This window comes from Prosthecobacter vanneervenii (genome assembly GCF_014203095.1).
Classification (GTDB): Bacteria; Verrucomicrobiota; Verrucomicrobiia; order Verrucomicrobiales; family Verrucomicrobiaceae; genus Prosthecobacter; species Prosthecobacter vanneervenii.
Window position 1 is genome coordinate 109722 of record NZ_JACHIG010000002.1, and the last position, 57671, is coordinate 167392.

At 61.5% G+C, this 57671-nt stretch carries 48 protein-coding genes and 1 tRNA gene (2 of these 49 cut by a window edge); 22 read left to right on the plus strand and 27 right to left on the minus strand.

Features of this window, described 5'->3' with window-relative positions:
- Nucleotides 1–424: the start of an alpha/beta hydrolase gene (locus HNQ65_RS05720; RefSeq protein ID WP_184338538.1), read on the minus strand. It extends 437 nt beyond the left edge of the window; only the first 424 of its 861 coding nucleotides appear in the window; it begins with the start codon at nt 422–424; the stop codon falls past the left edge of the window.
- Nucleotides 425–676: 252 nt separating this feature from the next.
- On the opposite strand from HNQ65_RS05720, the gene HNQ65_RS05725 reads away from it, so the two are divergent.
- On the plus strand, nt 677–2776 hold the full coding sequence (locus HNQ65_RS05725) for an ankyrin repeat domain-containing protein (RefSeq protein WP_184338539.1): 2100 nt from the start codon (nt 677–679) through the stop codon (nt 2774–2776).
- A 119-nt stretch (nt 2777–2895) separates the two neighbouring features.
- On the opposite strand, the gene secA is transcribed toward HNQ65_RS05725, so the two are convergent.
- A complete protein-coding gene (gene secA / locus HNQ65_RS05730; RefSeq protein WP_184338540.1) occupies nt 2896–6114 on the minus strand; it encodes a preprotein translocase subunit SecA in 3219 nt (1072 codons plus the stop codon).
- Between the two features lie 100 nt (nt 6115–6214).
- On the minus strand, nt 6215–6457 hold the full coding sequence (locus HNQ65_RS05735) for a hypothetical protein (protein WP_184338541.1): 243 nt from the start codon (nt 6455–6457) through the stop codon (nt 6215–6217).
- 145 nt (nt 6458–6602) lie between these two features.
- Here HNQ65_RS05735 and HNQ65_RS05740 point away from each other — a divergent pair, with 145 nt between their 5' ends.
- From HNQ65_RS05740 to HNQ65_RS05765, 6 genes are all read left to right on the plus strand, one after another.
- Complete coding sequence (locus HNQ65_RS05740; protein WP_184338542.1) at nt 6603–8918, plus strand: glutamine amidotransferase; 2316 nt, start codon at nt 6603–6605, stop codon at nt 8916–8918.
- Nucleotides 8915–9862 (plus strand): hypothetical protein, encoded by a 948-nt coding sequence (locus HNQ65_RS05745; RefSeq protein WP_184338543.1) that lies wholly within the window; start codon nt 8915–8917, stop codon nt 9860–9862. Before HNQ65_RS05740 ends, HNQ65_RS05745 begins: the two co-directional genes overlap by 4 nt.
- 105 nt (nt 9863–9967) lie before the next feature.
- Nucleotides 9968–10480, plus strand: a complete 513-nt coding sequence (locus tag HNQ65_RS05750; protein ID WP_221306048.1) for an RNA polymerase sigma factor — start codon at nt 9968–9970, stop codon at nt 10478–10480.
- Nucleotides 10480–11400 (plus strand): hypothetical protein, encoded by a 921-nt coding sequence (locus tag HNQ65_RS05755; protein ID WP_184338545.1) that lies wholly within the window; start codon nt 10480–10482, stop codon nt 11398–11400. Before HNQ65_RS05750 ends, HNQ65_RS05755 begins: the two co-directional genes overlap by 1 nt.
- Before the next feature lie 35 nt (nt 11401–11435).
- Nucleotides 11436–12233, plus strand: a complete 798-nt coding sequence (locus tag HNQ65_RS05760) for a GDSL-type esterase/lipase family protein (RefSeq protein WP_184338546.1) — start codon at nt 11436–11438, stop codon at nt 12231–12233.
- A 16-nt stretch (nt 12234–12249) separates the two neighbouring features.
- On the plus strand, nt 12250–13467 hold the full coding sequence (locus tag HNQ65_RS05765) for a hypothetical protein (protein ID WP_184338547.1): 1218 nt from the start codon (nt 12250–12252) through the stop codon (nt 13465–13467).
- A gap of 75 nt (nt 13468–13542) precedes the next feature.
- Here HNQ65_RS05765 and HNQ65_RS05770 read toward each other — a convergent pair whose 3' ends face one another.
- From HNQ65_RS05770 to HNQ65_RS05800, 7 genes are all read right to left on the minus strand, one after another.
- Nucleotides 13543–14265 (minus strand): heavy-metal-associated domain-containing protein, encoded by a 723-nt coding sequence (locus tag HNQ65_RS05770; RefSeq protein ID WP_221306049.1) that lies wholly within the window; start codon nt 14263–14265, stop codon nt 13543–13545.
- A gap of 129 nt (nt 14266–14394) precedes the next feature.
- The gene (locus HNQ65_RS05775) at nt 14395–14706 is read right to left on the minus strand and encodes a hypothetical protein (protein ID WP_184338548.1); all 312 of its coding nucleotides are present in this window, start codon (nt 14704–14706) and stop codon (nt 14395–14397) included.
- Between the two features lie 112 nt (nt 14707–14818).
- Nucleotides 14819–15070, minus strand: a complete 252-nt coding sequence (locus HNQ65_RS05780; protein WP_184338549.1) for a YHS domain-containing protein — start codon at nt 15068–15070, stop codon at nt 14819–14821.
- A 55-nt stretch (nt 15071–15125) separates the two neighbouring features.
- Nucleotides 15126–17318: a multicopper oxidase domain-containing protein gene (locus HNQ65_RS05785; RefSeq protein WP_184338550.1), complete on the minus strand. Its 2193-nt coding sequence runs from the start codon at nt 17316–17318 to the stop codon at nt 15126–15128.
- A gap of 106 nt (nt 17319–17424) precedes the next feature.
- Nucleotides 17425–17802: a hypothetical protein gene (locus HNQ65_RS05790; protein WP_184338551.1), complete on the minus strand. Its 378-nt coding sequence runs from the start codon at nt 17800–17802 to the stop codon at nt 17425–17427.
- 194 nt (nt 17803–17996) lie between these two features.
- Nucleotides 17997–18638: a 3-keto-disaccharide hydrolase gene (locus HNQ65_RS05795; protein ID WP_184338552.1), complete on the minus strand. Its 642-nt coding sequence runs from the start codon at nt 18636–18638 to the stop codon at nt 17997–17999.
- A 32-nt stretch (nt 18639–18670) separates the two neighbouring features.
- On the minus strand, nt 18671–19597 hold the full coding sequence (locus HNQ65_RS05800; protein ID WP_184338553.1) for a sugar phosphate isomerase/epimerase family protein: 927 nt from the start codon (nt 19595–19597) through the stop codon (nt 18671–18673).
- Between the two features lie 120 nt (nt 19598–19717).
- Here HNQ65_RS05800 and HNQ65_RS05805 point away from each other — a divergent pair, with 120 nt between their 5' ends.
- Nucleotides 19718–20455, plus strand: coding sequence for a helix-turn-helix domain-containing protein (locus tag HNQ65_RS05805; RefSeq protein WP_221306050.1), 738 nt, complete (start codon nt 19718–19720; stop codon nt 20453–20455).
- A 45-nt stretch (nt 20456–20500) separates the two neighbouring features.
- On the opposite strand, the gene HNQ65_RS05810 is transcribed toward HNQ65_RS05805, so the two are convergent.
- The 6 genes from HNQ65_RS05810 to HNQ65_RS05835 all read right to left on the minus strand — a co-directional run bounded on the left by HNQ65_RS05810 (nt 20501) and on the right by HNQ65_RS05835 (nt 26802).
- Nucleotides 20501–21799, minus strand: coding sequence for a hypothetical protein (locus HNQ65_RS05810; protein WP_184338554.1), 1299 nt, complete (start codon nt 21797–21799; stop codon nt 20501–20503).
- A 117-nt stretch (nt 21800–21916) separates the two neighbouring features.
- Nucleotides 21917–23260, minus strand: a complete 1344-nt coding sequence (locus HNQ65_RS05815) for an RNA polymerase sigma factor (protein ID WP_184338555.1) — start codon at nt 23258–23260, stop codon at nt 21917–21919.
- A 138-nt stretch (nt 23261–23398) separates the two neighbouring features.
- The gene (locus HNQ65_RS05820; protein WP_184338556.1) at nt 23399–24370 is read right to left on the minus strand and encodes a sugar phosphate isomerase/epimerase family protein; all 972 of its coding nucleotides are present in this window, start codon (nt 24368–24370) and stop codon (nt 23399–23401) included.
- A 28-nt stretch (nt 24371–24398) separates the two neighbouring features.
- A complete protein-coding gene (locus tag HNQ65_RS05825) occupies nt 24399–25370 on the minus strand; it encodes a hypothetical protein (protein WP_184338557.1) in 972 nt (323 codons plus the stop codon).
- Nucleotides 25367–25900 (minus strand): sigma-70 family RNA polymerase sigma factor, encoded by a 534-nt coding sequence (locus HNQ65_RS05830; RefSeq protein WP_184338558.1) that lies wholly within the window; start codon nt 25898–25900, stop codon nt 25367–25369. The genes HNQ65_RS05825 and HNQ65_RS05830 overlap by 4 nt, the downstream gene beginning before the upstream one ends.
- A 53-nt stretch (nt 25901–25953) precedes the next feature.
- Complete coding sequence (locus HNQ65_RS05835) at nt 25954–26802, minus strand: aminotransferase class IV (RefSeq protein WP_184338559.1); 849 nt, start codon at nt 26800–26802, stop codon at nt 25954–25956.
- A gap of 96 nt (nt 26803–26898) precedes the next feature.
- On the opposite strand from HNQ65_RS05835, the gene HNQ65_RS05840 reads away from it, so the two are divergent.
- The 12 genes from HNQ65_RS05840 to HNQ65_RS05895 all read left to right on the plus strand — a co-directional run bounded on the left by HNQ65_RS05840 (nt 26899) and on the right by HNQ65_RS05895 (nt 38909).
- Nucleotides 26899–26973, plus strand: a tRNA-Gly gene (locus tag HNQ65_RS05840).
- Between the two features lie 35 nt (nt 26974–27008).
- Entirely contained in the window at nt 27009–27875 is an 867-nt protein-coding gene (locus tag HNQ65_RS05845; RefSeq protein WP_184338981.1) for a 50S ribosomal protein L11 methyltransferase, read from the plus strand.
- 126 nt (nt 27876–28001) lie between these two features.
- On the plus strand, nt 28002–28976 hold the full coding sequence (locus tag HNQ65_RS05850) for an MBL fold metallo-hydrolase (protein WP_184338560.1): 975 nt from the start codon (nt 28002–28004) through the stop codon (nt 28974–28976).
- Complete coding sequence (locus HNQ65_RS05855; RefSeq protein WP_184338561.1) at nt 28977–29501, plus strand: dihydrofolate reductase; 525 nt, start codon at nt 28977–28979, stop codon at nt 29499–29501.
- A gap of 49 nt (nt 29502–29550) precedes the next feature.
- The gene (locus HNQ65_RS05860) at nt 29551–30444 is read left to right on the plus strand and encodes a DEAD/DEAH box helicase family protein (RefSeq protein ID WP_184338562.1); all 894 of its coding nucleotides are present in this window, start codon (nt 29551–29553) and stop codon (nt 30442–30444) included.
- A gap of 1643 nt (nt 30445–32087) precedes the next feature.
- Nucleotides 32088–34472, plus strand: a complete 2385-nt coding sequence (locus tag HNQ65_RS05865; RefSeq protein WP_184338563.1) for a hypothetical protein — start codon at nt 32088–32090, stop codon at nt 34470–34472.
- Nucleotides 34473–34559: 87 nt separating this feature from the next.
- On the plus strand, nt 34560–35213 hold the full coding sequence (locus HNQ65_RS05870) for a GTP-binding protein (protein ID WP_184338564.1): 654 nt from the start codon (nt 34560–34562) through the stop codon (nt 35211–35213).
- Nucleotides 35214–35286: 73 nt separating this feature from the next.
- The gene (locus HNQ65_RS05875) at nt 35287–35688 is read left to right on the plus strand and encodes a roadblock/LC7 domain-containing protein (RefSeq protein WP_184338565.1); all 402 of its coding nucleotides are present in this window, start codon (nt 35287–35289) and stop codon (nt 35686–35688) included.
- 187 nt (nt 35689–35875) lie between these two features.
- A complete protein-coding gene (locus HNQ65_RS05880) occupies nt 35876–36826 on the plus strand; it encodes an FAD:protein FMN transferase (RefSeq protein WP_184338566.1) in 951 nt (316 codons plus the stop codon).
- A 64-nt stretch (nt 36827–36890) separates the two neighbouring features.
- Nucleotides 36891–37532 carry a hypothetical protein gene (locus HNQ65_RS05885; RefSeq protein ID WP_221306051.1) on the plus strand — a complete coding sequence of 214 codons (642 nt, stop codon included), beginning with the start codon at nt 36891–36893 and terminating at the stop codon, nt 37530–37532.
- Nucleotides 37533–37671: 139 nt separating this feature from the next.
- Nucleotides 37672–38142 (plus strand): DUF2127 domain-containing protein, encoded by a 471-nt coding sequence (locus tag HNQ65_RS05890; protein ID WP_184338568.1) that lies wholly within the window; start codon nt 37672–37674, stop codon nt 38140–38142.
- A gap of 236 nt (nt 38143–38378) precedes the next feature.
- Nucleotides 38379–38909, plus strand: a complete 531-nt coding sequence (locus HNQ65_RS05895) for a hypothetical protein (RefSeq protein WP_184338569.1) — start codon at nt 38379–38381, stop codon at nt 38907–38909.
- Nucleotides 38910–38985: 76 nt separating this feature from the next.
- On the opposite strand, the gene HNQ65_RS05900 is transcribed toward HNQ65_RS05895, so the two are convergent.
- Nucleotides 38986–40158 (minus strand): AraC family transcriptional regulator, encoded by a 1173-nt coding sequence (locus HNQ65_RS05900; protein WP_184338570.1) that lies wholly within the window; start codon nt 40156–40158, stop codon nt 38986–38988.
- A gap of 113 nt (nt 40159–40271) precedes the next feature.
- Here HNQ65_RS05900 and HNQ65_RS05905 point away from each other — a divergent pair, with 113 nt between their 5' ends.
- Together HNQ65_RS05905 and HNQ65_RS05910 are read left to right on the plus strand one after the other, a co-directional pair.
- Entirely contained in the window at nt 40272–41210 is a 939-nt protein-coding gene (locus HNQ65_RS05905) for a YHYH protein (protein WP_184338571.1), read from the plus strand.
- A gap of 47 nt (nt 41211–41257) precedes the next feature.
- The gene (locus tag HNQ65_RS05910; RefSeq protein ID WP_184338572.1) at nt 41258–43798 is read left to right on the plus strand and encodes a DEAD/DEAH box helicase; all 2541 of its coding nucleotides are present in this window, start codon (nt 41258–41260) and stop codon (nt 43796–43798) included.
- A gap of 55 nt (nt 43799–43853) precedes the next feature.
- On the opposite strand, the gene HNQ65_RS05915 is transcribed toward HNQ65_RS05910, so the two are convergent.
- The 10 genes from HNQ65_RS05915 to ntrB form a co-directional block, all read right to left on the minus strand.
- Nucleotides 43854–46046 (minus strand): molybdopterin oxidoreductase family protein, encoded by a 2193-nt coding sequence (locus HNQ65_RS05915; RefSeq protein ID WP_184338573.1) that lies wholly within the window; start codon nt 46044–46046, stop codon nt 43854–43856.
- 2 nt (nt 46047–46048) lie between these two features.
- Nucleotides 46049–47629: a DmsC/YnfH family molybdoenzyme membrane anchor subunit gene (locus HNQ65_RS05920; protein ID WP_184338574.1), complete on the minus strand. Its 1581-nt coding sequence runs from the start codon at nt 47627–47629 to the stop codon at nt 46049–46051.
- A 15-nt stretch (nt 47630–47644) separates the two neighbouring features.
- Nucleotides 47645–49390, minus strand: a complete 1746-nt coding sequence (locus tag HNQ65_RS05925; protein ID WP_184338575.1) for a NirA family protein — start codon at nt 49388–49390, stop codon at nt 47645–47647.
- Complete coding sequence (locus HNQ65_RS05930) at nt 49380–51008, minus strand: diflavin oxidoreductase (RefSeq protein ID WP_184338576.1); 1629 nt, start codon at nt 51006–51008, stop codon at nt 49380–49382. The genes HNQ65_RS05925 and HNQ65_RS05930 overlap by 11 nt, the downstream gene beginning before the upstream one ends.
- A 38-nt stretch (nt 51009–51046) precedes the next feature.
- Nucleotides 51047–52678: a bifunctional protein-serine/threonine kinase/phosphatase gene (locus HNQ65_RS05935; RefSeq protein WP_184338577.1), complete on the minus strand. Its 1632-nt coding sequence runs from the start codon at nt 52676–52678 to the stop codon at nt 51047–51049.
- Between the two features lie 28 nt (nt 52679–52706).
- Nucleotides 52707–53912 carry an MFS transporter gene (locus HNQ65_RS05940; RefSeq protein ID WP_184338578.1) on the minus strand — a complete coding sequence of 402 codons (1206 nt, stop codon included), beginning with the start codon at nt 53910–53912 and terminating at the stop codon, nt 52707–52709.
- A gap of 175 nt (nt 53913–54087) precedes the next feature.
- Complete coding sequence (locus HNQ65_RS05945) at nt 54088–55488, minus strand: alginate export family protein (protein ID WP_184338579.1); 1401 nt, start codon at nt 55486–55488, stop codon at nt 54088–54090.
- 89 nt (nt 55489–55577) lie between these two features.
- Nucleotides 55578–56453: an ABC transporter ATP-binding protein gene (locus HNQ65_RS05950; RefSeq protein ID WP_184338580.1), complete on the minus strand. Its 876-nt coding sequence runs from the start codon at nt 56451–56453 to the stop codon at nt 55578–55580.
- On the minus strand, nt 56450–57370 hold the full coding sequence (locus tag HNQ65_RS05955; protein ID WP_184338581.1) for an ABC transporter ATP-binding protein: 921 nt from the start codon (nt 57368–57370) through the stop codon (nt 56450–56452). The genes HNQ65_RS05950 and HNQ65_RS05955 overlap by 4 nt, the downstream gene beginning before the upstream one ends.
- A gap of 20 nt (nt 57371–57390) precedes the next feature.
- Nucleotides 57391–57671, minus strand: partial view of a nitrate ABC transporter permease gene (gene ntrB, locus HNQ65_RS05960; RefSeq protein WP_184338582.1) — the end only. 604 nt of this gene lie beyond the right edge of the window; 281 of the gene's 885 nt are visible here — the last part of the coding sequence; its start codon lies beyond the right edge, outside the window — the gene reads right to left on this strand; it ends in the stop codon at nt 57391–57393.

Genomic DNA, 57671 nt, shown 5'->3' on the forward strand with positions numbered 1-57671 from the left:
TGTCTCCCAGCGTGTTGTACTCCTTGCCACGGTTGTTGTTCTTCCACGCGCTCTGCGGCTTCGTCTCGCCGATGTGCCCGGGATTGATGAAGATGGCGATGGTGGGCGGCATGTCTCCGCTGGCGATGAGGTTGTCAAACACCACCGGCACGCGCCATGCGCCCTTCACGCCCACGTAGTCGTGCCCGTCTTGAAACACCATCAGGTTGGCCGGCTGCTCCGCCTTGTACTGCGCCGGCACATAGATCCACCAGTCCCGCTTGGTGCCTGCATAGATCTTCGACTCATGCACCGGCATCGCGATCACCTTCCCCTTCGGCACATCCGCCTTCTCCTGGGAGAGCGGCCCGAGTTGGTATTCGTCGGCAGCGAAGGTGGAAACACTGAGCAACGAAAGGATCGTCAGAGCAATACGAGATTTCATGATTTGGACGCCATGTTGAGGAAGGCTGAAGTGAACGTCAAGAATGTTGAACATCCTGCACCCAGCTGGCGAGCTGCCAGGATCATCATTGCATACAGCACTCGAATATGAACAATGCACCTGCAAATGAGCGCTTCAGATCCCCAGTATCACGTGATCATTGGCACACCCTCGTCATCATCTGGCAGGAGCCCTCTCACGGATAGTGCGCATGCCACCCGGGCGCAGGCCGCAGCTCGCTGCCGTGAAATCATGTTCCGCTGGCTCGATGACCGTCATGCCGACAACACACCCCCGATCAGGAGTGTCCGCATGTACCGCTCAGAGGGTGCTTTCCCTTGGATCAAGCCTTTGACAGACGAACCCCCTGATGCCGAGACTCCTGTTTTTAGCGAGGCGCTGGCACAGGAGTGGGTGAATGAGACATCCGCCAAGGACTGGCCGCATCTGCTTGCGCGTGTTGCAGCGGCGAAACGTGAGATCCCTCGTGGCTGGTTCCGCTGGCTTCATCACACCTCTCTCGCGCGCTTCGAAGAAGAATATAGCAACAACGGCCCCTCCGTCATGCAACAGCTGCAGTTCAGATCGGAGTGGCACGCTCTTTCTCAATCGGCCAGGCTTGATTCAAAACGCCTCGGTGAATTGCTGCCTCTGCTGGAGATCCATTCTTGGGAGGTCGGTTGCTACGGTCTTCATCGTCTCGCGGAGTCGGGCTGGAGGCAGCTGAGCCCGCGGGCACGTGGCAGGCTGCTCGCGGGCATGGCAAATTCAGAAAGTCTCTGTGATGAAGAATTGGTATGGCACGAAAGCCCCTCAGCACCTGGAGCCTTTCCTCCCACCCCAGCAGTGAGCGTCAGCACATGGCTCATGGCGCGTCTTTCAGACGCCGAGTTTGATGCGGAAAGTGTGCTGGAAATAGCCTGCCACGCAGTCAGAAATGAAGACCCCCAGCTGCTGGCCAGGATCCTCCACGCAGGAGCTGCACGCCTGGGAGAAAGCATCGAGCGCATGGAACCCTTCCATCCGGAGTCATGGACAAGGAATGTCCGTGATTTTGATGTCACCGGATACCTAAGCCACCGGGTTGTCGACATGGTGCTAGAAGCAGCCATCCTGCGCAGGTACAGAATGGGGCAGCGTCTGGCACTGGCCTCCGGGGCAAGCCCTAACATCCGCATCTGGGAGCTTGAATCATGCAGCAATGAGCAGTTCACCGCCTTGAGTTATGCGATTGATCAACACGATTTCGAACTTGTTGAACTGCTGCTCGCCCACCCCTTCGTCGGAGCCGATGAAGTCAGCAGCAAATCCCTTTTCCTGGCGATCAGAATGTGCCATCACAAGCTGGCCGAGCGCATCCTCGACAGGGGAGTTCCATTTGATCGTGGCGACTTCATCGAGGGTTTGGACCCATCACTTCCCGGCAGCAAACCCGGATGGAAAAACTTTCCCGAACTTCCCCAATGTGAACCAGCCGACTTTGAAAGAGCCGAACGCCTGAGCTCTGGGCTGCCTTTATCCCACCCCTCAGCGGTGCCTTGGTTCATCCACGGCTGCAGCATGATGGGCGGCAGTTGCAGCACGATTTTGGCAGCGCTGCTTCACAGAGATGACCTGAAACATCTGCAATACTACCACTCCAGGGGCCTGCCGCTGCGAATGACGACGTCAGACTTTGCCATCGCACTCGCTGTGGAATCCTACGACTGCCTGTGCTGGCTGATGCAGCAATGGGGAGCACCCAAGAGTTTCTTGCTGAAGCTTCGGCGCGAAATCCCTGCATTCGGCACTCGGGGCAGGCTGTGGATGGTGCGCGCTGACGCTCGGCGTGTGGGTCTTCTGGATACCTTCGACACCAGTGGCCAGGAACCGCTCCATCTGCCTGATGGCGGACGCCTATGGATGGATTTCTCAGGCCTCGTCATCCAGGATGACCAACTAGGTCCGAGCTATAAACGCCAGATCTGCATCGACCCACGGCGGCGGCCTGGCTTCGTCGTCCTGCGCTCCGTCTCGATCACATGGGCATCCTGCCGCCACCCCAAAAGTGATTATGAATTACAAAGCATGATCCCTCTGATCAAAGAGATGAATGGCCAGTTTTTTTACACAGGCATGACACTTGGAACGCTAGGCGATCAGCGCGGCCTCAGCAGCATACACTCCCAACTGAAGTCGTGGAGTCAGGGCACGTATTGGAAGCAAATGCGCCCCGGAATCCTCGAACGCGCCATGCAAAACAACGTTCCATTTTCATTCAAAACTCCGCAGCAGCCCCTCCCTCGTCGATCTGCCTTCACAGCCCTCAATAGCTTGCGACAGAAGCTGGCAGCGTTTTGGAGGAGTCCTTGACAGGCGCTCATCATGCACACCGGTTTTCGCACGGCCCCACTTACTGGGCACAAAACAGATCAGCCCAGCCGCTCTGCGCAACTGGGCTGATCATCGAATGTGAAGCTGAGCACAGAGCCTTACGCGATCCGTCCACAGCACTGCTTATACTTCTTCCCGCTGCCGCAGGGGCATGGGTCATTGCGGCCGATGTTGGTCACTTTGGGCTTGGGGCGCGGACCTACGGAACTGGGGAGGATGAGGCGGGGGCCGTCGCGCTCAGGGCTGGGCGGCGGGGCTTCCTGCTCCTCTTCCTCCTGACGCTGCTGGGGGGCATCGCCTCCGCTCTGCTGCATGGCCATCTGGGCCAGGAAGTGCTCAAAGGCGGCGAGCTGCTGCGTGCTGCGGAAGAGATTGCCCAGGACCTCGCCGTTGATGTTGTTCATCAGTTCGGCAAAGATCGTGAAGGCTTCCTGCTTGAACTCGATGAGCGGATCCTTCTGGCCGTAAGTGCGCAGGTTCACACCTTCCTTCAGCGCATCCAGCGCGAAGAGGTGCTCCTGCCACAGGCGGTCGATGGCGTTGAGCAGGATCATTTTCTCGATCTCCTGCAGCACGGTCGGGTTGGCATTGCCCACCTTGACCTCGTAGGCACCGAGGATCTTGTCCTTGAGGAAGGCTGACTTGGCGTCGAAGTCGAGCGCCATGAACTCATCATCAAACGCACGCAGGCCGATGGGGAAGGTCGTGTTCACCCAGGAGAGCAGGCCCTCGTAGTCGTCGCCTTCTTCGTTCTTCGCGTCCTTGGACACAAAGGCGCCAAGGCGTTCGGTGATGCCCTTTTCCACAGCCTCATTGATGAGGATGCGGGTGTCGTTGCTGTTGAGCACGTCGTTGCGCCATTCATAGACGACTTCGCGCTGCTGGTTCATCACGTCATCGTATTCCAGCACGCGCTTGCGCCAGACGTAGTTGCGCTGCTCCACGCGTTTCTGCGCGGTTTCGACGGAGCGGTTCAGCCAGGGGTGCTGGAGCTCCTCCCCCTCCTTCATGCCAAAGCGCTCCATCATCTTCGTCATGCGCTCGGCGGCGCCGAAGTTGCGCATGAGGTCGTCTTCAAAGCTGAGGAAGAACTTGCTCTCGCCGGGGTCGCCCTGACGAGCGGAACGGCCGCGCAGCTGGCGGTCCACACGGCGGCTTTCATGGCGCTCCGTGGCCAGCACAAAGAGGCCGCCCAGTTCGGCAACTCCTTCGCCCAGCTTGATGTCCGTTCCACGACCAGCCATGTTGGTGGAGATGGTCACAGCACCGCGCTGTCCGGCGCGGGCCACGATCTCGGCCTCCTGGCGGTGGTACTTCGCATTCAGCACGTTGTGCGTGATCTTCTGCAGCTTGAGCATGCGGGAGACCATTTCAGAGGCTTCCACGCTGGCGGTACCGACGAGTACCGGCTGGCCCTTGGCGTGCAGCTCGCGGATCAGCTCGATCACGGCGGTGAACTTCTCGCGGCGGGTCTTGTAGATGCTGTCGTTGTGGTCCTGACGTTTCACCGGACGGTTGGTCGGGATGGTGAGCACATCAAGGCTGTAGATGTCGTGGAACTCGGCGGCGTCCGTTTCAGCGGTGCCGGTCATGCCGCCAAGCTTCTGGTAGAGTCGGAAGTAGTTCTGAATGGTGATGGTGGCCAGGGTCTGTGTCTCAGCGTCGATCTGCACGCCTTCCTTGGCCTCCACAGCCTGGTGCAGGCCGTCGCTCCAGCGGCGTCCGGCCATCTTACGGCCCGTCTGTGCGTCCACGATGACGACTTTGTTTTCTTCCACCACGTACTCCACGTCCTTCTCATAGAGGCAGTAGGCACGCAGCAGCTGGCTGATCTGATGGATGCGCTGTCCCTGGTGGGAGAGGCGGTCCTGCATTTCGGCCTTCTTGCGGGTGCGGGCGTCTTCAGAGAGCGTCTTGTCGCCGTCGATCTCAGAGTAAACCGTGGCGATGTCCGGCAGCACGAAGGCGTCCGGCTCGTCGGGGCTGAGGAAATTGCGGCCCATCTCGGTGAGGTCGGCGTCGTGGGACTTCTCTTCGATGAAGTAGTAGAGCTCTTCCTTGAGCTTGAAGTACTCCACCTTCTGCGTGTCGGCATAGAGGGAGAGCTCGGCCTTTTCCATGGCACGGCGGAGTTCGGGCTCCTCCATGCAGCGGGTGAGGGCGCGGTTCTTGGGCTGGCCCATGTGCACCTGGAAGAGCTTCTTGCCGGCCAGATCCATGTCTCCGGCGACGGCGGCCTCCTTGGCCTCGGTGATGAGGCGGTTGCACAGCGTGTTCTGGCGGCGCACCAGCTGCTCCACCAGGGGCTTGTAGCGCTCATACTGGTGATTGCTCTCGGCAGCCATCACGGGGCCGCTGATGATGAGGGGTGTGCGCGCCTCATCGATGAGCACGGAGTCCACTTCGTCCACGATGGCAAAGTAGTGGCCGCGCTGAACCTGCTGGTCCTTGCTGGAGGCCATGCCGTTGTCGCGCAGGTAGTCAAAGCCGAACTCGCTGTTGGTGCCGTAGGTGATGTCCGTGAGGTACTGCTCGCGGCGGAGGTGCGGCGGCTGGTCGTTCTGGATGCAGCCCACGGTCAGGCCCAGGAATTTGTAAAGGCTGCCCATCCACTCGCTGTCGCGTCGTGCCAGGTAGTCGTTCACGGTGATCACGTGCACGCCGCGTCCAGTCAGCGCATTGAGGTAGGTCGGCAGGGTGCCCACGAGGGTTTTACCTTCACCGGTGGCCATTTCGGCGATCATTCCGCGGTGCAGGGCCACACCACCAATGAGCTGCACGTCAAAGTGCACCATGTTCCAGCCCAGCGGGTGGTCGCACACCATGATCTCGCGGCCGCACATGCGACGAGCGGCGTTTTTCACCACGGCGTAGGCTTCCGGCAGGATGTCATTGAGCATCTTCTGCTCGATGGCGGCAAAGTCGGGCTGGATGGCATTCCAGGCTTCGCGGGAGCGGTCCACGCGCTCTTTTTTCTGCTCCAGGCTGGCGCTGCGCCAGGCTCCCTTGGCCAGGTAGCTGTCGTCCAGAGAGGGGAAATGCTGCTTCAGCGCGGCAAAGTACTGCTCCACGGATTCCAGGCAGGCATCCACCGCCGCCTCATCGGCGATTCGCAGGCCCACCCCGCCGAGAAACGGCGGCGTGTGAAAGGCACGGAACTGAGCCTGCCACTTCTGCGTACGTTCGCGCAGCGCCTCCTCGGGCTCGTTTTGCAGCTGCGCTTCGATGCGGTTGATCTCGGCCACCACGGGCTGGAGCTTGCGCACGGTGCGCTGGTTCTTGGTGCCGATGATTTTTTTGATGATCCAGTTGAACATGGGGAAATAAGATACGACGCCCGGCCTGCAATGGTCGGAACGGAGGGACGCCGAATGTGGCGGATGTCAGCCAGTGCGCAAGGACTCAAACGCGCTGTCTTTAGCGGAGTACCACGTCTTTGACCCGCCGTGGGATCATCGCGCTGCGCACCACGTCCGGACTCACACTGCGCAGGAAATCGAGCAAAACCACGGGAGATTCCACGATCATGCGCTCGATCTGGTCGCGCCGGTGCGTCCAGCGGGAGTTGCGGTGCAGGTATTCCAGGTCGGCCAGGATTTCCTCCACATCGCCCTCGCTGAAACCGGCGAGCTGGAATGCGTAGGGGTCAAGGAGTGGCATGGCGTGGCAGGGGTGGAATGGGCCGGATGAAATCGAGAATGCGCGCGCCGACAAGCGCTTCGATGCGCATTTTTTTGGCAACGAGTGACATTGACCATGGTTGTCATGTAGCTTTTTGGCCGCACCTCACGTTTACTGGCAGCTCATGCCCCGCATCCTCTGGCAGAACATCCACAGCACCTGGCTCGCCGCCGTGGTGGTCGTGGTCGTCCTCGCGCTGCTCTGGCTGGGCTACCGCCGCAGCCCGCTGCGTGGCTGGCGCAAAGTGGCCGCCATGCTCTGCAAGCTGGCCGCCCTCTCCCTTCTGGCCCTCTGCCTGCTGGACCCGCTGTGGACCAGGCAGCAGCCCAAGAAAGGCGAGAATGAAATCATTGTGCTGGTGGACACCAGCGCCTCCCTGGAAACAGCGGAAAAACCCGGAGAGTCCACCCGCGCCGCGCAGGTGACAGCCGCACTCAATGATGGCCAGGAGGATGCCGCATGGATTCGCTCTCTGAGTGAAGACTTCCGACTCCGCCTCATGACCGCGGGCGCGCAGACGCAGAGCGTGCCGCATTTCCACACTCTTAAATACGATGGCACACGCTCAGACCTCTGCCGCACGCTCATGACACTGCGCAACGGCGGCAGCAATCTCGCCGCCGTGGTGCTCGTCAGCGATGGCAATGCCACCGATGCCTCCGCGTGGAAGGCGCAGGCGGGTGGCGCGCCCGTCTTCACCGTGCTGGCCGGAAAGCAGTCCCCTGCCCCGGACCTCGCCATCCTGGACGCCACGGTGGCTACCAGCCCTTTTGAGGACGCGCCCATCACCCTGACCTCGCGTGTTTCCGCCCGTGGCCTGAGCGGCAAACAGGCCACGCTTTCCGCGCTGGATGAGCAGGGAAAGGCGGTGGTGACGGAAAAGATCATCTTTAATGGAGACTCGCCGCAGACACTGCGCCTGCGCATCCCTGTGGCCAAGCCGGGCGTGACCTTTCACAAACTGGAGCTCAAGACCGAAGGAGTGCAGGAGGCCACGCTGGCCAACAACACCCGTCTGCTGGCGGCGGATCGCGGCGCGGGGCCCTACCGCGTACTCTATCTCGCAGGCCGTCCGAATTGGGAGTACAAGTTTCTGCGCCGTGCGATCGCCGGAGATGACGACATCCAGATGCCCAGCCTCGTGCGCATCGCCAAACGGGAGCCCAAGTTTGAATGGCGTGGCCACGCCGGGGAGAGCACCAATCCTATCTTCCGTGGCTTTGGTGCCAAGGACGGCGATGAGGCCCAGCGCTACGACCAGCCCGTGCTCATTCGCCTGGGCACGCGTGATGCCAGGGAGCTGAGCGACGGCTTCCCCAAGGCCGCCGAGGATCTCTTCAGCGAGTACCGCGCCATCATCATCGATGACCTGGAGTCGGCCTTCTTCACCCAGGAGCAGATGCACCTGATCCAGCGCTTTGTCAGCGAGCGCGGCGGCGCGCTGCTCATGCTCGGCGGTCAGGAGTGCTACCAGGCGGGCGGGTATGACCACACCCCCATCGGCAGCATGCTGCCCGTGTATCTGGACCGCACCAGCACCACGGGCCCGATGGTGGATGCCCGCTTTAATTTGACGCGTGAAGGCTGGCTCGAGCCCTGGATGCGCCTGCGCACCGACCGCGCTGAGGATGAGAAGCGCCTGGCCTCCATGCCGCCCTTCTTTTCCATCAATCAGACCTTTTCCATCAAGCCGGGGGCCAGCATCCTGGCCACGGTGTCTGATGGAGTGCAGCCCGCCGTGCCAGCCATCGTCTCGCAGCGCTTTGGCGAGGGGCGCGTGGGCAGCGTGCTGGTGGCGGACCTCTGGCGCTGGGGCATGAAGGACGAGGAGCAGCGCAAGGACATGGAGCGTGCCTGGCGTCAGCTCATGCGCTGGCTTGTGGTGGATGTGGCAGACAGCGTCACCCTCGCCGCAGAAACCGACGCCGCCGACCGCGAGCGTGTGAAGCTCTCCGTGCGTGTGCGCGACCGCGCTTTCAAGCCGCATGGAGACGCGATGGTGAAGATCGAGGTCACGCAGCCCGATGGCAAAAAATCGCAGCTCTTTGCCGAGCCCAGCCTCAAGGAAGCGGGGCTGTTTGAGACCGAGTTCTTTGCCAGCACTCAGGGAAACTACCGCGCCACCGCCACTGTCGAAGACATGGAAAAGCACGCCACCCTCGGCACCCGCGCCACCGGCTGGACGCACGATCCGCAAGCCGTGGAGTTCAGCCGTCTGGAACCCGGCAAGGCCATGATGCAGCGCATCGCCACCGAGACCGGCGGACAGATGCTCGCGCTGGAGGAGATCTCCAGGCTGCCCGACCTGCTGAAAAACATCCGCGTGCCAGTGGAGGTCACGCTTTCCACCCCGCTGTGGCACACGCCCTGGATCTTCCTCGCGCTGCTGCTTCTCATCGGTGCGGAGTGGTATCTGCGTAGAAAAGGAGGCATGGCATGATGAAAGATCGGATCGCACTAAAGTCCTGGGCCACACTCTGCCTCATCATGGCCTGCATGCAGCTCCATGCTGCCCCGCGTGCGCTGGAGGTCGTCATCGTGGTCGGCGCGTCCGGCACAGAGGAATATGGCAAGAAATTCCAAACGCAGGTCACCGCCTGGACCAACGCCTGCACCAAAGCTAGCGTGCCCGCCAAGATCATCCGTGGCGAAAAGACCACTGAGGACCTCGCGCAAACGCTCGCGACTGCGGATGCCACACACTCGCTCTGGCTGGTGCTCATTGGCCACGGCACCTTTGACGGGCGCGATGCCAAGTTCAACGCCGAGGGACCGGACCTCGACGTGAAGCAGCTCGCCGGATGGCTCAAGCCGCTGAAGCAGGAGATCGCCGTGATCCACACTGCCTCCTCCAGCGGCGGCTTTTTAAAGGCGCTCTCAGGCAAAGGCCGCATCGTCATCACCTCCACCAAGAGCCCCGACGAAGTCTTCTATGCCCGCTTTGGCGAGCACTTTGCCGAAGCCATCGGCGGACTGCCGGAGGCGGACCTGGATCAGGACAAGCAAGTCTCCCTGCTCGAAGCCTTCCGCCATGCCAGCAAGACTGTCGCTCTCTTCTATGAAAACGAAGGTCGCCTCGCCACCGAGCACGCCCTGCTCGAAGACAACGGTGACGGCATCGGCACCCGCAGCGAAGTGCTCGCTTCCGACACTCCGCCTGCCACAGCCACCGCCCTCGATGGTGAACGCGCCGCCCAGCTCGTCCTCGTACTCAGCCCCGAGGAGCAGCAGCTCACCGACACCCAGCGCACCACCCGCGATGCCCTTGAGCGCGAGCTGAAGACGCTCAAGGAACAGCGTGCCAAGATGAAAGAAGACGACTACTACACCCAGCTCGAAGCCATCCTGCTCAAGCTGGGCGCAGTGTACGAGACCAAGTCATAATCTTGAAGCAGAGATCCACTGAGATGGGAGTAAAGATGATGATAATCCAAGCCATCATTCTTGGCATGTCGAGTTTTGTCGCCTCTGGCCGTAGTCTCGATGACCATGCTGTTTCCTGAGATTATCACTGCCACACTGCTTGCCGGTCGAATGCCGCTCACGGCGTTCTTTGCCAGCGTGACGCGGGATTTTCACCTGGCGGAGGATATTTTCCAGGAGGTGTGTGTGAAGGCGATCGGCCGGGGGGAGAGCTTTGAAAGTGCGGCGCATCTGATGAACTGGGCGCGGCTGGCGGGGAAGAACCGGGCGATCGACATCCTGCGGACGCGGGAGGGGCGCTGCGTGGGCCTGAGTGATGAAATGCTGGCGCTGCTGGCGGAGGAATGGCCGGACACGGCGCAGGCGGATGCGATGCGGCTGGCGCTGGATGTGTGCCTGACGCGGATCACGCCGAACAACCGGGAGCTGCTGCGGCTGCGCTACTTTGAGCAGCGGCCCTGCGCGGAGGTGGCCGCGATGATGGGGCGCAAGATCGAAACGGTTTACCAGGCGCTGGCGCGCCTGCACAAGGCTCTGGGCGACTGCATCCGTGGGCGCCTGCAATCTGAATCCGCCTAATGAACGACTCTGATTTTCTCACTCTGCTGATGCGTCATCAAGACGGCACGCTCATGCCGGATGAGCTGGCGGCGCTGGAGGCGGCGATGCGAGAGGATGCGGGGCGACGACGGCTGTTTGCAGAGACGCAAGTGAGATCGATGGCGCTGCATGAGCATTTCCGCCGGGATGCGTTTCAGAGGCCGGGGCCGCCGCAACGGCGTGCGCGGTGGTTCACACGGCCTGTGGCGGCGATGGCGGCGATGGCGGCGGGCCTGGCGCTGGGGCTTTTCTGCGCCTCGTTGGTGTGGGCGATCTCGGCGCCGCGGATGACGAGCGAGAGGCTCTTTGCGCTGATGAACGGGGGCTTTGAGGAAAGCAGCCTGGGGCGCGGCTTTCCGCGCGAGACGGGTGTGTGGAGCGGTGATGAGGCGGCGATCCGCGAGGGGCGGCTGGAGTTCCTGGCCACGGGCAGTGATGATGCGGACCCGAGCGCGCGGGCGATCTCCTGCGATGTGTTTCAACTGGTGGATCTGCGGCCGCTGCGCAAAAGTGCTGGGGCTGGAGGGGACCCGATGCTGGAGCTGAGCGCGAGGTTTGCGGATGCACGCGCGGCGGGCACAAACCCCTCGGTGACGTTTTTCTGCCAGATCTACCTTTTCAGCGGTGATCCCGCACTGATGCACCAGACGTGGCCCAGGAGCATCCAGGAGGCGCTGGCGAGCGGCAGCGCCCAGGTGACGACGCTGGGCAGGGACGCGCATGGGACGCGCACGCTGACGGCGCGCTGCCTGCTGCCTGCGGAGGCGGATTTTGCCGTGGCCCAGATCGTGGCGCGACCGAATCTGCGCCCGGCAAAACTCGAAGGCCTGAGTGCCGATGATGTGAAGCTGACCCTGAAAACCGCGCCTGAACTGCCTGTCCGAATTGTACAACGATGAAAAAGACCGCCCTACTCCTGTGCCTGAGCACCCACTTGTCCGCCCTTGAATATCCGCACCAGACGGATGAGCCGCAGAAGAGCGGCTGGCCGCTGACGGCGGAAGAGCGCGCGTACATCATCGACAAGCCGGAACACGAGCGGCGGCCGGGGCGTGAGGTGAACCAGCACCTGCCGCAGCTCTGGCCGGTGGTGCCGAGCGCGGGGTACTTCGGAGGGGACTCGTGGCTGAAGCTGCACGAGGCGCATGTGAAGACGGTGCGGGAAAACCAGGGGCCGGTGGATGTGCTGCTGGTGGGCGACAGCATCACCATCCAGTGGGGCGACTCATGGCGGAAGCATTTTCCGGATCTGAGAGCGGTGAACATCGGGATCGGCGGGGACAAAACGCAGAACGTGCTCTGGCGGCTGGACCATGGCGGGGTGGAGGGGCTGGAGCCGAAGGCGATCGTGCTGATGATCGGGAACAACAACATGTTCTTCACGCCCGAGACGGGCGTGGAGGCTGCTGCGAAAGGCATCGAGATGTGCGTGAAAAATCTGCGCGAGAAGTTTCCGCAGGCGCCGCTGATCGTGGCGAAGATCCTGCCTGCGCATGCACCGGGCGCGGCCTTTTATGAAGACATCAAGAAGACGAACGCGGCGCTGGATGCGCTGAAGCTGGAGAGCGATGCGAAGGTGCGGGTGCTGGACCTGACGGCGGGCTTTACCAACGCCGACGGCACGCTGAAGAAAGACCTGTACACCCCGGACAACATCCACCTCTCTCCGGCTGGGTATGCGGAGTATGCGGCGAAGCTGAAGCCGCTGCTGCAGGCGGGTGCGGGCAACTGACACGGCCTTGAACAAGATGATTCGCAAACTCCTGCAAATCGTGGCGGTGCTGGCTCTCGCCGCGCAGCATGCGCAAGCACGGGAGCAGTATCTGCTGCTGAACTACTCGACGGCGCTGAACGCACCGCAGCAGGCGGAGGAGATGATGCGCTATGTGCGTGACCGCTTTGGAGCGGCGAACCGCGCCTCGCGGCTGAAGACGGGAGTGGCGATCCTCTACACACCGAAGGAGCAGGTGGCGGAGACAGCGGCGAGGCTGCGTGCGGACCTGGAGCTGGCGCGGCAGATGGAGGTGCCTGTGCTGATCCAGGTGGACACGGAGAACTGGCTGCCGGAGGCGCTGACGAACTGGTTTGATCCCTCGAAGCCGGGCTATGCCCCGGACAAGGTGCATGATGTGGAGTGGACGGGCTGGACGCCGGACACGGCGGTGAAGATCTGCTGGCGCAACTGGGGGACGATGCTGCGCGTGGGCCCGCACCCGAACCTGCTGAGCCCGCGATTTCAGGCGTGGGAGAAGTCCATCTACGAGGCGCTGGTGCCGGTGGTGGTGGAGTGGGTGAAGGCGCTGCCGGCGGAAAAGCAGTGGCTTTTTGCCGGCTGGAAGTGCGGCTGGGAAACCTCGCCCAACAGCCAGTATGCTTATTTCAAGAACGGCAACTCTTACCTGACCCGCAGTGATGACCCGAAGTGGATCGATGCTGACAAGGAGCTCATCGGGTACAATGCGGCGAGGACGGGCGGCTTTCAGACAAGCGGGGTGCTCAGCTACGAGCGCACCTACGATGTCTTCATGAAGATCATCGGCGCGCATCTTTCCTATCTGGCGAAGACGGCGCGCGGGCTCGGGCTGCCGCGCGAGAAGATCTTTGTGCACACGATCGCCCAGGGGGTGGACCGGTATAACGTGGAGTCGCAGTTCAATGCGGACAGCAATCCCGCGCCCTCGTTTTACGGCAAGCCCACGGGATCGCTGCGCGACAACGCAAGCTTCATGCGCTGCCTGACGCAAGCGCGGAAGGAACTCGGGGCCACGGGCTATGGCATCGGCGAATTTGTGTTTGGTGCGAAGGATTACGCGGCGTGGCATGGGTGGTTCAGCGACAAGCTGGCCGGGGACCCTGACCTGATCTTTGCCGCGCTGTACAACTACGACACGCTGCGAGGTCATGCGGAGATCGAGCGTGCGCTGCTGGATGCGATGGCCGCGGCTCCGGCGAGCGGTGGAAAATGAAGGAAGAGGAATGCCGCCCAGCATGGAGCCCTGTCGCTCAATCCAGGGTGGCGTCACCAGCAATGGTGCTGAACATCATGGATGGATCAGGGCCCAGCATGCCATGACGAGCATGAGTGCGTCTTCGATGATGGTGACAGTGGACATGGGCAGATTGAACACCGTGCCAAGGCAGGCGCAGCGTATGGCTTTCCTAGACATCACCGCCCTGAGCACGCCCAGCAGGCTAACGCCCATGACCAGCGCCGTGATGGCATTCACACAAGCGGGTTGCACGTTAGCCAAGTAGGCGAGGCCGAGAAGGAGCTCGATAAAGGGATACACGAATCCATACGATGGCAGCACCTTGGCCACGAGATCGTAGCTGCGGTAGGCATCGCTAAAGCCGCGCAGGTCGAGCATTTTAAAGAAGGAAAAAGCGATGAAGAAGCCGCCCATGAAAAGCCGCATGGAGAGCGCCGGATCAAAGTCGCCCTGCATCACATTCACCGCCGTGATGACCAGCAGCAGATAGCTCAAAAGGATGATGAGCGGACGGTAAGTGCGGGTGCTTTTGGCGGGCAGCTCGGATTCTTCAGGAGCAGCCGGGGCGGCCACCTGATACTTCCCCAGAGGACGCAGCCACTCGTTCATTTCCTCATCGCTAAGCACATGATTGGTCCTGATGCTGGCCTGGGGAGGATGCAGGGTGACGACAGCTTCGGTGATGTCTGGATGCTTCTGCAGCCTTGTGGTGATTTTTTCCACGCAGGAGGTGCAGGACAAGCCGGTGAGTTCGAATTTCTGTGGAAGGTTCATGGATTGATCGTGGTTGGATAGAGGGTCGTCGAAAGGGGCGCCCCTTCCCTACCGCTCAGTCAGAAGGAAAAGACCAGCGAGCAAGACCGCCTGCGGCGCGTGCGCAGGCGGCATTTACCCTGGCGTGGATCAGTGGCCGGTGCAGTGGTGCAGAGTACCGCCGCAGGTCTTGCATGTATGCTTGGTCATGCTGCCGTTTTTCAGCATGGCCACGACCTGGTTTTCACAGTCTGCACAGCTCATGCTGTCAGAGTGCTTCAGAGTCACGAGCCCCTTCGGGCCGGGGCCGGTGGAGGCTGGAGACATGAAGTGAACGGTGTGGCATTTGGTGCATGTCACTGCGCTGTGTGGCGCAGAGGCGGGAGCCTGGCAGGAGGCGAGCATCAGCGCGCTGAGCGCACTGATGCCGAGGAGGGCGGTACGGATGAGTTTCGTTTTCATGGTGTGTTTGCGTTTATGTTTGTGTTTGTCTTGAGGCCCAGGCGGCAGGACACCGCCTGGGAAATGGGTTGCTGCCGCCGCGCGCGTGCGAAAGCGGAGAAGGCCGGGCCGCTTAGAGCTTCGAGAGATACTTGGCTGGATTGGCCTCGAACTTCTTGAGGCAGGGCTTGCAGCAGAACTTGATCTCCTGGCCGTTGTACACGGTGCTGACGGGCCCGCCCATGCTGTCGAGGTCATTGCCTGTGACGAGGCAGACCTTCAGCGGATAGGGTTTGGCACCACCGAGGGTGGAGGTGCCCGCACAAGAGACCAGTCCGAGGCTAAGCAGCAGGGTGGCAAGGAGGATGAGAGTGTTTGTTTTCATGGTGGTATGTGTGTGTGTGGTTTTTTTGGGTGCAGAGTCGATGGTTTGAGTTCCATCAAAAGCGGATGATGAGGCCGACGCCGGGGCCGTAGTCGCTGTGATAGCTGGCGGAGAGGGAGACATTGCGCGCCAGCGTGTAGTCGGCGGAGGTGCTCCATTCCCAGCGGCTGCCGGTGTCATAAAAGGCGTAGCCAGACACACCGAGACGAGGCGTGAGCTGAAAGCGCTTGGAAAGCTGGAACCGCCCGTTGCCGTTGCTGTCCACGGTGAAGTCCGCCAGGAACATGAGCGGCAGCCGGTAATTGAACCCGGCGATGATGCGGTTTCCGCCGCCATGGTTGGCAAAGCGGAAGCCTGCGTAGGCCTGGAAGTTCATGTTGAAGTAGCGCTGGTAGATCGCGTCCACTTCATGCTCGGTGTAGGGCTTGCGCCGCCAGCCCAGCTCCCAGAAGAGGAGCAGGTTGTTTTTAGGGTTCATCCAGGAGAGCAGCCCGTTGCTCATCTGTGTCTGGAGCGATGCCGCGCCCCAGACATAGCTCATGTCATGGGCGTGCTCGCCGAGTCCGGCGGCATGGTCATGACTCAGGAAGGAGCGCGGCTTGGCGGTGTGCGCTGCATGAGAGACGGCCGACATGCCGGTGAGCCCGGCGGCATTGGCGAGTGTGTCGGCTGCAGCCTCGCTCATGGCTGCACCATGGTGAGGAGTCTCAGCAGCATCGTCCGGTTCGTAGCGAAACACCCGGGCCATGCCGCTCATCATGTGGTAGAGGATATGGCAGTGAAACATCCAGTCCTTGTCCTCATTGGCCTCAAATTCGAGCAGACGCCGGCCCATGGGGGGGACATCGACGGTGTGCTTGAGCGGAGAGCGTGAGCCGCCGCCCATGAGCAGACGGAAGAAATGGCCGTGCAGGTGGATGGGGTGGTGCATCATGCTGTCATTCACCAGTTCCAGCTCGATGATCTCCCCCTTCCTTATTTTGATATAAGGCTCCTGGGCGATGGTCTTGCCATCAAAGCTCCAGACATAGCGCACCATGTCTCCGGTGAGGTGCAGGGTGATCCGGCGGCGCGGGAGTTTTGACGGAAGCGTCGTGTCGTGCGTAGCTTTCAGCAGTTTGTAGGGCGAGCCTGGGCGGGGCAGCCGGAGCGGGGCGCGGGGATCTGCCTCCTGCTCTTCCAGCGAGAGGGCGAGCATCTGATCCATCTGGTAGAGATTGGGGCGCGGAGGGCTTTGGGCCGCATGCCGTTCCCCCTCGCCAAAGGAGGCGGAGGCGTACCCGCTGCCATCCTGCGCGGTGGCGCGCAGCTCATACTCGCCACTGGCGGGGATGGTGATGATGAGGTCGTAGGTTTCTGCGATGGCCATGAGAAAGCTGCCCACCTGCACAGGCTGCACAGGCGGGCCGTCTGCAGCCACGATGGTCATGGGACCGGAGCTGGAGCTGAGATGGTAGTAGGTGGCGGCGGAGGCATTGATGACCCGCAGGCGCACGCGCTCGCCGGGGCGGCCGGTGATGCGGGTCTGCCGCTGGCCATTGATCAAAAAGGCATGGTAGCCCACATCGGAGACGTCCATGGGCACCATGCGATTCCATTCTCTGAGGAAGTAGTCCTTCAGGTTGCCACGCTGCCACGCGCCGAGGATGGTTTGCGAATTTTTCCGCATGAGGCCGAAGTAGTCGCTGCCGCGCATGAGCATGCGCATGACCTCGTGCGGGTCGGTATTGGTCCAGTCGGAGAGAATGAGCACCTGCTCGCGGTCTGCCTTCATCGGCTCGCCGCCGTGTGGCTCCACGACGATGCCGCCGTAAACGCCGCTCTGCTCCTGCAGGTGGGTGTGGGAATGAAACCAGTAGGTGCCGCTCTGCCGCAGCTGAAACTCAAAGGTGTGGGTGGTACCGGGCTTGATGGGAGGTGTGGTGACGTACGGCACGCCATCCTCCTTGTTGGGCAGCAGCAAGCCGTGCCAGTGAGTGGAGGTCTCCTCATTCCGCAGGTCATTGTGGACGCGGATGCGGGCAAAGTCCCCCTCACGGAAACGCAGCACCGGCCCCGGGATGCCACCATTGATGGTGAGGACACGCACCTGCCTGCCCGCCGGGGCCAGGCGCTGCTCGGAGATGTGCAGGTCGTACTCGACGACGCGCTGGCCGGAGGCTGGTTGGGTTTTCTTGCAGGTGTCGCAGGCAAGAGCTGCGCCGGGTGCCAGGAGTACGGCACTCGCCAAAAGAGAAAGTGTTTTCACGGGAAAGCTGAATCAGGGCTTTGTGACAAGAGGCCACGCCTGCAAAGCATGAGGAGCCCGGTAAGGCCACGTGATGCAGGCACAGTGCGTCTGTGCTCGGCCGGATTCAGGTCAACAGGGAGCAGAGCAGCACGCTCAGCCGCACATGGGGCCGGGTGTTGGCGTGCTCTGCATCAGCGGGCCGGATCGTGCAGCCCGTCTGTTTTACCTGGAAAGGAGAGAAACGAAAATCCTGCGAAAGCGCCGTCCACACCACCTGGGGGATGAAGCTGCGACCTTCCGAGGCAGGTGGCAGTTGTGCAGGAAGGTTCTGATCTGGGAGAGAGGGCTCGGCGCACGAGCAGTCTGACATGCCTGCCTGCTCCAGCCATGCGCAGCATGCCATCTGGCATTTCTCCACCTGCGGAGAGGCAGAGATGATCAGCGGTGCTGTCTGCATCAGCAGCACCAGCATCATCAGACACATCTGGAGGACACGTTTCATCTCACTTCATTAGAGTCCGCCTTGGCGGTTTTATTTCAAGTTTTTTGAATCTTCCTCCATTACGCACAGGGAGATTGAAAAGGATGTGCAGTTTGAATGACAATTTTTGATGCAAAGCTGCGAGCACGAGTCGCCCACAACAACCATCGCACTCCTTGGACGATAACGTAATCTCGAAGCCCTCCGGCGAATTATCAGGACTCAGGTTTTGTTTCTCCGCTCTGGAGTTCTTTAATCACCAAATCTTTATACCGGATCTCCGTGGCGTTTTTGTGAATTTGGAGGCCGATGATTCCTTTCCTCGGAATGGCGGGATCTTCCTCCGAGTAGTCCACGGTCAGCACCTCATTAATCCACAGCCGAATGCGCGGGCCCTCGGCACGGATGTGGCAGGTGTTCCATTCACCGAGCTGCAGCCGCGCCACCGTGGCGGCATCTGGCTGCGCCAGAAAGCGGTGCCTGCGTGACTCATCGTAGAGCGAGCCGTCGATCTTTGGCGCGCAGTCGGCCTGATAGCCCGCCACCTCCGTCTTTCCAGGCACGCGCTGGCTGCGAAACTGCACGCCGCCATTGTTGCCACCCCGCTTGTACTTCACCTGGAGGTCAAAGTCTCCGTACTCGTCTACCGTGCACAGAAAATCATTGCGCGGCTGCCGCAGATCGGGCCTTCCGGCCACGATCTCGTTATTTTCGATTCGCCAGATGGAGCGGTCGCCCTCCCAGCCTTCAAGAATCTTCTCGTGAAACAGGCGCGAGGCATCAGGCCCGGCCTGAGACAGCCGGAGCACGGCGCACAGGCAGAGCAGCAGCATGGGCACTTGGAAATGGTATTTCATGGTTTGATGAGTGGAAGGATGCGCTGGTAGGTTCAGGCTCGTGCCCAGACATCGCGTAGAAAGGCCATGGACTTGAGCACACCGTCCTGGTAGTTGGCCTTGCCGCACTCAAAGGAGCAGAAGCCGTTGTAGCCGATCATCTTCAGCCCGCGGAATCCCTCCAGAAACTGCGCCTCATCCTCTTTTTCCTCGCCGGGCAGCGTGCGTTTGCGGGAGGAAAGATGCACCTGCTTGATGTATTTGCCGCCGGAGAGCACCGCCCCGGTCTGGTTTGTCTCCTCCTCCATCATGATGCAAAAGTCTGCCACGAGACTCAGCCCCTCGCACTTGCTCTCGCGGATAAAGCCGGCCACCTCCACCAGCGTGTGCAGGCAGTTCACCGAGCTGCGGCGCACCGCCTCGATGCCGATGCTGGTGCCAGCCTCCGCTGCCATTCCGGCAAGCGGCGTCAGCGTTTCCATCAAGATTTTGCGTGTCGCGATGGGGTCTGGCAGCTTCACTCCCGCCGTGTGGCGCGGCGGCACGCAGACGAGCACCTGGGCCTTGAGCTCATGCGCCGCTTCAATGGCATACTTGAGCGAGTCGATGGACTTCTGGCGCTTTGCGGCATCGTCTGAAACCATGTCTGTAAAGTGGCCCCAGTCCAAGCCGCTGACCTCAAGCGGTCTGCCGTTCAGCGCCCTCGCCCATCGAGCGCGGTTGTTGGCGACGCCCCCGCGCAGCTCCACCGCCTCAAAGCCCGCCTTTTCCACAAAGTCGAGCTGCTGATCCAGATCTCCCTGCAGGCCGATGAGCCAGCTGGAAAAGCGCAGCCGCACTTCCGGCTTTTGCGGAACCGCCTCTGTGGCATGCAGCGGATTTTTTGAGGCCAGTGCGTCCAGCGCAGCCAGGCCGCTGCCGAGCAGCCGACGGCGGCTCATGCCAGAAAAAGCGGGGAGTGGTTTGTGTGCGTATTTCATGGTGTGATTGTGTATGTGGTTCAGGTTTCGGTGAGTGCGTCTCTGCGACCGCCAGGCTAGGCGAAATTTTATTTCCGTATTGTCATCGCCAGCCAATTTTTGGTTTATTCCTGCCACCCTATGCATCCCTTTCAGAAACAGTTTTACGCACGCATGGCAGAGCCCCAGTCTCTGGCCGCAGTGCTGGACCACCTGCCTGGAGTGTTCTTTCTGGTAAAGGACACCGAGGGCCGCTTTGTGACCGCAAACGCCGCCACCCGTGAACGGCTGGGAGCGCGCAGCGAAAGCACCTTTGTGGGCACCACGGATGCCGACTACGTGCCGCTGGAACTGGTGAAGGATTTTCGTGAGGACGACTTGCGTGTGATCCGCAGCGGCAAGCCCATGCTCAACAGGATGGAGGCCTGGCTGGACGAGCAGGGCCAGCTTCAGTGGTTTGTCACCACCAAGCTTCCCCTCAAAGGCAAGAACGGACGGTGCATCGGGGTCATGGCCGTGATCCGGCAGCATGATGAACGGCGCTCCCACCATTTCACGGGAGAGATCGCCGAGACAGTGGCCTGCCTGCGTGCCAATCTCCACAAGATCAAAACCGCCGCGCAGCTGGCCAGAGCCGCAGGCACCTCAGAGCGCAGCCTCCGCCGCAGGCTGCAGCAGATGCTCGGGATCACTCCTTATGAACTGATGCTGCGCATCCGCATTGAGGCAGCCGCCAAGGCGCTGGCTTCTTCCACCGCCTCCATCGGAGACATCGCGCTGGATCACGGTTTCTGCGACCAGAGCTCCTTCACCCGTCACTTCCGGGAGCGGACGGGCCAGACGCCACGCCAGTTTCGACTACGGCACCGTGGCACGTAAGATTCATCCGGCAACCCAAACACTCGGTCCCGCGAAAGCCCGGGCTCATCTGATGAAAGGACTCTCATTGATCCAGTGAAAGCCGCGCGAAATGAGCATGAAGTCCTTGTCGGGGAGACGGTGCATCTTGATCGAGACTGGCTTGTCCAAGAGATTGCCATTGAGCGTGATCTGAGTGCTGCTGTCCTGCTTCAGAGCAAAATCGACCGCAGGCTTCTTTTTCGCCTCGCTGCCTGAAGATTTGAACGAGAGCCTGTTTGCGCCAAGATCGAGCCTGGCGGCATGCCACTCCTCCTTGCCCGTCATGAGCTGGCAAACCGCATTCGTGTCTCCATTCGAATAATGCTGGAGAATGAGATGACTCCAGCGCCGGCCATCGGTGGCAAGAGGCGGCAGCACTTCGCCGCCGAGGCGAAATTCATCGACCTTCCACACGCCCTCCAGGCGCTCGCTGCGGGTGCCCTTCCAGACCGCCTGCAGATGCTGCTGCATGGTCAAAATGAGCAGGCTCGGAAAACCAACGATCACGACCCATTTCAAGGAGAACGAGAGGGCGTTCAGCCACTTGCGCGTGAAACGCGGGCGCATGGGCTCAGCCTCGGTGGCACGATTGAGGATGAAAAAGTCATAGAGCCTGCTCGCATGGGGCGCGGCCACAAAGAGGCTCATCAAAAAGAGCCGTGAGGAGAAGAGCTTCACCGGGACGTCGTAGCAGAAGTTCAGCGCCACCACCTGGGCCATCACCCCCAGGGTGATCAGCGCACCCACAAGACTGGTGCGGCGAAAGGCCAGCAGCACGCCTGCCAGCACCTCCACCAGCCCGCTGAACATGGTGTAGGCCGGAGACGTCGCCATGAAACGCCAGAGCATTCCCATCGGAGACTGCTGGCCGACCGGCTGTAACAGATCCACGGGGCCAATGCGGCCAAACTGCAGCGGAATGGCCTTGTGAATGCCGTAAAACATCATCATCGCCGCCAGATAGAGCCGAACCATGGACCGCAACCAGTCATGAATGAGAGCATCCTGCCGCGCCCGGCGGTCGGCGATGCACCAGACTGCCGCCGAGAGGAGGGCCAGCACGGCATAGCAAAAAACCGCGACATAGTTGAACGTGGTATCGCCACTGCCGCCGGGCAGCGTTTTGATATCCAGCCCAAACAAGATCCTGCCCGCCCATTTCACCAAGGCTGGCACCCCAAGATGCTCCGTGAGCGTGAGCTGGCCGAAAATGCCAAAGGGCTCGAACATGGAGATCACAAAAAACGCGGCCACGCAGTGCCCGAAGAATCGTTTCAACTGCCCGTGGAACGGCAGCGAGGGCAGAGTCTGAGCGTCAGTCATGGCGATGTTCGGGGTGTTGCTTCGATGCAGGCCTCAGCGTCCGAACTGAGCGGGCGATGCACTGAAACGCAAAGCCGACTTTATCCATAATTTTATTAATCCAAGGGCGGAAAAGAATCAGTCCTCCGGGTCTGGCTGGATGACCTTCGTTCCGGGCGGGAGAGGGCCCGTACTGATGGAGACACCGCCGGAGGTTTTCTCCGCACCGGGATCAAGGGCCATCTCCATGGATGCCTCGTTCAAGACATCGGTGAGGAACTGGGCGAGCGCCTGGGCGTCTCGTGACAGCACGGCTCCGAGGTAGCGCTCCGCCTGGCTCTCGTTGTCCAGGAATCCATCTCCCATGTTCAGGGTGACGTTGGTGCCAGGCGATGGCTTGATGCCCTTGATCTTCATGGCCAGCTCAGTTGCCTCGCCAAACTGCCTGCCTACCTCCGGCTGGGTCATCATGTCCTGCATCAGTGCCTGCAGCTTGGGGGCAAGGGCCGGGTCTTTGGCCAGTTCGATCAAGCTTTTGCCGGGATGAGCCACACGATACTCGTCCACCAGCGAACGTGCGTTGCTCAGCCGATCGGTACCGGGTCCGAACAGCATGGCGAACATTTCTTGATCGCTGACGCCGGAGGCTTTGTTTTTGGCGACCGGAGTGCGGGCGGCGCTTTGCCTCGCGGAAGGTGGCTTGGATGAAGGAAGTGCAGCCTGCGGACGTGGCAGAACGAAGGCCAGAGAGGCGGCGGTGAGGGTGCCGGTGATGAGCAGGGCTTTGGTGGTGGTGGTCATGGCTATGAGAGAAGAGCTGACAAACGTCGCTGCAGGCACCGCTGCCGAACCGGACCCGATGCCCGCCATCGAGAGTTTTCCCAGCGAGGTCTGCAGCGCGAAGGGCATGGCCTGGGCTGGCTGAGCCGCGAAGATGGCGGCGAGGCCTGCACCGCAGGTGATGCCACGCGATTTCAAGATCTGCCGCATCGCCGTGATCCCACGCTCGATGCATCTTGAGACAGTTGCCTGATTGCGACCGAGATGACGGGCGATCTCCGCCTGGGTGCGGTCTTCTAAAAAATAGAGAACGAGCACTTCATGAAGCTCTCCGGGCAGTTCATTGAGCGCTTCATCCACATGCGGCTCCAAGTCTGCCCAGGTCGCCTCACGATGGGTATGCCACGTTTCCGCCATCGCGTCCTCCGCCCGCCGCCGGGAGCGTTCACGACGCACTGCGTCACAGGCGCGATTCCATGCCACGCGATGCAGCCAGGCGGCGACGGACTGGGTGATGCTGCCAGCCTTCCGCGCCAGTTCCAGAAAGACCTCCTGGGCAACGTCCTGGGTGGTGGCCTCGTTTTTTGTGACCCGCAGAGCGGTAGCATGCACCATGCCGCCATGCGCGCGCACCAACTCACGAAAAGCATGCGCATCGCCCGTGGATGCATACCTCTGAAGGTGCTGAAGATCGGAAAGCATGGCTTTTCATCAAAGTCGCACCAGACACAGGATTTATGCACCAGCCGTTTGAAAAGACTGCTTCAGCTCTGGCAAAATCATCCATTCATCCATAAGACTTTGATGCGCGAGAACAACCCATGGCATCCTACGCAGCCATCACTTCAGCTCCGCGATGGCCTCGCGCATGGCGGTGAGCACCTTCACCACTTGCGCAGCGGGGTCGTAGTCTTTGCGGCCCATGGACAGCGTTTCAATCGGCACAAAGCCGCGATAGCCACCGTCGTGGATGATCTTGGACAGCTTTTTGAAATCGGTGGGAGGTGTTTTCAGGCTGCTGCCCAGCGTCTCTTTGATCTGCCAGTTCACCGCATGCGGCACCATCATGGCGATGTCTGCATACGGGTCTGCTGTGAAGTATTTGCCGGTGTCCACCAGCGCACCGCACCAGGCGTGGTCCACGCGCTTCAGCAGGCTCACGTGCTCCGGCCCGGTGCTGAGAAAGTCGCCGTGGTTTTGCACGGCCACGATAACTCCAAATTTCTCGCCATGCTCTGCGCACTGGCGCAGCGCCTCGGCCATCCATTTCTCCACCTCTTCACGTGAGGCACCGCCCACGGCTGCCTGCCAGTCCTTGGCATTCTTCTGCTGAGGCCCTGCAAACACACGCACCACAGGTGCGCCAAGGCGGGATGCGACCTCGATCCACCGCTTCGTCAGCACCACGCCCTCCGCCCGCACCGCCTTGTCTGCCGTGGCGAAGTCATTCTTCACGCCCGTGCCGCTGATGGTGATGCCACGGTCATGCGTGTAGCGTTTGATGTGCGCGATGTAGTCGTCTGCAGGAGCCTGCGGATAGCCGGGGAAAAAGTAGCCGGTAAGATCCACCGCCTCGATGTCATGCTTCACACAGAAGTCGCACACGCCAAAGAGATCGATGCCCTTCGTGGGATCAGCAATGTTGGCATTAAGCTGCTCCAGAAAGGAATACGCATTCAGCGTCGGCGTGAAGCGCGCACTGCCACCCGCAGGTAGTGGCGAGTAGGCGGCCGAGGCCCTGCCAAGCGCGAGAGGCGCGAGGGTGGCGAGTTGGAGAAAACGACGGCGGGAGGTGGTTGGAGTGGCGTTCATGGTGGAAACAAAAAGCGTGAGGTTGAAATCAATCCTGGCTGCGCGCAGCCAGCCCAGCGGAGCCGCCCGAGCTGAGCACGAGGCGCACATCATCTGCATAGCACGCGGCAAAATCATAGGGCTCCGCTCCTGGAGCCGTCTCGGGAGGGATGGCCTTCAGCTCGATCACAAGAAAGTCCGTGTCCGGCGGAATGATCATGCTGCCCTTGAGCTGCTGCCACTGCGCGGGAGAATCATCAAACGCCTTCTTGCTGCCGCTCTTGGCCGTCTCGCGGTAGAGATGGTCGCGCCAGTTCGCCGTCAGGATGGCGGGCTCGCCTGTGAAGGTCCACACATTCACGGCAAAGCTCATGCCTTTCTCCCCGGCTGCGGGCACCCACTGAAACCACGCCGACCAGTCCAGTCGAGCCAGCCCGTCTGCCAGCTCCTGATGCAGGGGCTTCATGTCCACCACCTGATACATGTTTCCCGTGCGGCTCTTCTGCACCTCCGCCTGCACGGAGGAATCAGACCGCAAAAAACGGAACATGCGGCTGCCATGCCTCGGCTTCACTCCGGCCTGCGCGGCAGTGATCTCCGCGCGGTCGCCGCTCCATCGCCCATGCACCACCGGCACTCCATTAGCCGAGAGCGCCGCGCCATTCTCTTCAAAGTCTGCATTCACCAGAGGAAGAGCCTGATGGTGCTGGCCTGGCATCCGGGGCACAGCCACAGCCCACACCAGCGAGGCACTGAAAAGACCGATGACCAGCCCTGCCGCCGCCGCAGTCAGAGGCTGCCACGTCATCCAGCGCACACGCGCAGAGGCAGCAGGCGCAGGCTTGTGCAAAGCGATGCCTCCGGCGCTTAGTGCGGCATCCACATTCGCATAGCGGGCATACAGGCGGCGGGCTTCAGGTTCCGTCCGCAGCAGTTCCTGCAGCGCCTGCATGTCCTCCACCGTCGCCGTGCCGTCGATGCTGCGGCGGATCATTTCGAGCTGTTCCTCTTTTGATTTCATGACCATTGTTCCTCCGCCAGCACGCGCTGCGTGCAGTTCATCAGCGCCAGCCGGATGCGGTGCAGCGCCTTGTAAAAAGACATCGGCGAGCGGCCCGCCTGCGCCGCCAGGGCATCGATCCTCGCCCCTGGCGCATAAGCGGCATCCAGCAGCTTTCTTTGCGCTGGCTCGAGCTTGCCCACGCAATGCTCCAGTGCCCGGCGCTCCTGCTCGTAGGCGTCTGCCTGTTCCGTCACTTCCTCCGCCAGCAGCGCCAGCACATCCTCATCAAACACCAGCCGGTCACGCCTGCGGTCACGGATCCACGCCAGGGCCTTGAACTTAGCCACGCCAAAGGCCCAGGGGCGGAAGCCAGAGGCATCATGCAGCTCCTCAAACCGCTGCCACAGCACCACAGCCACCTCCTGCATGACCTCCCGCGCATCATCACGCGAAGGCACCAGCGTGCGCACAAAGCCCAGCAGGGCCTCTTCGTGCGCCACGTACAGCCGCAGAAACTGGCTGTGCCGGTCATCGGGGGGAGGTGTCATCTCCTTTACATTCCGCGAACCGCCGCCATTTGCCGACAATTGTTTTCACCTCCTCATGGATCGTCCCGCCCCGCCACGAAATGCCGAAAGGCCTGCGCCACGCGCTGCGTCACTGCGCCATCCACCCCGGGCATGCTACGCTGATCGATCTGAGCCAGCGGATGCACATCGCGAGTGCTGGAGGTGAGAAAGGCTTCATGACAAGTTTTCAGCACGGTCATGGGCAGTGCGAACTCCGCCACGGGAATACCGGCTGCGACACAGGCCTCCAAGAGCAGCGCGCGAGTGACCCCTGCAAGACATCCTGAACTGAGCGGCGGCGTGAGCACACGTCCCGCCACGACCACAAAGATGTTGGTGCCGGTGCCTTCGCAGAGTTCATCGCGTGTATTCGCAAACAGCGCCTCCCCTGCACGCTGCGCGTGAGCCAGGGCCAGCGCGCGCACGTTGTCGGCATACGAGGTGGACTTGATGCCCGCCAGCGCGCTGCGTTCGTTGCGCGTCCAGGGCACTGTCATGGCCGTCTCGGTCGGCGGCCATGGTTTAAGTACGCTCGTAGCCACCGTCATGGTGGCGGGCGCGTCTCCGCGGTCGGAGCCCAGCGGCCCGTCGCCACTCGTGAGCGTCACACGGATGCGTGCCTCACTGAGGCCATTTGCCTGCATCGTCTCAAGCATGGCGCGCTCATACATCTCCTGCGCAGGCGGCGCGATGCCCATGGCCGTGCACGAATTTACCAGCCTGCGCCAATGCCGCGTGGGTGTGAAGGGCCTGCCACCTCGTGCCACAAGCGTTTCAAACACACCATCTCCTACCAGAAACCCATGATCAAATGGAGAGATGCGTGCGTCTGCCGTGCTGATGACGCGTCCATTGATCCAGATGTATGCGGGAGTTTTCATGCGCGGATCATGGTCTGAAAAAAATCATTCTCAAGAAACACACTTTGCGCTTGCACGATTCAGATCATGCGCCAGTATAACCATCCCAACGCAAAAGCGGGTGTAGCTCAGTGGTAGAGCACTTCCTTGCCAAGGAAGATGTCGCGCGTTCGAATCGCGTCACCCGCTCCATCTCTAACAAAGAGATGGAGCTCCCTCCGACAAAAATGTTCGTCTGGACCAAACTTACAGCTTCACGTTCTGCTGACTCATGGGAAGAACGTTTCGCTGAATTTAGCGACATCACTCTCGTTGTAACCAGCAGCCCCGGCAGCAAAACCATCAAGCTGGAGGGCTACTGCGAAGATCCAAAGCTTCTCAAGGCCATCCAAAAGCAGTTTGGCGGCACCGTGGCCAAGCTGAAGATCGAAAACTGGGCCGCCCACTCCTCACAGACTCCGCCGCCGGTAAAAGTGCGCGATGCCTTTGTGATCTGCGCGCTAAAGACCGCCGCTGAGATCAAGCAGGCCCGCGCCAAATTTCCCGGTCGTGAAATCATCGCCGTGCCCGCAGACATGGCTTTTGGCACCGGCCACCACGCCACCACCGCCACCGTGCTGCGCCTGCTGGTGGATGCCGCCAGAGAGCGCAATGCCGCCGGACACAAGTGGACCATGGCCGATCTCGGCTGCGGCAGCGGCATCCTGGCCATCGCCGCCGAGAAGCTCGGCGCCGCCCGCATCTGGGGCTGCGATTACGATCCCGCCGCCGTCAAAATCTCCCAGGAAAACGCCATCCGCAACGAGACCCCACGTACACGCTTTACTCGTGTCGATGTGCTGAAGTGGGAGCCCAAGCAGACCTGGGACATTGTGGCCGCCAATATCTTTCACGACGTGCTGGAGGCTGCCTTTCCGCAACTCCTGCGCTCCGTGGCCCCGGGCGGCATCCTCATGCTATCCGGCATCCTTAAATCCCAGGCCAAGGACTGCCTGGCCGCTGGCAAGCGTGCTGGTCTGGTGGTGGAAAAGGTCATCACGAAGGGCAAGTGGGTCACCGCCGTAGGCAGGGTAAAGAACGAGAGCAGGACATAATCAAAGTGGGCTGGAAAGTCACCTCCTCGCCGTCCATGTCCTTCCATCCGCTACATAGCCACCCACCTTTTTTCTTGAATTTGCAAATCCGGCTCGTTAATTATCATTGGAAATTAGCAGCCGCTCATGCTCTTCGATCCCGCTCCCTCATCCGGCGGGGCTGGATCCTCCAGTCCGCCCAAAAAACGTGGGCTGCTCAAGAAGGCACAAACAGAGGGTAACCGCATCGGATTGCTACCCACGGTAGGCTGGCGCAAACGCAATTTCGATTTCCTGAACGAGGTTCTCATCCCCACCCTGCTATCTCCGCGCCGCCCGGGACAGGATTTTGGGCGTCTGCCTGTAGCCACCTCTGATGAGATCGCCGTCACGTGGCTGGGCCACGCTGGATTCTTTGCCCAGGTGGGCGGAGTGAACATCGCCATCGACCCCAACTGGGCTCTCTGGCACGGTCCTGTGAAACGCGTGCGGAATCCTAGCGTCTGGGCCAAAGACCTGCCCCATATCGATCTCGTGCTGGTTACCCATGCTCACTACGACCACTTGCACCTGCCCAGCCTGAGAAAACTAGCCGCCGCGCAGCCCATCATCGTGCCGGAAGGCGTGGGCAAAGTGGTCAAAAATTGCGGATTCGGACACATCGTAGAGCTTAAAACGTGGCAAAGCGCCACATTCAAAGACCTGCGCATCACCCTCACGCCTGCCCGCCACTGGGGTGCCCGCATGATCCACGACACACACCGCCAGTTCGGCGGCTACCTCATCAAGTCTCCTCAGCGCTGCCTCTTCCACTGTGGCGACAGCGCCATGTTTGACGGCTTCCAGGAAATCGGAAAGCGCGCCAGCATCGATCTTGCGCTCATGCCCATCGGTGCGTATGACGCCCCCAGCGGCAGACAGGTGCACATGAATCCAGAAGAGGCGCTGGACGCCTTTCAGATGATGGGCGCGCACTCCATGGTGCCCATGCATCACGACACCTTCCCACTGGGGGGCGAACCCATGCATGAGCCCGCCGAACGCCTTGTCAAGGCGGCCTTCGAGCGAGGCCTACAGCATCGTGTACGCCTGCTGCGCGAAGGCGAGTCCGCCATTTACTGATTGAGCACGCGCCCGTTACTGACACTCATCGCAGTCGTTTCTGCAGATGGATTCATCTCCACTGGCACCGGAGTACCGTGGCGGCTGCCGCGCGATCAAGAGCACTTTCGTTCAATCACACGCGGCCATTGGCTGCTGCTAGGCCGCCGCACTTATGAAGAGATGCTGGGCTGGTTTAAAGATCACCACCCACTCGTGCTCACCCGAAGCATGGGCTACGTTCCTGCCTGCGGAGAAAGAGTATCCAACGTGGAGGAGGCACTGCGACTGGCAGGCGCTGGAGGTGCACAAGAATTGATCGTTTGCGGCGGCGGAGACGCCTACGCCGCCGCCATGCCGCATGCCGACCGCCTTATCCTCACGCACGTGAATGCCAATCTAAAAAGCGGCGTTCCGTTCCCAAAGGTAGATCCCATCTTATGGCAGATGACTGAGCGCGAGGACTTTCCACCCGATGCCATGCATGAATTTGGCATGCGCTTTGCCAAATACGCGCGCCGCTCACCCCCTGCGGCGCAATTATAATAATTTCAAGATGAGCAAAAGCATCTTTGGGTGTATCTAAGGCAAGCACATGACATTTGCCCTTCAGTTTAAATCCGGTTCCGCTGCCGCCCTGCTGGCGTCTGTGGTGTTGTGCGCCGGGTGCACAGGCCTTAAGACCAGTGCGACTAATTCTGCGTCGACTGCACAAGCCAAGACTGAGTCCAAGGACGCCACGCTGGTGAAGGCCCCCACGGACCTGAGCTTTCTGCTGAGCATGAGCTTCGTTGAAGCCAAGAGCATCTCCACGCAACAGCTGGAATTTCCGCCTTATTTGAAGATCGCAGCGGACTCCATCCAAGTCTTCAAATACTCTGCTGATGGCAAACCACTGAAGGCACGGGCACGTGGCAAGGTCTTCCTGGAGATGAACTTCAATGAGCCTGCAAAGGCTCTCTGCCAGGAGGCTTACATCAACCAGGATGAAATCATCCTGCGTGGCAGTCCCATCCTGCAGCGCGGCGGCAGCATGGTCGAGGGTCTGGACGACGGCACCATCTTCTACTTGTTTGGCACCTCCCTGCGTGTCATCGGCTTGCATCGCGTCAACAACCAGACTGAGATCTCCTCGATGATGCCCACGCTCGGCTCCTGGGCTGCGGGCCCCAATCCGCTGCTGCCTCCGCTGACCGAAAACGCCGTGCCCAACAGCATCCGTGACTCCATGCAGCGCGCAGCAGAAGCCGAGATGCTGCACCAGAAAACGCGCGAGCTCTACGGCCCAGCGCAAACGCAGGACAGCCCACCTGCCACTCCGCCAGTGCAACCGGAAAAGGACAAGGAGGCCGTAAAGCCTAAATCCGCTCCGCCGCCCACTGCCCCGGCAGTTTCTTCGAAGAAGAAACCCGTGGTCGAAATCCGCCGCGCCATCCCAAGCAAGCCTTCCTTCTGGAACCGCTTTCGTGGGGACAAAACGCGTGCGTGAGCTGAAGAGCAGCTTCGAGACGTACAGTGGAGAGATTGTTTGAAAAACACGCCTCCGCTTTTCTAACCACAGCTTACTAAGGTTTATCCGTGCCTTAGAAAGAGAGTCACGGAGCTAGAATGACTTCGAATATAGGGGCTGCACGCTAAAACTTGGCGCAAAATAGGGAATCCCTCCTCTGTGGAAAGGCACCCCGTTGCGGGATGGGCATACACCGCAAGCAGGGGGTAAATAGCAACGGGATGGCCTGCGGATTGCTGAATCAAGATTCATAAACGCCAAGAAGAGTAAAAACCCTTGAAGAATGAGATGTTGATATTTAAGATCCCCTAAATAACTCAAATGCTGAGGTATTTATTTATAAAAACTAGATTTTTCACACAGGCTTGCTACTTTGTCGTTAAGTCGGGCCGCTTCATCTGCCGATGAGCTTTTCGTTTAGAGGTTTGTTTCAGCGCGGAACCGGTTCTCATGAACCGGTGCAGGGCGTTCAGCAATACTTCACAGGAGCACATAATCAGAGGGTGGCGGGTCCCGGAACACAAAGTCTTCCCCCCATGCAAGCCTCCTCAGTTCCACCATTTTCAGCAGGCGCTTCTCCGTTTCAGATGAGCGGGGGACCGCTGTTTAAAACTGCAGGCAATGAACCTGTGGCAGCCCCGCCGATCAATTCCACCACAGGCCTTTCCCCATTTAGCGTAGCCGGAGCCACCCCCACCAATGCACCTTTGACGGTCGGAGACGTGATCCAGCAGTTGCCTCCCGAAGTGGTGCGTGGGGGAGCGCTGCCTATGGAGCAGCCACTCTCCCTGCCCCCGGCGCTGGTGGAAAATGCACTGCGCAGCGGACAAGCTGCGCTACCGGTTTTTGAGCTTTATCGAGTCTGCCCGGCCATGTTTCAGGTGCCCATCTCGCCACAGGATCCGCGTATGGTTTCACTGCCAGCAACGAAGCTGCCCGGCCTGATCGCCCAGGCGCGTGAGAGCGCTCCTGCACCACACCCTCCGGCCATGCCGCCAGGAAGCTCTGCTGCTGCCGGCTCTCCTTTCTCGCTGGCGCAGCCTGTGCCCACGCCAAATTCACCTGCGGGATCACCTTTTCAAATGCAGCCGCCCGCGAGCCCGTTCTCTCCAGTGGCCCGCATGCCTGAGCCAGCTGGTGGCAGTCCTTTTTCTATGCCGCAGGCTGGAGGTGGCAGCCCCTTTTCCATGACTGGAGGGGACGGAGCCTCGCCCTTTGGGCAGCCTGCGCCGGGTGCACCGGCGGGTTCTCCCTTTTCTCTGGGTGGGGCGAAGGCATCCCCCTTTGAAGCAGCCTCCACAGCGGGGAGTCATGCAGGTGGCTCGCCATTTTCCACTGCAGCGGCGCCTCTGCCAGCGCCGGGAGCGCCTGCGGGCTCTCCATTCTCCCTCGGAGGTTTTCTGACTGCAAGCCAGCATGGTGAGGCACCTTTACCAAAGCCTGCACCTGGCGCCCCTGTGGGTTCACCATTCTCCCTAGGTGGCAGTTCGCCTTTTGGCACAGCATCTACGCCACAACCAGCGCCGGGAGCACCGGCGGGTTCCCCCTTCTCTCTCGGGGGTGCCGCAGGTGGGTCTCCCTTCGCCGCAGTCTCGACATCCCAGCCTGCGCCGGGTGATTCGATGGGTTCGCCGCTCTCCTTCGGCGGTGGTGCTGGCGGCCCAGCTTTCAGCGCGGCTGCCGAGCCTCAGCCCGCGCCGGGTGCCCCTGCAGGTGCACCTTTCTTGATGGGTGGTGGCGTTGGTGGTTCGCCGTTTGGTGGAGCCTCGACAGCGCCTGCGAGTTCGCTGTTTGGAGCATCAGGCGCACAGCCACTGATGGGCGCAGCACAGGCCTCATCAGCCTTTGTGTCCGGCCATCAGGCGAATTCATCTTTTGGCAGTCCGCCGGCCTCTCAACCGCCGCCCGCTCCGGAAAAAGTAGAGCTTGGTCAGGTTTCGATCTCCCAGCTTTTCACACCGCAGTCCCAGGCGCAGGCCTCTACGCCCGCCGATGCCGCAGGCGCACCCGCCATGCCGTTTGGCTCTCCTTTTGTGTCCGCAATGAAGGAAGCAGCTCCTCCGTCGGCTGAGCCTGGAGCCCCTGAGCCACCCGCCATGCCAGTCGGGCTCTCCGCCTTTGCCACCCTCTCCCCACAGCCGACTGTGCAGGCGCCGATGCAGTTTGCCCCGGCACCCGCAGCCAATCCTTCCGGCTTTGCACCGCTGACGCTGCAGCCTGCTGCAACTGCTGCACCCTCTGCCTTTGGCGCATCCGCCCCTGCCCCTTCCGGCTCCACGGCCAGTGCGCCGGGCGTGGTGAAGCTGGGCTTTGCCGCAGTGCTCAATGGCCGCAGCATGGAAGAACTGGGCTTCAACCCCAGCACCCTGCCCGCATGGATCTCCACCAATGTTCCTGCGCATGTGCTCAAAGAGCAGATGGCCACCGGCAACTTTGTGGTGGAGCTGGGTCTGCTGATCGATGGGCTGACGGACATTGGCTTCCGCAACACACTTGGAAGCGCAAAACGCGACTGCAGCATCAGGCTGCCGCAGAATGAAGTTTTCCATGCACTGACCCAGGCTGGCAGCAGCGGGGCACCGGCCGCTGCGCAGACCATGCCTGCTGGGGTGCTGCCCACGGCACGCCCCACGACAATGCAGGTGGTGCCCGCCCAGCCACAGCCTGGCGCTCAGGTAGTACAGTCCCTCTTTGGCCAGCCTGCAGCAGAGCCCAAACCTCAGCCCGCAGCAGAGCCTGTGTCAAAAGCTGCGCTCAATCCCTTCGGCCAGAGCCAGCAAACACCAGCCCCGATCACAGCCTTTCGTGCCATGCCGCCCGCAACAGCGGCCCCAGCGCCTTTCAGCTTCCCGTCTGCACCGACACTGGCTCCAGCCACTCCGGCAGCAGGATTTGGCTTCTCGACACCGCCCGCGCCGGCAGAACCGCCGCCTCCTGCCGTCAGCCAGGCTCCTGCTGGCATTTCCCTTTTTGGAGGATCATCTCCATCTCCCGCAACCCCCGCCGCTGCGCCGCAGCAGCCCCTGCCCGGTGCATTCCAGAATTTCGGAGCTCCCCCCACTGGATCAATTAAACCGTTTGATCCTTTTGCTTCATCATCCGCAGGTCCTCTGCCTTCGTCCAAAATCGGCCTGCCAGCAGATTCCGCCTCTGGTTTCAGCAGCGCGCAGCTTCTGGGGCAGGCGCCTGCATCTCAGTCTGGAGGATCACTCTTTGCACCAGCCCCCGAGACCAAGCCCGCGACTACGAGCGGCATGTTTGCCCCGGCGCCTGAGATCAAGCCGCAGGGCGCAACAAGTCTCTTCGCGCCCTCTGCAGCACCCGAAAACAAGCCGGCCACCACCAGCCTTTTTGCCACCCCCTCTCCTGCGCTGCTACAACCCACCGCAGCCATGGCCCCTGCACTGGAGGAGATCCCATCCTTTTCGCCCGCCCCCATGACTGAGGCCAAGGCGGCCACGCGCAGCCTGTTTGGCTCCGGCGCGGGCAGCATCCCGCTTTTCTCAGATCCTCCTCCCACGCCCAAGAGCAGCGCCGCGCCTGCACCGGCCCCGGCACCTGCCAAGCCTGCGCCCCCCAAGACCTCTTACCTGGGGCTGGCCCCGCTGGACACCCAGACGGACCAGCTGCTGCTCCGCGCGCTGCTGGCCACCGAGGAGAAGCTGGACGCCCAGCGCGTGGTGGAAAAGCTGGGCTCCATGCCCGGACTGAGCGCCTGCGTGTGCCTGAGCGGCGCACGCGTGCTGAGCCATGCCAACCTGGCCAGCGTCGAGGCCGCCCAGTTTCAGCAGCAGGCGCCGGAGATCGCACGCCAGCTGCGCGGACTGGTGCCGCTGATCGGCATCGACGGGGCGGAGACCTTTACCCTGAACGCCGGCGGCCGCCTGCTGACCTTCTGCTTCCCTGGAGAGAGCATCGTGGGTGTGCTGCACGATGAAGAGCCCAGCACGGGCATGCGTGACAAGATCACCCTCATCGCGCGCGAGCTGGCGCGCATGCTGGGCTGAGAACTGGCGCGCAATCTGCGGCGGTGCTGCGGCACAGGCAGTCTTTTTTCTCTTCCCTTCCATACGCCCGTTTCCTAAAATACCGCCATGCCCAGCGTCAACCACGAAGACCGCACCGTGAGCTTCAAGATCGTGTACTGCGGCAGTCCGCTGAGCGGGAAGACCACGAACCTGCAGCAGATCCACGCCAAGCTGGACCCCACTGGACGGAGTGATCTGGTGTCCCTCTCCACAGCGCAGGACCGCACGCTGTTCTTTGACTTTCTGGCAGTGGAGGCAGACGCGCTGCCGGGGTACAAGACGACCTTTCACCTCTACACGGTGCCGGGGCAGATCACGTACAATGCCACCCTGCAGCTAGTGCTGCGCCAGGCAGATGGCGTGGTCTTTGTGGCGGACTCCCAAATGGACCGCCAGCGGGACAACCTGCAGTCCCTGCAAAGCCTGGAGGCCAACCTGCGCATGAACGGCAGCGAATTGGAGCGCCTCCCCATCGTGCTGCAATACAACAAACGTGACCTGCCCAACGCCGCGCCTGTGGAGTACCTGGAATATCTTTACAACAACCGAGCCACGCCGTTTCTGAGCTTTGAGTCGGATGCGCGCACCGGGCGCAACGTGCTGGCCACGCTGAACGCCATCTCCCAAGCGGTGCTGCACCAGTTCCGCCAGAGGGCCGCCCCGCACGACAGCAGCGGTGCGGCGAAGGAGATGCGGACCCAGGAGCTGGCTGCGGCGTGAAATGCCACGCTGAGCCGCCACCGGATTTCTTTTCTGCGACCGCCCCTCTCCACGCCACCGCGCACCGTCTCTCATGGAACTCGCCACGCTCGTGTCATCCCTGCCCGCCGTCATTCAGGCTGCCATAGCCGATGACGCCGGACGCCTGCTGGCCTGCGCGGGAGAGGGTGCGCCGCCCAACGCCGCCGTGCTGGTGCTGGCCCATGCCACGCTCTCGGCTGCCGCAGAGCTGGGCCGCCGCTCTGACAGCGGCGAGTGCCTGGAGATCGTGCAGCAGCATGAAAAGGGTGTTATCTACCTGCATGCGCTGCCGCGACATCGCCTGCTGCTGGTGCACTGCCACAGCCCGGCCCCCATCCCTGCCTTGCGCGATGCCTGTGCCCGGCTCATGCCCTCTGCCTCCCCGCCGCTTAAGACGGCCCCCATCCCTGCCCTGGACCTGGGCGATGCGCTGCATGCGGAGCCGAGGTGGTGATGTTTGCAAATGAAGGTGCATGGACGTGCGGCCGGAGCCGATGTGGACATCGGCGCTCCCAGCAATGAGCGGTGTGGTGGAAGAGTGATCTCGTGTTTGAGAGGTTGTCAGGGTGGTCGGAAGAATCGCGGTGGTTGTTTGAGGGGGCTGTGGTAGGGGTGGCCTCCCACCTTTCCCCCCGCGCCTCATGACCTCCGCTGCAGCACGGCTGCTTTTGCTTCTGCTCCTCGTCTGTGCGCTGCCGTTGAGTGCGCTGGAGCGCTTTGATTTCTCCGCGCCGCTGATGTTCACCACCTTCCGCATCTCGGTGCATGCGGAAAACCGTGCGCAGGCGGAGCAGGCGGCGGATGCGGCCTTCAAGCGCATCGCCGCGCTGAACGCCGTGTACTCCGATTACGAGCCGAACAGCGAGCTGATCCTGACCTGCAATGCAGGCCCGGACAAGCCGGTGAAAGTGAGCGCGGATTTGTATGATCTGGTGCAGCGGTCACTGGAGCTTGCTGAGATCACGGAGGGGGCCTTTGACATCACGTGTGGAAACCTCAGCCACCTGTGGCGGCGCACCAAGCGCACGCACCAGCTGCCGCCTGCGGAGCGGCTGCAGCAGGCGCTGGCGGCCACGGACTGGCGCGCTGTGCAGCTGGATGAAAGGGCGCACACGCTCACGCTGCTGAAGCCGGGCATGCTGCTGGACGTTGGCGGCATCGCCAAAGGCTATGCGGCGGATGCGGGGCTGAAGGTGCTGCGGGAGCACGGGCTGACGCACGCGCTGGTGATGGCGGGCGGGGACATCGCCATCGGCGATCCGCCACCAGGGGAGGATGCGTGGGATATCAAGCTGCGGCAGTTTGCCAGTGAGAAGCCGGAGGAGGACATGACCACCGTGCGCCTGCACAACTGCGGCGTGTCCACCTCGGGGGATCTGTACCAGTTCACCGAGATCGAAGGAAAGCGCTACTCACACATCATCTCCCCCTTCACCGGCATGGGGCTGACGCAGCGTGTGGCGTGCTCGGTCATCGCCCCGGACTGCACCACCAGCGACGCCCTGGCCACGGCCATGTGCGTGCTGGGTAGAGAACGCGGAGAGAAAGCAGCGGCGAAGGTGAAGGGCGTGACGGTGAAGTTTGCGGAGTGACCTAGGGGAAGCCCGACGAAAGCAGGTGCATTATTGTCTGAAGGCGGCAGAATAAACTATGGAAATGGAATCCGCATCAGACTCTGAGGCATCTTGGACCAAGTTCCTCAACCCTGAATCATTGAAGCAAAACCTTCTCCAAGGCGGTTTATACCTGGCAGCATTCGAGATGCTCAAAGATTCACTCGTGGGAAGACCAAAAGATTTCTTCTGCTTCGGAGTTTCTGAAGGTGAATTTGTCAGCGACTTGTCCTCACCAAGTTATGAAAGCGAAGTACGTTCTTTGCACAAGCATCCCTTTACGGCATCCGCTCTTTGGTGGCACAAGCAAGGTGCCCTATCGGATCTAGATCTCGACTTCTTAAGACAGATTCGAGAACACCGGGATCAGATTGCGCACAATATGCCGAAGATGATTGGAAGCGTGAAGCACAGCATCAACCTAGATCTGCTGACACACACAAACTCGATATTAGCCAAGATTGACAACTGGTGGTTACAGAACATCGAGGCAGCGATTGCCCCGGAGCAGTACGAGCGGTTCACTCAGGAAGAGCTGAAAGCAGCGTCCAGTATGAGTTCCGTTTTTCTTGCAATGATGATTCCACTTGTTGCGGGCGATGACAGTCAATTCCGCAGCCTTTACACGATGTGGTGTGAACGCCAGAAACAGAAGGGCGAAGCAGTCGCGAATGCTCCTCACTAGGACCTCAATTCCGCGCTCGACGCGGGTCCACGATGGTTGATTCCCTTGTGCACACTCACCGATACTCGCTGAACAAACCTGCAACGGCAAAGAATAAGCTTTCCCATTGCCGCACCCTGCCTTTCGCGCATTCTGAAGCATGACTTCCTCAGGTTTGCGCAAGAGTCTGGATGTGGTGGCGGCCATCGAAGCGGCCAAGGGCACGGTGGTGCTGCTGGCGGGCTTTGGGCTGCTGGGGCTGCTGCACCGGGACCTGCATGAGCTGAGCAGCAAGATCGTGATGCATCTGCACCTGAACCCGGCGAGAAAGTATCCGCACATCTTCATCGACCTGATGTCATCGCTCAATGACCAGCGGCTGTGGTTCATGGCAGGCATGGCGGTGCTGTACTCCACCCTCCGCTTTGTGGAGGCCTACGGGCTGTGGAAGCAGAAGACCTGGGCGGAGTGGCTGGCGCTGGTGGGCGGATGCATCTACCTGCCGGCAGAGGTGTACGAGATCGCGAAAAAGGTCACCTTCATCCATGTGTCCGCGCTGGTGGTGAACCTGGTGGTGGTGCTGCTGATGGCCAAAGTGCTGCTGCAAAAGCGCCAGGGTAGGAAAGTCTAGGATTTTTTACCATGACCATGGTCATAAAAGACGAAAAATTTCATCTTTCTTGCCAGGGTTTTACATGTTTCTGACACATCCCTGCCGGACTGTGCGAGTCTGGCCCCAGATCCAGAGAGCAGCACGAAGGCTGCAGATCGCACATTTCAGTTAGTGATTCCTGCATGGCTGTTGGATACACTTCAAAAAGCCGGGGTGGATCGAGTGATCCACCCCGGCTTTTTTTTTGCTCCAAGATGCCCGAATCCGCTAAAGCCAAAGGCCTCATGAGAAGGGATTTTGGCAACACGTGGAAACAGCTTCGATCCGTGCTGATCGCAGGCCTCATGATTGGCGCTGTCGGAGCCGTGGGCATGGGCTTTGTGATACAGCATGAGGGCCGCCGTCCGGTCAATGTGGTGGATTTGCTGGCGGTTGCCCTGGGCATAGGTCTGATCACTCCTTTCTTTGTGCTGCCCACGCTGCTGGTGAGCATCCGGATCGAGGATGGCATGATCTCCCACTGGCTGTGCCGCCGCTGGAAGCTGAGCGAGGGGCGCGTGGATAGCCTGACGAAGGTGGAGATAGCCACCAACACGGGCGCGCGGTTTCATTTCTCCGACCGCAAGCCGATCTCCTTCATGGGGGCAGATCTCATGATTTTGCAGGCGATGTGCGTGCACCTGATGGAGCTGAGGCCGGAGTTCAGGCAGTTCGTCTTTGGCAGGCGCGCGGTGATGATCCTGAAGACGGTGCAGATGATCCAGGGTAAGCGGAAGGAGGGGTGAGCCGGGTGAGTTCGAGTTCGAGTTCGAGTTCGAGGAAGAGGAAGAGGAAGAGGAAGAGGAAGAGGAAGATCAGCACTTAAAGTGCGCGGCGTTTCCTGAACTCCCCCGGTGTCATGCCGGCGCGCTTGCGGAAGGCCTCGGCCATGTACTGCGGGTGGGTGAAGCCGCAGCGGGCGGCGATGGCATCGAGCGTGAGATCGGTCTCCACCAGCAGTTTTTCCACGGCGGCAAAGCGGATGCGGTTGATCTCCTCCCCGGGGCTGCGGCCGATGAAGGTCTTCATGCGGCGCTCCAGCACGCTGCGGGAGAGCGCGGTCTCGCGCGCCACGCGGGCCACGTCGATCTGCTCGGTGGCGTGCTGACGGATGAAGCGGAGCGCAGCGGCGATGCGCGGATCTTCCACCGCGACGATGTCGCTGGACTGACGCACGACGATGTCTCCCGGGGCGAGCAAGTGCTGCTCGGCGGGCCGGGGGATGCGCTGCTTTTTCATCCACGCATCCAGCAGGCGTGCGGCCTCATACCCCACGGCCTGGCCGCGCAGGCGCACGCTGGAGAGCGGCGGGGAGGCGGTGTCGCAGAGCATGTTGTCATTTTCCGCGCCCACCACGGCCACCTCCTCCGGCACGGAGATGCCGGCACGGCGGGCGGCATCGAGCAGCCAGAAGCCGAGCTGGTCATTCACGGCAAAGACGCCCACCGGTTTTTCCAGCGAGACAAGCCACTCGGAGAGCGCGTGCTGGTGCTCGTCCCAGCGCAGGCGGCGGCTGGATTTGAACACGGAGCAGTCAAAGCCGTGGGCGCGCAGGGTTTTGACAAAGAAGGTGCAGCGCTCTTCAAAGAAGGCCTCCGAGGTGTCCTGGTAGCAGGCGAAGCGCTGAAAGCCGCGATTCCGCAGATGCTCGGCCACACGGGTGCCCACGATGCTGTTGTCCATGCCGACAAAGGGAAAGCTGTGCGGCAGCACGGTGGTGCGAAGCTCGATGACCGGTAGTTTGGTAGCCTTGAGCTGGCGTAGCAGCGCAGCATCCACGGTGCGGGAGAGGATGCCGTCCCCAGGCCAGTCTTTGAGCCAGTCTGGGAAGCGGCTGCGGAGATCGCGCGGCTCCAGATAGATCGACCACGGCCCGTGCTCCGCCACGTAACGGCGGACGCCGCGTACGATATCGCGCCCGTAGGAGCGGGAGGTGTCGACAAGAACGGCTACCTGCGGGATGCGTGCGGGGGTGGTGCGGTGGGCCTGCGGCATGGATGAGATGCAAACTGGAATCTGCACGTGGAAGCAAGCAGGAAGAATGAACGCCCCCTGCGGAGGAATTATTTTTGTAACGAAACAACGGGCGCCGGCTTATTTTCAACAACATGCGACTCTCCCGAACCCATGCCTCCCCTACCCTGCTGCTGAGGGCAGGCTGCACCGCCCTCGTGTCTGTCTGTCTGGCGGCCTCGTCACAGCTGCCACCCAATGAGGTAAAGATCTCCACCGACGGAGAGTACCGGCGCATTCAGGCTAATGGCATCCCAGACCACGCGCCGGGACAGTTTCCGAACCGGCACAACCCGAACGTGATCGGGCCGCAGAGCTATGACTACAAGGTGCCGCTGCACCCGAAGCTGACGGAGAAGCCGGTGCCGTACCGCATGCAGCCCTTTGGCATCGGGGTGAATGGCGTCGTGTTTGACCCCTTTGCCGCGGAGTGGTGGCAGGGCGATCCGGCCTGGCAGTACGAGCCGCATGGCGGAGCCATCGATCTGGGGCTGGACTCCAGCAATGCGCATGTGCAGCCTAATGGAGCGTACCATTACCACGGCATCCCGAACGGACTGATCGAAAAGCTGGCGGGCGATCAGAAGAAAATGGTGCTCGTCGGCTGGGCGGCGGACGGCTTCCCCATCTACGGCCCCTATGCCTACAGCGAGGCGATGAATGCGGAGAGTCCGGTGAAAAAGATGGTGCCCAGCTATGGGGTGAAAGCGGGCACGCGCCCGGCTGGATCTCCCGGCGGCAAGTATGACGGCGCCTTTGTGCAGGACTACGAATACGTGGAGGGCAAAGGCGACCTGGATGCCAGCAACGGACGCTACGGAGTGACGCCTGAGTTTCCCCAAGGCACCTACTACTACGTGCTGACAGATGCCTACCCGTATGTGCCACGCCAGTTTGCCGGCACGCCGGACGCCAGTTTTGCCCGTCGCGGCCCTCCGGGTGGTGGCTTTGGCCCTCCAGGACGTGGCCGTCGCGGCGGACCGGGCGGCATGCGCCCGCCAGGGCCTCCGGGATTTGGCCCGCCGCCGTTTTGATGCTGCCCAGTTGCGGTGACACGGGACTCCTTTATGGGTGATGTCGAATGACCGACCACCCGCTGCTGCGCCGACTGCCGAAATCCACCGACTGCTCCAATGACGAACTGCTGGCGGCGTTTCTGGACTACGTGGCGGAGAAGAATCTGGAGCTGTACCCCGCGCAGGAAGAGGCGGTGCTGGAGCTGTTTGATGATCGCAATGTGATCCTGAACACGCCCACGGGATCGGGCAAATCGCTGGTGGCGCTGGCGCTGCATTTCCGCTCTCTGGCGCGGGGGCGGCGGTCAGTGTACACCTGCCCGATCAAGGCGCTGGTGAATGAAAAGTTTCTCTCCCTGTGCCGCGACTTTGGCCCTGAGAATGTGGGCATGGCCACTGGCGATGCCACGGTGAACCGCAGCGCGCCCATCCTCTGCTGCACGGCGGAGATTCTGGCGAACTACGCCCTGCGCGACGGAGCTAATGCGCCCTTCCGCGAGGTGATCATGGATGAATTCCACTACTACTCGGACCGCGAGCGTGGCGTGGCCTGGCAGGTGCCTTTGCTGACGATGAGCAACGCGCGCTTTCTGCTGATGTCCGCCACAATGGGCGGCTCTGATTTTTTCAAAGAGAAGCTCAGCACGTTGACGAAGGCCGAGACGACCGTGGTGGCAGCTTATGAACGGCCGGTGCCGCTGGAGTTTAGCTACGCGCAGACATCCGTAGATGTGACGCTGCAGGAGCTGGTGGCGGCAAACAAGGCACCGGTGTACCTGGTGCACTTCACGCAGAACGAGGCCGCGCAGGCGGCGCAGGATCTGATGAGCCTGAACTTTTGCAGCACGGCGGAGAAGGCCGCGATCAAGGAGGCGCTGGTGGGGTCCAAGTTCACGAGCCCTTACGGCAAGGAGGTGAAGAAGTACCTGAGCCACGGCGTGGGCATCCACCACGCGGGGCTACTGCCAAAGTATCGCGTGCTGGTGGAGAAGCTGGCGCAGCGCGGGCTGCTGAAGGTCATCTGCGGCACGGACACGCTGGGCGTGGGTGTGAACGTGCCCATCCGCACCGTGCTGCTGACGCGGCTGAGCAAGTACGGCGGCGAGAAGGTGGCCACGCTGAGTGCGCGGGATTTTCACCAGATCACCGGACGTGCAGGACGGCGCGGCTATGACGATGTGGGCTACGTCGTGTGCCAGGCGCCTGAGCATGTGATCGAGAATGCGAAGATGGAGGCCAAGGCCGCAGGCGATGTGAAGAAGCTGCGCAAGATGGTGAAGAAAAAAGCGCCGGAGGGCTTTGTGGGCTGGAACGAGGACACCTACAAAAAGCTGCAAAACGCTGCGCCGGAGCCGCTGGCCTCACGCTTTCAGGTTTCCCATGGCATGCTGCTGCAGGTGCTGAGCCGCAAGGGGGATGCCTGCGCAGCCATGCGGCAGCTCATTGCGGACTCGCATGAAACGACGAATGCGAGGAAGCAGCACGAGAAGCGCGCGTGGGAGCTTTTCCGCGCGCTGGTGCAGCGCAAGATCATCGGGATCATTCCGCCGAAGCAACGCGATGCACAGGGCACCAAGCTGCAGCTGAATGTGGAGCTGCAGGAGGATTTCTCGCTCAACTACACGCTCTCCCTGTATCTCATCGACACGCTGGCGCTGATTGATCCCGCCTCGCCCACTTACGCGGCGGATGTGCTGACGCTGTGCGAGGCCATTTTGGAAAACCCTGACATCATCCTGCGCAAGCAGCTCGATCAGGTGAAGACCGAGGCCATGACGACGATGAAGAATGAAGGCGTGCCGTATGAGGAGCGCATCGCGCGGCTGGAGGAGCTGGAGTATCCGAAGCCCTGCCGCGACTTCATCTACAGCACCTTCAACGCGTTCAGCGAGGTGCACCCGTGGATCGGCCAGGAGAACATCCGGCCCAAGAGCATCGCGCGGGAGATGTTTGAGAACTTCCGCAGCTTCAGCGACTACATCAACGACTACGAGCTGCACCGCGCCGAGGGCGTGCTGCTGCGCCACCTTTCCAGCGTGCACAAGGTGCTGGCGCAGACGGTGCCGGAGAATTTTAAAAACGAGCCCGTGCAGGAGATGGAGGCCTGGCTGGCCGGCGTGCTGCGCGGCACCGACTCCAGCCTGCTGGATGAATGGGAGCGCATGCGCGACCCGAACTTCAAGCCGGACGAGGTGGTGGAAAAACGTGAGGAGGCACCGGACATCACGCGCAACAAACGAGAGTTCACCGCGCTCATCCGCACGGAGATCTTCCGCTTCCTGCGTCCTCTTTCTCTGGAGAACTACGCCGCCGCCGCAGCCACCGTGACAGGTGGCGTGAACGCCGATGCTCTGGCTGCGATGATGGACCCGTACTACGCCGAGCACGAGCGCATCCGCCTGGACAACGAAGCCCGCAACGGAAGGCACACCTACGTGGAACCGAGCGAGGACCAGAAAACCTGGCGCGTGTGCCAGGTGCTGATCGATCCCGAGGAGCTGAACGACTGGCAGGCGGAGTTCAGCGTGGATCTCGCTCAAGCACGCGAAGATGGAAAGCCGACGCTGGTGCTGAAAAGCGTGGGAAGGGTGGGTAGCTCATCATAGTTGCTTAGTTGCGCCGCAACTGAGGTTTTTCCGGACCAGTTGCAGCGCAACTGGGCTACTTTTCCACCCGCACCGCCGAGTGCTTGTAGCTGGGCTGGCGACTATGCGGATCAAACGACGCATGCGTGAGCTGGTTCACGCGCGGATCGTGCATGGGCAGGAACACCTCTCCCGGCCGCACGCAGGTGGTGAGGCGGGCTTTGGCGGTGAGTTCGGCGCGCTTGGAAATGACACGCACCTGCATGCCATCGCGAATGCCGAGCGCATCGGCATCCTGAGGATGGAGATCCAGCATAAGCTCCTGCGGCATCATCTTGGCCAGCACGGCGGACTTCCGTGTGCGCGTCTCAGTGTGCCACTGCGCGCTGGTGCCACGGCCGGTGATGAGCACGAGCGGATACTCCGTGCTGCGCTGCTCGGGGATGGGCTGCGGAGCCTCGAAGACGAACCTGGCGCGTTTGTCGGGCGTGTAAAACTTCCCATCCTCAAACAAGCGGCGCTCCTTCCAGGTGGTGGCCTTGAACTTGGCGGCGTCATCCTTGCTGAGCGGCCACTGCACACCACCGGATTTATGCACCATCTCATGGCCGGAGATACCAGAGATGTCGCAGGGCTGGCCCTCGGTGCAGCGCTGCAGCACGCGAAAGACAGACTCCGGGGTGCTCCAGGCGCGGAAGAGATCTTCGCAGCCCCAATAGTGGGCGATGAGGCGGAAGATGTGGAAGTCTGCGAGCGCCTGACCGGGAGCGCGACGCACCTTGGGGCTGTAGCCGATGCGGCGCTCGCTGTTGATAAAGCAGCCGTCCTTTTCCCCCCAGCCTGCTGCGGGCAGCACGAGGTGGGCGCGCTTCGCCGTCTCGGTGCTGCAGTACATGTCCTGCACGACGATGAAGTCGAGCTTGTCGAGGATGCGGTTGATCTCGTTCTGGTCGATCCACGAGTGGCTCGGATTGGTGGCCACAAACCACAGGGCTTTCACCGTGCCTTCATCGGCGGCCTTGAGGATCTGGTCATACGCCAGGCTGGGGCAGTCGGGTATGCGCTCCACGGGAATGCCTGTGGCAGTGGCGACTTTTTCACGATGGCGCGGATTGCGGAAGTCGTGACCTCCCAGCAGATTTGTGGTGTTGGAGAAGAGGCGCGATCCCATGGCATTGCACTGCCCGGTGATGGAGTTGGCCCCGGTGCCGGGCTTGCCGATGTTTCCGGTCATCAATGCCAGATTGATGATGGCCTGGGCGGTGCGTGTGGCCTGATGCCCCTGGTTCACCCCCATCGTCCACCAGAAGGAGACGCGCGGCGTGCCGTGGATGATGGTCTGCGAGAAATGCACAAGGCGATGCACGCTAATGCCCGTCTCCTGCGAGACGCGTGCGGGATGAAAGTCGGCGAGGAATTTTTGAAACTCATCAAAGCCTGTGGTGTGCTGCTCGACAAAGGAGGTGTCCACTCCACCGTCGCGAATGATGAGATGGGCGATGCCGTAAAGGAGGGCGAGGTCGCTTTTAGGTTTGATGGCATAATGCTGCGTGGCGGCCATGGCCGTCTCCGTGGCACGGGGATCGACGACGATGATCTGCGGGTTGCGCTTGTTGCGCAGCACACGCTGCCACATGATGGGATGGGCGATGCAGGGATTGGCCCCGATGAAGACGAGCACGTCGCTCTCCTCAAAGTCCGCGTAGGTGAATGGCGGCGCATCAAAGCCGAAGCTCTCCTTGTAGGCGGTGACGGCAGTGGCCATGCACTGGCGAGTGTTGCCATCGCCATGGATCATGCCCATGCCAAACTTGGCCAGCGCGCCAAGGTAGGCCATCTCCTCAAACATGATCTGCCCGGTGCTGATGAAGGCGGCGGCTTCGGGGCCGTGCTTGTCCAGCACGGTGCGCATCTGATCGCAGAAATAACGGAGTGCGGTGTCCCAGTCCACCTCTCTCCCATGCAACAGTGGCATGCGGGCGCGGTCGGGCGCATCGAGCACGCTGAGCGCCTCCCAGCCTTTGGGGCAGGCGGTGCCGATGTTGACAGGATAGTCGGGGTCCGGGGTGAGATTGACCGCAGTGCCGTCTTTGAGATGCACCTTCAATCCGCAGCCGGTGGAGCAGAAACCGCAGACGGCTTTTGTAGCGGCGTCTGGCAGCAGATGCGCGGGCACCTGACCGAGCCCGAAGCGCGCGGGCTCGCGCACAAGATCGGCGGTGAGCGGGCCATCCCACTCGCGCAAGGTCATGGCGGGCAGTTTCATCATGGTCAGTTTCCTGGCATTTTAGAGCCTGCGGCGGCGGTGAAGAAATAAAGCCTCTCGATGAGCTGGCTGCCAAAGGTGAGCAGCAGAGAGAGGGTGAACATCCAGTGGGCTGCGGCACCACCGGCGATGGTCACCGGTATGAGCAGGCCTGTGGCGATGAGCAGCAGGCCGCGTGCCTCAATGCGCCGGGAAAGATGCCGCTGCATGATGCGCGCGGATTTGTGCCAGAGGCAGGATTCATTCGCCAGCGCACGACGGTAGGAGGAGATCTCCCACAGGGACAGAGTCCAGCGGAAGAGCAGGACCAGCGCCATGGCCCAAGTGGCGGCACTGATGCCGGCCCAATGCCACACAGCAGCGCACAATCCAGCACCCAGCAGCAGCGTGGTGCCGATGAATTTGACGCTCACATTTTTCAGTGACCAGAACGGCCTGCGTGTGTCCACATAGACCATCACGGAGCACCACACGGCCAGCAAAGCGGCGAAAGCAGTACCGGTGACGGCGAGGCGCATCCACTCGATGTTTCCGAGCCACCAGGTGGCAGCAATGGTCATGCCGCCTGCGGGCAGCGCACCAAAAGCCATAATCTCTCGCGAGAGCCATGACCTGCGCCAGCCAAGGAAAGCGCGCCAGGCTTTCAGCGGCTGGCCGAGATGCAGCGTGCTGAGGCCCACGCCAGCCAGTCCCGCCACGAGTGCGAAGGCGCTGGTGACGGCAGCCTGCTGGAGTGTGAGCCAGTGCAGCCACATGGCCGCGGCGCAGAAGGTGAAGGCTCCGGCGCTCATCTGCGTGAGCACGAGCATCCATGCGAGGGGATCGTGATGACCGTGATCCAGGTCCAGCCGCCCGGCGTCGGCTGCCTGTGCGGCGGACGGCACCGGCTGCGTGGAGACATAGGTGGTGGTGGGGCGTGTGTAGCTGGAATCAAACGCGCCCGCGATCATTCTACCATGATCTGGCACAGCATCGAGCTTCACGACTTTGATCTTGATGGCTTCATTCGGGCAGGACTGCACGCATGCGGGGGCCTCTCCTTCAGCGAGGCGGCCCTGGCACATGTCGCATTTGCGCACGATGCCGCGCTTGAGATTGAACTTCGGCACATCATAGGGGCATTTCAAAATGCAGTAGCTGCAGCCGATGCATTGGTCGTCCAGATGACGAACGATGCCGGTGGTGCTGTCTTTGTCATAGGCCAGCACGGGGCAGCCCTCTGCGCAGGCGGGGTCGGCGCAGTGATGGCAGGCGGTGGTGACGGTCTGCAGATAAGGCTGCTTTCGCGTCCCCACGAGCAGGCCCATGTCCCGCCAGCTTTCGCCTTCATCCAGTCCATTGAGGGAATGACAGGCGGCCACGCAGGCCTTGCAGCCGGTGCAGGCGTCGAGATTCACCTCAAAGGCATACTGCTCTCCCGACTGCGGCTTGCTCAGCGGGATCAGGTGCGTGAAGCGCTCCCGTACGGAGCGGGAGTCGTATTCTTCGGAGAAGAGAGCGACGGGGGTGCGGAGCGTCTGCTGCTCGCGGAGCGCGGCGTCAATGATGCTGACGCCGGAGCCTCCGGCTGAGATTGAGCGCTCCATGTCGCGAATCATGGCTTAGCAGTTAAACACCTCCTGAAGCTGGCCCACCGTGTGCCGGTTGCAGAAGGCGTGGAAGGACTCCCCTTCGCTGCGCTGCGCCAGATAGCCTTTGAGCATGGCCTCCAGCGTGGTGCCCAGGGATTCAAAGGCCACGCCGCTGAAGATCTGACGGCCGATCTTGCGGTTTTCGCCGAAACCACCGCCTACTGTGATATGGTAGCCTTCTCCGCTCTCGGATTTCACCTTGGTGCCGAGCAGGCCGATATCACCCATGAAGTGCTGGGCGCAGGAGTGGGCGCAGCCGGTGAAGTGAATGTTCACCGGGCGGTCGAGCTTCACACGCTTGTCCAGGTACTCCATCATGGCGATGGCGTGGCCCTTGGTGTCGCTGGCGGCAAACTTGCAGTACTTGTTTCCGGTGCAGGCCACGAAGCCGCTTTTGAGATTGGACTGCTCCGTGGGGAAGCCGAGCTTCTTGAGCGACTTCGCCACCGTGGCGGCGTAGGTGGCCTTGACGTTCGGAATGATGAAATTCTGCCAGACGGTGAGGCGCACTTCGCCGGAGCCGTAGCTGTCTGCGAGATCGGCGATGCGATCGAGCTGCCGTGCCGTGAGCTGCCCCACCGGCACGCTGGCGCCGACGTAAACGAGCCCCTCCTGCTTCTGCGGGTAGGTGCCCACGTGGGAGTGCCCCTGCTGGGAGAACTCGCGCTTTGCCTGGCAGGCGGCGTCCGGGGCAAGGCGGGTGAGCTTGAACTTCAGGAACTTCTCCGTCTCCACCAGCACGCCATCGAGGCCCTTGTCCTCCACGACGTATTTGAAGCGTGCCTTTTTGCGGTTGGTGCGGTCACCGAACTGGATGAAGACGCGCAGCAGGGCCACCATGACATCATTGAGCTGCTCGGGCTTGACGATCACGCCCCAGTCGCTGGCAAAGGTCTGATGACCGGTGACGCCGCCGAGGGCGATGCGGAAGTACACGCCGGGCTCGATGCCCTCGGAGTTTTCCGTGATGCGCACGGCGCTGGCGCCGATGTCGTTGGTGTCTTCCACGGCGGAGATCAGCCCACCGCCGTCGTAGGCGATGTTGAACTTGCGCGGCAGATCGTAGAACTCCTTGGAAGCGATGATGAGCGTGGCCAGTTCATTGACGAGCGGGCGCACGTCGATGAGCTCATGCGGATCATAGCCCGCGCAGGGGTTCATGGTGATGTTGCGGATGTTGTCCGCGCCAGCACCTTTGGAGTGGAGGCCGCAGCCCTGAATGCGGCGGAGCACCTCGGGGCAGTTTTTCGGCTCGATGAGGCGGATTTGAAAATTGTTCCGCGTGGTGATCTGGATGTATCCGGTGGTGAGCTCACGTGCGATGGCGGCCAGCTCGCGGAGCTGGTAGCTTTTCACGATGCCGCCGGGAATGCGCAGACGGCACATATAGCCGTCCTTCACCGGATTGAGCCAGAAGAGGCCGTTCCACTTGTAGCGGAAGACGGATTCGGGCTCGGGCTTGGCATTCCAGCGCGCGTCCATGACGAGCTGCTCGATGGCGTCAAAGGGGTGGAGTTCGCGCTTGATGCGCTCCTCCTTGGTGAGGTCATCAAGAGAGGGGCCTGCAGGCGCGGCGGCCACAGGTGCGGCGGAAAGATCTCCGAAGGAGACCCCGCCGGCGGCGATGCCGGCAAAGAAGCCTTCGAGGTAGCGCTTTTGCTCGCCGGTGAAATCGGCGGAGGTGGAGGGCGCGAGGGCGGGTGGTTCAATAGACATCGCGGGCATAGCGTTTCTCCTTTTTCATCTGGTTCACGTAAGCGGAAGCTTCTTCGGCGGATTTGCCGCCTGCGGTTTGAATGATGGTGTGCAGGGCGTCATCCACGTCCTTGGCCATGCGCTTGGCGTCTCCGCACACGTAGAAGTGCGCGCCCTCCTCCAGCCACTGCCAGAGCTCATTGGCCGCCTGCAGCATGCGGGTCTGCACGTAGATCTTCTCCTCCTGATCGCGGCTGAAGGCGGTGTCCAGCCGTGTGAGGTGGCCGCTCTGCACCCAGCCGATGACCTGATCTTGGTAAAGGAAGTCGGAGGCGCGCTTCTGGTCGCCAAAGAAGAGCCAGTTTTTACCGGGGGCTTTGGTGGCTTCGCGCTCTTCCAGGAAGGCGCGGAAAGGGGCGATGCCGGTGCCAGGACCTACCATGATGACGGGCTTGGTGCTGTCTGCGGGCAGGCGGAAGTGATTGGCCGCATGGAAGTAGATGCCGGTGGTCTCTCCGAGGGGGAGGCGGTCGGCCAGGAAGGTGGAGGCCACGCCTTTGTGATGCACGCCGTCCGTGCTGTAGCGCACGGCGCCTACGCAGAGTTGCACCTCATCCGCATGCGCCTTGATGCTGGAAGCGATGGAGTAGAGACGTGGCTGGAGCTTGCGCAGGTCCGCCACAAAGGCGGCGGGGGCCATGCCGGTCTGCGCGGCTGGCTTTCCATAGAGCTGGCGGATCTCGTAATGCGCGATGAGCGCCGCACGCAGCGCGGCGGTGCCACCATCCGGCAGCGGCACCTCGGCCTGGGGATCGAGCTTATGCGCGGCGAGGATGGTGTCCACCACGTCGGGGCAGTTTTGAACGAAGACGCCGAGGGCGTCTCCCACCTCGTAGCTGAGGCCACTGCCGGTGAGGGAGAGAGCGATGTGGCGTGTGTCCTTGCTGCTGCCGCGAGTGTTCAGCGGGGTGTTGTCGATCAGCTTTGCGGGGAAAGGATTCTTTTTGCTCCAGCCGGTTTCTTCTTCGACGGCGGTGTCAGCGACGGGTGCGGCGGTGGAGCCGCTGAGTGCGGTGAAGGCGCTGCTGCTCCACTGCTTGGCGAGGGTGTCAAACTCCACATCGCAGTCGACTCGATCAGCAATGCGGCGTGCGCCCAGCTCGGCGAGGCGTGCGTCGAGCTTCCTGCCAGCGAGGCAGAAGGTGTCTCCGTAGTTTTTGTCTCCCAGGGCGAGCACACTGTACTGCACGCCGTCAAATTTCGGGCTGCTGCCGTTTTGGTTGATGCTGTCCCAGAAGGAGACAGCATTGTCCGGCATGTCCCCCTCCCCCCAGGTGCTGGTGATGAGGAGGACGTTCTTGTCCTTGATGAGATCGGCGGGTTGCAGCGAGTCGAGGCCCGCAGCGCGCGCTGCGAAGCCCCGACCCGATGCTTCCCTGGCCAGCCGCTTGGCCAAACTTTCCGCATTGCCGCTCTGGCTGCCGAAGGCGATGAGGAGCGGGATGGATGCCGCCTGCGAGGGCGACGTGAGCGCGGCTGCGGGACCGCGATTGAGCACACCGGCGAGGAAGCCATTGAGCCAGGCTCTCTGCTCGACGGAGAAGGGTGCGTTTTCAGGTATGATAGGAACGGTGGACATGGCGGCGGCGGGGGTAGGGAAAGGCGGCGGGGGCGACGTCACTTCAGCGTGAGGAGCTTGAAGGCGAGGCAGAGCGTGGTGAGCAGCAGGATGAAGAATCCGATCTTGTAGAAGACGAGCGGGTTGCGCTCGATGAGGGGCGTGTCGGCCTCATGAAAGGGCTGCACACGGTCGGGGTGGCAGAGATCGTGCAGCAGCTCGGAGTAGTGCTGGTAGCGGCGCTGCGGCTGGATGGCGATGGCGCGATGGATGACGGCCTCCAGCCACGAGGGGATGTTGGGATTGATCCTGGAAAGCCTCCGCGCAGGATGGAAAACGGGCGTCTGAAAGCGCTCGATCTGGCCGTAAGGCAGGCGTCCAGCAAGAGCCTGGTATAATGTGACACCGATGGCGAAGACCTCCGTGCGCTCGCTGATAGGGGCCTCATGAAAGCGCTCTGGTGCCAGATAGCTGGCGGTGCCTGCACGGGAGGAGACGGAGAAGATGGCGGCGGCGCTGCCGAGGTCGACAAGCTTGAAGGTGAGGCGTGTGTAGTCACCGATGCAGAGGATATTCTCGGGCTTGATGTCGCCATGCGCGAGATCCAGGCGCAGCAGCACCTGCGCGGCCTCGGCGAGAAATTTTCCCAGCGCGATGGCGGAGTCCACCGAGAGTACGCGCTCCCGCAGCACAGCGGCGAGGCTGGGCGCATCCACAAACTCCATGAGATAGCAGCGCGTGGTGAGTGCGGGCGGCTCATAGGCACGCACAAAGTGGGAGGACTGCGCGCGGGTGGCGTTCCACACTTCATGCGAAAAAGCCTCCAGGTGCGGGGCGCTGTCGATGGCCTCCACGGGTGCAAACTTCATGACGACACGGTGGCCGTCTTTCTCTGCGAGCCATACGCGGCTGGTGCCGTGGAAGGAGCGGATGAGTTCGTAGCCGTCGATGACATCGCCCTTGTTCAAGGTAGCAGGGATGCTGAGGGAGCGTGCATTCATGGCGCGCAAGCGGCCGGTCTGCTGGATGTCCAGCACAAGGGCGCTCATGTCATCGAGCGTCTCGTCTTTGGCCTGCTGGCGTGCGGCGAGCACGATGCTGCGTGCGGAGCAGTGCTGGGAGAGCGCGGTGGTGAGATCGTGCTCGGAGATGTGATTGGAGACACCGTCGGAGCAGAGCATGGCCACATCGCCATCCTGCAGAGTGAGGGTGAAGCATGCGGGCTCCACCTCCGCCTGCATGCCGAGCGCTCGCGTGAGCACATTCGTGCGCTCCTTTTCCACATGCGGCGTGGAGAGCGTGTGCAGGCCGCCATTGCGCCAGAGATACACGGCGGAGTCTCCGAGATTGATGCCGTGCAGCGTGTCCCCCTCGATGACCACAGCAGCCAGCGTGGCCACCATCTCCGTGCGCTCATAGCGCACCTGGGACTCCTGATAGAGCGACTGATTGAGAATGCGGGCAAAAGTGGTGAGCGCCTGGCGCGGCGACCAGGAGCGCGGGCGTGCGCTGTAGTGCTCGATGAGCGAGCTGACGGCACGCTGCGCGGCCTCGCGTGCGGGTGCGCCGCTGCCTGCGCCATCGCTCAGCACGGCGATCACGGTTTCGTCCCACGCACGCAGCGCGAAGGCGTCCGAGGAGGGAGTGCCCTCCTCTCGCGCGATCCCGTGGCTGGTGGTGAGAATTTTCATGGCGGCGGCGTTTGATGAATGCAGAAAATCAGATGCGGGCCTCGGAGAGTGCGCCCCAGGTGGTGCGCCAGCGGATCTTCACCAGATTCAGCCCGATGAGCGCCAGCACGCACAGCGTGGCAAAGGCGAGCAGCCCGGCGAGGTAGCTGCCGGTGAGCCCTTTGGAATATCCCAGCGAGCTGGCGAGCATGAAGCCTCCGAGACCGCCACCGCAGCCGACAAGGCCGGTCATGACGCCGATGTCCTTGGCAAAGCGCTGCGGCAGCAGCTGGAAGACGGATCCATTGGCCATGCCAAAGGCGCAGGAGGCCAGAAAGAAGCCCAGCGCGCAGAGCGGCAGCGTGCCTGCAAAGGCCGCGAGCACCAGCGCCAGCGCGGCAGCCAGGAAGAACACATGCAGCGCGCGGATGCCGCCGAGGCGGTCTGCCAGCGCACCACCCACCGGCCTGCCCAGCGCACCGACCAGCGTGCACATGGCCGCCCAGGTGCCGGCCTCGACCGGGGCGAGGTGAAACTCGGAGGTGAAGTAAATGATGAGGGAGGCAGCCAGGCCGGAGAAACCGCCGAAGCTGATGGTGTAGAAGAAGCAGAACCAGTGCGCGTCTTTTTCCTTGAGCAGATGGGCGTAGTCCACGAGGCGCTTCTTTTTCACCTGCACCTGCGCCTCCTTGGAAAAGATGATGTAGCAGGCCAGCACGAGCACCAGCGGAATGAGCGCAAGGCCAAAGACCGCATTCCAGCCGTAGATGACGGCGAGGCGCGGAGCCATGATCGCATCAATGACGACGCCCACATTTCCCGCGCCGGCCAGGCCGAGCACCAGGCCCTGCATGTGCGGCGGGTACCAGCGGCCCGCCTGCGGCAACGCCACGGCAAAGCTGGCGCCGGCCACGCCGAGCACCACACCGAGCATGAGCGTGTGGGAGAACTGATGCAGGCCGGTGAGCCAGGCGGTGGTCATGCCCGCGATGACGATGAGCTGGGCGATGATGCCGGTGTTCTTGGCCCCGATGCGGTCCACCAGCATGCCGAGCAGGATGCGGATGAAGGCACCCGAGAGATAGGGCACGGCCACCATGAGCCCCTTCTGCTGGGGGGGGAGGCCCAGCGTGGTGCCGATCTGCGCGCCGAGCGCGCCGAGGATGGTCCACACCATGAAGCTGACGTCAAAGTAGAGGAATGAGGTGAGCAGCGTGGGCCAGTGGCCTGAGGTCTTGAGAGTGGAAAGTTTCATGAGGGGGCGTTGGTTGGCGGTGTCTTTCTCATGAGCCTCAGGCGTGCCAAAATCGACACGACAGTTAAATAACGGTTTGAATGTTTTTTATATAATCCATCAATTTCGTTCATGCATAAATCCAGCCATCCACCGCTGAAGCCCGTGCGGAGGATGGCTGGGAGGCGTGGTGAGATCAGAAGTCAATCTGCATCTGCACGTAGCCAAACTGGGCGTTGCTGCCGGCACCGGTCTGCTTGAGGTAGTCTCCGGCGATGAAGTAGCTGTAACCCGTGAGAATGTTCACGTGCGGGTTGAGCTTGTAGCTGACGGTGAAGTCCAGCTCCTGGCCGCGGAAGCTGCTGGCATTCATGGCGGCGGTGTTGACGGGGCGCACCTTGGTGGTGCCATTGGCACGATACCAGGCGTCGGCGTTGTTGGCATTCCAGTAGAGGTGGTAGTCCAGCATCACCTTCATCTTGGCGGTGGGCATGAAGCTGAAGTTCACCTGGGGGTTGTACATGTTCATCCAGCCGGTGGTGTCCATGTAGCCGTAGAAGAGGTGGTTGGTGGGAAAGAGATTCTGAAAGGTGCCCACCTTCTTGTCATTCGGGTCGCCGTCTCCGCTGGCATAGTTGAACTGCAGGCCAAAGCGTGGCTTCCAGGGGGATTTGAGCCAGTTGTAGCCGACCGCCCAGTGGCCTGCATACGCGGTCAGCGAGCGTCCGCCCACCTTGCCGGTTTGGAAGTCCATCTCTGTTTCATAGTCAAAGCCCCTCAGCTTCTTGGGATCCCCCTTCCAGAGAGTGCCCAGAGTGACAAAGCTGGTCGCGCCGATGGGTGTGCCAAAGGTGGCCTGGCCGTCATCCCGGTAATGCAGGGCGTAGAAGTCCGTGGTGGTGTTGAAAGGCACAAACAACGTGCTGAAGTAAACCCCGCTGAGGAAGGCATTGCGGTGGTCCGCTTGGTTGAGCAGATCGGACTTGTTCCACTGGTAGTTAGTAAAATTCACCGGGCTGGCGGTGAAGGCGTCCACAGACCACTTGGTGGCGGTGTAGCGAAACTTGAAGGCGTCAAAGGTGCGCGCCTGATTCGCCCACTCCAGAGGTCCGATGAGACGCTGATCTCCAAAGGCCAGGAACTGGCGGCCCAGTGTGGAGCTGAAGCCCTTCTTGGCATTTCCGATCTGGATGTAGGCCTTGAGGACGTCGAAGATGTCGTCCCCTTCAGCGCCATTCACGCCAATCGTGTGGCCACGGTCTCCGCCGATCTCGCGGACATCCTGGCCCTGCACGTAGAGCTTGATCCAGGGATTGATGTCATACCCGACGCCAAGGCGAAAGCGCTGGAGCAGCCAGGCGGCGTCCTGCACGCTGTTGACGGCGCTGTTAAAGTCGAAGTTGTTGTCACGGATTTCGTAGCGCATTTTCTCCTGCACATCGAAGGTGAAGTTCCCCATCTTCATGGGGGCATACGTCGGAGGCGGAGGAGCGAGGGTGAAGCCCGGCACAGGAGCCGGGGCGGCGGTCTTGGGCGCGGGAGTCTGGGAAGACGCGGCCGAGACGGCGGCCAGAAGGAACGGGACGAGCCTTTTCATGGGGAGTCGGGTGATGGATTGTGTGTATGTTATTTTATGGTATGTGCACGTGGTGCCTGCAGGCGGATATGCAGGCGTTGTCGTTTCGGCTAGGCGGCGGCAGGGAAAGGGGTGCCGTGGGTGGCGAGCTCCGCGGCCATGTCCGGCGAGGGGACAAACTGCGGGTCACGGCTGGGGCGGATGTGGGAGCGGTCGTTCAGGTAGGTGATGAGGTGCTCCCGCAGCTCGTAGTAGCGGGGATCCTCCATGATCTCCCGGCGGTTGCGCGGGCGCTCAAAGGGGATCTGCAGGATGTCCCCCACCTCGGCCTCGGGGCCGTCCGTCATCATGATGACGCGGTCGGAGAGAAAGATGGCCTCGTCCACGTCATGAGTCACCATGAGGGTGGTGATGCGGTTGCGCCGCCAGAGATCGAGCAGCACCTCCTGCAGTTCGTAGCGGGTGAGTGAGTCGAGCATGCCAAAGGGCTCGTCCAGCAGCAGCATCTTGGGCTGCAGGGCAAAGGCACGGGCGATGCCCACACGCTGGCGCATGCCCTGGGAGAGCTCCCCGGGGTATTTGTGCATGGCCTCCCCGAGACCGACGATGGTGAGATAGTACTCGGCCATCTGGCGGCGCTCGGATTTGCTGGCGGTGAAATACACCTGGTTCACCCCGAGCATGACGTTCTCAAAAGCCGTCATCCACGGCAGCAGGCAGGGAGACTGGAAGACGATGCCGCGGTCCGGGCCGGGTCCGGCGGCCTCGCGTCCGGCCAGGATCATGTTTCCCTGGCTGAGATCACTCAGCCCGGCCACCATCATGAGCACGGTGCTTTTGCCGCAGCCGCTGTGGCCGATGAGGGCGGCAAACTCACCCTCCTTGAGCTTGAGATTGAAGTTTTTGACGATCGTCAGCGGCCCCTTGGGGCTGTCGTAGGTCTTCCACAGACGATCCAGTTCGAGCATGGGGAGTGTTGAGCTCATGCTGCCACCTCCACTTCTTCACGCTTGTTGTCTCCGCGGCGTTTGGGACCGGAGCGGTTGAGGAACTGCAGGGAGTTCACGGTGGTAAGATCCTCCGGCAGAATGTCTGGAAGAGTGACGTGCACAGCAGATTTGACTTTGTTGCGGCCTTTGGCGTCCAGCAGCGTACCGATGAGCTGCGAGCGGAGCTTTTTGAATTTGGGATCATGATTGAGCGTGCGGCGGTCACGCGGACGCTCGAGATCGACGAGGATGGGCTCTCCGAGCGTGGCGGGTGCGGTGGGCAGCAGCGGAATGACGCGGTCCGCCAGCAGCAGCGCCTCGTCCGGATCATTGGTGATCCAGAGCACGGTGGTGAGGTTTTCACGCCAGATCTCGCTGATCTCATCCTGAATCTGCGCGCGGGTGAGGGCATCGAGCGCGCTGAGGGGCTCGTCCAGCAGGAGCACCTTGGGGTTCATGGCCAGCGTGCGCGCCACAGAGACGCGCTGGCGCATGCCGCCGGAGAGCTCCTTGGGCAGCTTGTGGGAGGCGTGGCCCAGCTTCACCATGGTGATGAATTTGTTCACGTGCTCCTTGCGCTGCTCGGGCGTCCAGTCTTTGAAGACTTCATCTACCGCCAGAGCGATGTTTTCCTCCACGGTGAGCCATGGCAGCAGCGAGTAGTTTTGGAAGACCAGCCCGCGATCCGGGCCCGGACCGGTGATGGTTTCACCGGCGATCGTCGCCACGCCGGAGTCGGGTTTCACCAGACCGGAGATGAGATTGATCAGCGTGGACTTGCCAGAGCCGGAGTAACCGACGATGACAACGAACTCGCCTTGTTCAATGGAGAGGTTGATGTCCTTGAGGATCTCAGACCTTGATCCTTTCCCTCCATAGCCCTTTGAGGCACCTTTGATTTCGATAAGCGGCATATCGGTATCGGTTGAAGGTTTTATGCGGTTTTGAAGCGGGATTCGACCACGCTCATAAGACGGTCGAGGACGTAGCCGACGACGCCGATGGTGAGGATGCAGAGAATGATGTGGGCGTAGCTGTTGGCATTGTACTGCTGCCAGAGGAAGCCGCCGACACCAGGGCGGCCGGTGAGCATCTCCACAGCCACGATGACGAGCCAGGCGATGCCGAGGCTGAGGCGGAAGCCGGTGAACATGTAGGGCAGTGTGGCCGGCACGAGCACCTTCCACAGCGTGCGGGATTTGGAGAGTTTCAGCA

Coding starts and splice junctions, on each gene's coding strand:
- HNQ65_RS05845 (WP_184338981.1), top strand. CDS start 27,009: ATGTTCGTCTGGACCAAACTTACAGCTTCACGTTCTGCTGACTCATGG.
- HNQ65_RS05815 (WP_184338555.1), bottom strand. CDS start 23,260: ATGCTTTCCGATCTTCAGCACCTTCAGAGGTATGCATCCACGGGCGAT.
- HNQ65_RS05835 (WP_184338559.1), bottom strand. CDS start 26,802: ATGAAAACTCCCGCATACATCTGGATCAATGGACGCGTCATCAGCACG.
- HNQ65_RS05820 (WP_184338556.1), bottom strand. CDS start 24,370: ATGAACGCCACTCCAACCACCTCCCGCCGTCGTTTTCTCCAACTCGCC.
- HNQ65_RS05735 (WP_184338541.1), bottom strand. CDS start 6,457: ATGCCACTCCTTGACCCCTACGCATTCCAGCTCGCCGGTTTCAGCGAG.
- HNQ65_RS05940 (WP_184338578.1), bottom strand. CDS start 53,912: ATGAAACTTTCCACTCTCAAGACCTCAGGCCACTGGCCCACGCTGCTC.
- HNQ65_RS05750 (WP_221306048.1), top strand. CDS start 9,968: ATGCTGTTTCCTGAGATTATCACTGCCACACTGCTTGCCGGTCGAATG.
- HNQ65_RS05745 (WP_184338543.1), top strand. CDS start 8,915: ATGATGAAAGATCGGATCGCACTAAAGTCCTGGGCCACACTCTGCCTC.
- HNQ65_RS05895 (WP_184338569.1), top strand. CDS start 38,379: ATGCCCGAATCCGCTAAAGCCAAAGGCCTCATGAGAAGGGATTTTGGC.
- HNQ65_RS05900 (WP_184338570.1), bottom strand. CDS start 40,158: ATGCCGCAGGCCCACCGCACCACCCCCGCACGCATCCCGCAGGTAGCC.
- HNQ65_RS05870 (WP_184338564.1), top strand. CDS start 34,560: ATGCCCAGCGTCAACCACGAAGACCGCACCGTGAGCTTCAAGATCGTG.
- HNQ65_RS05795 (WP_184338552.1), bottom strand. CDS start 18,638: ATGAAATACCATTTCCAAGTGCCCATGCTGCTGCTCTGCCTGTGCGCC.
- HNQ65_RS05925 (WP_184338575.1), bottom strand. CDS start 49,390: ATGTCTATTGAACCACCCGCCCTCGCGCCCTCCACCTCCGCCGATTTC.
- HNQ65_RS05830 (WP_184338558.1), bottom strand. CDS start 25,900: ATGACACCTCCCCCCGATGACCGGCACAGCCAGTTTCTGCGGCTGTAC.
- HNQ65_RS05810 (WP_184338554.1), bottom strand. CDS start 21,799: ATGACTGACGCTCAGACTCTGCCCTCGCTGCCGTTCCACGGGCAGTTG.
- HNQ65_RS05740 (WP_184338542.1), top strand. CDS start 6,603: ATGCCCCGCATCCTCTGGCAGAACATCCACAGCACCTGGCTCGCCGCC.
- HNQ65_RS05860 (WP_184338562.1), top strand. CDS start 29,551: ATGACATTTGCCCTTCAGTTTAAATCCGGTTCCGCTGCCGCCCTGCTG.
- HNQ65_RS05945 (WP_184338579.1), bottom strand. CDS start 55,488: ATGAAAAGGCTCGTCCCGTTCCTTCTGGCCGCCGTCTCGGCCGCGTCT.
- HNQ65_RS05765 (WP_184338547.1), top strand. CDS start 12,250: ATGATTCGCAAACTCCTGCAAATCGTGGCGGTGCTGGCTCTCGCCGCG.
- HNQ65_RS05850 (WP_184338560.1), top strand. CDS start 28,002: ATGCTCTTCGATCCCGCTCCCTCATCCGGCGGGGCTGGATCCTCCAGT.
- HNQ65_RS05955 (WP_184338581.1), bottom strand. CDS start 57,370: ATGCCGCTTATCGAAATCAAAGGTGCCTCAAAGGGCTATGGAGGGAAA.
- HNQ65_RS05920 (WP_184338574.1), bottom strand. CDS start 47,629: ATGGAGCGCTCAATCTCAGCCGGAGGCTCCGGCGTCAGCATCATTGAC.
- HNQ65_RS05875 (WP_184338565.1), top strand. CDS start 35,287: ATGGAACTCGCCACGCTCGTGTCATCCCTGCCCGCCGTCATTCAGGCT.
- HNQ65_RS05890 (WP_184338568.1), top strand. CDS start 37,672: ATGACTTCCTCAGGTTTGCGCAAGAGTCTGGATGTGGTGGCGGCCATC.
- HNQ65_RS05800 (WP_184338553.1), bottom strand. CDS start 19,597: ATGAAATACGCACACAAACCACTCCCCGCTTTTTCTGGCATGAGCCGC.
- HNQ65_RS05865 (WP_184338563.1), top strand. CDS start 32,088: ATGGGTTCGCCGCTCTCCTTCGGCGGTGGTGCTGGCGGCCCAGCTTTC.
- secA (WP_184338540.1), bottom strand. CDS start 6,114: ATGTTCAACTGGATCATCAAAAAAATCATCGGCACCAAGAACCAGCGC.
- HNQ65_RS05725 (WP_184338539.1), top strand. CDS start 677: ATGTTCCGCTGGCTCGATGACCGTCATGCCGACAACACACCCCCGATC.
- HNQ65_RS05950 (WP_184338580.1), bottom strand. CDS start 56,453: ATGAGCTCAACACTCCCCATGCTCGAACTGGATCGTCTGTGGAAGACC.
- HNQ65_RS05805 (WP_221306050.1), top strand. CDS start 19,718: ATGCATCCCTTTCAGAAACAGTTTTACGCACGCATGGCAGAGCCCCAG.
- HNQ65_RS05915 (WP_184338573.1), bottom strand. CDS start 46,046: ATGATGAAACTGCCCGCCATGACCTTGCGCGAGTGGGATGGCCCGCTC.
- HNQ65_RS05780 (WP_184338549.1), bottom strand. CDS start 15,070: ATGAAAACAAACACTCTCATCCTCCTTGCCACCCTGCTGCTTAGCCTC.
- HNQ65_RS05880 (WP_184338566.1), top strand. CDS start 35,876: ATGACCTCCGCTGCAGCACGGCTGCTTTTGCTTCTGCTCCTCGTCTGT.
- HNQ65_RS05790 (WP_184338551.1), bottom strand. CDS start 17,802: ATGAAACGTGTCCTCCAGATGTGTCTGATGATGCTGGTGCTGCTGATG.
- HNQ65_RS05770 (WP_221306049.1), bottom strand. CDS start 14,265: ATGAACCTTCCACAGAAATTCGAACTCACCGGCTTGTCCTGCACCTCC.
- HNQ65_RS05930 (WP_184338576.1), bottom strand. CDS start 51,008: ATGTCCACCGTTCCTATCATACCTGAAAACGCACCCTTCTCCGTCGAG.
- HNQ65_RS05825 (WP_184338557.1), bottom strand. CDS start 25,370: ATGAAATCAAAAGAGGAACAGCTCGAAATGATCCGCCGCAGCATCGAC.
- HNQ65_RS05910 (WP_184338572.1), top strand. CDS start 41,258: ATGACCGACCACCCGCTGCTGCGCCGACTGCCGAAATCCACCGACTGC.
- HNQ65_RS05935 (WP_184338577.1), bottom strand. CDS start 52,678: ATGAAAATTCTCACCACCAGCCACGGGATCGCGCGAGAGGAGGGCACT.
- HNQ65_RS05905 (WP_184338571.1), top strand. CDS start 40,272: ATGCGACTCTCCCGAACCCATGCCTCCCCTACCCTGCTGCTGAGGGCA.
- HNQ65_RS05885 (WP_221306051.1), top strand. CDS start 36,891: ATGGAATCCGCATCAGACTCTGAGGCATCTTGGACCAAGTTCCTCAAC.
- HNQ65_RS05755 (WP_184338545.1), top strand. CDS start 10,480: ATGAACGACTCTGATTTTCTCACTCTGCTGATGCGTCATCAAGACGGC.
- HNQ65_RS05775 (WP_184338548.1), bottom strand. CDS start 14,706: ATGAAAACGAAACTCATCCGTACCGCCCTCCTCGGCATCAGTGCGCTC.